This window comes from Vibrio sp. R15-SG3-ISO1B, from assembly GCF_059833835.1.
In genome coordinates this window covers 1-52334 of the sequence record NZ_JCBDGG010000035.1, presented here as the reverse complement: position 1 = coordinate 52334, position 52334 = coordinate 1, and the positions used below count along the sequence as shown (strand labels likewise).

The window sequence follows — 52334 nt, the reverse complement described above, 5'->3', positions numbered from 1 at the left end:
CTAATTCTGACGAATTAATTGAGATCTAGCACTTCTCTTCATTCGTGAAGAAAGCGCGACAAGAAAAAGGGAAGCTTAGGCTTCCCTTTTTCGTTTTTTGACGGCGAGCGAATGAGATGAGTTATAAGAAAAACATCGGCGAGAAGAGATGTCGCTATTATTTTTATCGCTAGATCATTAGCTTACTAGCGGCATTGAAAATGCTTCGCTGCTAAGTGAATCAGACCCACATTTCCTCATTTCTTTTATAACCAATCGATCTATATCTTACTCATTTGAGACTGGTAATAAGAATGGTTCTCTTTTATATTCAATCTAGAAGTCGTTAGGTCAGGTAGTAAAATTATGTTCGTTTGTTTGTGTCATGGCGTCTCGGATAAAAAAATCCGCAAGTTAGTTGTCGAAGAGGGCGTGACCGATATAAAAGGAATCAAGAAATGCACAGCCTTAGGCACCCAATGTGGTAAGTGTGTGCGCACGGCGAAAGAGATCATCAACGAATCGGCAGTGAATCTGTTTAAACAAGCTAGCTAATCCACTAGCTAAAAATGTGTCGACTTTTTTGACACCTTCTCATTTGGTTCTACAGTTAAAAGAGCCAAAGAGGAGGGCTTCTGTCATGAAAGGCGATCCAATTATTATCCAGCATCTCAACAAAATTCTCGGCAATGAACTCGTTGCCATCAACCAATACTTTCTTCATGCTCGTATGTACAAGGATTGGGGGCTAAAGCACCTCGCAGACAAAGAGTACCATGAGTCTATCGACGAGATGAAACACGCCGACCATCTCATCGAGCGCATTTTATTTCTAGAGGGCATTCCTAATCTTCAAGACCTGGGTAAGTTGATGATCGGGGAAGACACCAAAGAAATGCTCGAATGCGATCTGAAGTTAGAGCTGATAGCCATACCGGATTTGAAAGACGCCATCGCCTATGCGGAAGACATTCGAGACTACGTCTCTCGTGATCTGTTCCAAGAAATCCTAGAAGATGAAGAAGAACACGTGGATTGGCTTGAAACGCAACTTGGATTGATTGATATGACCGGTATCGAAAACTATCTCCAAGCGCAATTTGTTGATGAAGATTAACTAACGTTTCACTAACGTCACTACCGAAGCTGAGTGTATGCGTTGCCTACAACGCACACTCGGCAACCTAGCCAAGTTTGTCATACCTAACTCATCTTTTTTCTTGCTTAAACTGCTTTCTTTCTGTACTATTCCGGCTCCTTAAATCTCAGTCAATTATCTTTAGTTCCTTGCTTCCTCTGGACGACTGAGCCAATTGTGGAAGCTGAATAATCCGTAAGGAGCAACCCATGCGTCATTACGAAATCGTATTCATGGTGCACCCAGATCAAAGCGAGCAAGTTGCTGGCATGATCGAGCGTTACACTGGTTCAATCACTGAAGCTGGCGGTACTATCCACCGTCTAGAAGACTGGGGTCGCCGTCAACTGGCTTACCCAATCAACAAGCTTCACAAAGCTCACTACGTTCTAATGAACGTGGAAGCTGATCAAGCTGTTATTGATGAGCTAGAAACTGCTTTCCGTTTCAACGATGCAGTTCTACGTAACATGATCATGCGTACTAAAGCGGCTATCACTGAGCAATCTATCATGCTTAAGCAGAAAGAAGAGCGTGCTCCTCGTCGCGAAGAGCGTGCTGAAGCTAAGCCAGAAGCAGCGGCTGAGTAATTTCACTTATGACCAATCGAATGGAGCTCAGTGGCACCATTGCTAAGCCTCCCATTCGAAGTAAAAGCCCAAGTGGTATTGAACACTGTCGGTTTTGGTTAGAGCATCGCTCGACCATGATTGAAGCTGACCTACCGAGACAAGTCTATTGTCGTCTACCGGTCGTGATCAGTGGGCAAAGGTCACAAGCATTGACTCAGAATTTAGTACAAGGCAGTAACATTAAGGTAAGTGGTTTTGTCGCTTATCAAACCGGCCGAAATGGCGTTGGGAAATTAGTGTTACATGCCGACAACATTACTCAAATTTAAGATCAGGAGATAGCCCATGGCTCGTTTCTTCCGTCGTCGTAAATTCTGCCGTTTCACTGCAGAAGGCGTACAAGAGATTGATTACAAAGACGTAGCAACTCTTAAAAACTACATCACTGAAGCTGGTAAAATCGTTCCTAGCCGTATCACTGGTACAAGCGCTAAATACCAACGTCAACTAGCTCGCGCTATTAAGCGTTCACGCTACCTAGCTTTACTTCCGTACACTGACAAGCATCAGTAATCGGTCGTTTTATTAAGAAAGAGGATTAAGCAATGCAAGTTATTCTACTTGATAAAATCGGTAACCTAGGTGGTCTTGGTGACACTGCAAACGTTAAATCTGGCTACGCTCGTAACTTCCTTATCCCACAAGGTAAAGCAGTTATGGCAACTAAGACTAACGTTGAGATGTTCGAAGCTCGTCGCGCTGAGCTAGAAGCAAAAGTTGCTGAGCAACTTGCTGCTGCAGAAGCTCGCGCTGAGAAAGTGAACGCACTAGAAGCGGTCGTTATCGCTTCTAAAGCAGGTGACGAAGGTAAACTATTCGGTTCTATCGGTACTCGTGATATCGCTGATGCAATCACTGCAGCTGGCGTTGAAGTAGCTAAGAGCGAAGTTCGCCTACCTGAAGGTGCTCTACGTACTACTGGTGAGTTTGAAATCAGCATCCAACTTCACTCTGAAGTATTTGCTGCTATCAACCTACAAGTTGTACCAGCTGAGTAATTCAGCCTTAAGACGAATAGCAAAACACCAGCCTCGGCTGGTGTTTTTTTATGTCTGCTATTTTGCTCAGGGTTCTTCTTTCATTTAGAACACAAACAGCAAGTTGACCGAAAACATACTATCAGCTTTGCTTAGCCCTTCTGGAACCTTATCGTGATATTGGCGGTTATGAGTGAGCTTAAGCGCAATATCCTCAGTGATGTTGTTGGTGACACTGATGTCGGTATCGGTTCGGGTGTTACTGTGGCCGCTAACCCAAGTCACGTCCGCGGAGAGACGTAGGCTTTCAAGCACTTGCCAACTGCTGTTGATGTTGCCACGAAAAATCGCTTCCCTCACAATGTTGGGAAAGATGATATCGTCATCATCAATTTCATCAAGGTTGGGTTCTTGGTAGCGATAACCCGGACCGACTTCGACTTCAAGCAAGAAGTCATCCGTGTTTGATAACTGATAACCGAGCCCTCCCGAAAGCGTGTGATCTTTGTAGTACGCGGTGTACTTTGAGTTGACGCCTTTATAACTCGAATAGAGGTAGGTCTTGGGCCCAAGTTTATAGTCACCTTGCATAGTGTAGGTGGACTGCCGCTTGTCTTCTGTCCCATCTTTGTAGAGCAGGTAGTATTTCCACTCTCCGCTCGTACGGTAGCGACCTTTAATGTACTCGGCACTTAAACGAGAGTTGAGCGATTCGGAGTCGGAATTGCCCTTGTGTGCTTGATAGCCGAACTCGACCTCTGTATCCCAGGGGGAAGGTACTTGGATATCCATTTCACTTTGATCCGTACTATCTGCGTAGGCCAAGGACGAGCCTATTAACCCCACGCACAATAACCAAAGTTTTGACACTCAGTACCTCTCGGTCGAAAAATAACAGGGCGCAATAATAAACAGGCTTTGTATAGACTTGGTCAGGGCGGAGTCAAAACTCAAATCGGATCGTTGTTCCTCGCTTGAAACGGGAGACATAGCGATGATTCTCGTTATAATGTCCGGTCAGGAACAAGTTGTTGAGTGAAATCATGGCCCAGAGCAAAGTAGAGAATCGGAACCTTAAACCACGAGACGCCCAAGTCGATGCCATCAAAGTCCCACCGCACTCATTAGAAGCCGAGCAGTCGGTCATTGGTGGCTTGCTGTTGGATAACGAGCGTTGGGATACCGTCTCTGAGCGTGTGGTCGCCAAAGATTTCTACAGTCGACCTCACCGTTTAGTGTTTCAAGCGGTACAAGCCATTTTGGAAGACAACAAGCCACTTGATCTCATCACCTTGTCAGAATTTTTAGAGCAGCGCGAACAGCTTGATGAAGTAGGCGGCTTTGCTTATCTGGCGGACTTAGTCAAAAACACCCCGAGTGCGGCGAATATCAATGCGTACGCAGACATTGTGGCTGAGCGCGCACTGGTTCGCGACTTGATCGGTGTTGCCAATGAGATTGCCGATGCCGGCTACGATCCACAAGGACGCAGCTCAGAAGATCTGCTCGACTTGGCTGAGAGTAAAGTATTTGCCATTGCCGAGTCCCGCACCAATGAGAATGAAGGTCCGCAAAACGTCGACAACATTCTAGAAAAAACCCTCGAACGTATCGAACTGTTGTACAAAACGCCGCAAGACGGGGTGACTGGCGTCAACACGGGCTTTACGGATCTCAACAAGAAAACCGCGGGTCTACAGGGTTCTGATTTGGTCATTGTCGCAGCGCGTCCATCGATGGGTAAAACCACCTTTGCGATGAACTTATGTGAGACCGCGGCGATGGAACAAGACAAGCCCGTGCTGATCTTCTCTCTTGAGATGCCCGCGGAACAGATCATGATGCGTATGCTCGCCTCGTTGTCGCGTGTTGATCAAACGAAAATTCGTACCGGTCAGTTGGATGATGAAGACTGGGCGCGTATCTCATCGACCATGGGGATTCTCATGGAGAAGAAGAACATGTACATCGATGACAGCTCAGGTTTGACACCGACGGAAGTGCGCTCGCGCGCTCGTCGTGTGGCTCGCGATCATGGCGGTCTGTCGATGATCATGGTCGACTACCTTCAGCTCATGCGCGTCCCTGCGATGTCGGATAACCGGACGTTGGAAATTGCAGAGATTTCTCGCTCATTGAAAGCGTTGGCTAAAGAGCTCAATGTGCCTGTGGTGGCGCTGTCTCAGTTGAACCGTTCGTTGGAGCAACGAGCCGATAAACGTCCGGTGAACTCGGATCTGCGTGAATCGGGCTCTATCGAGCAGGACGCCGACTTGATCATGTTCATCTACCGTGACGAGGTGTACAACCCAGATAGCCCGATGAAAGGGACCGCAGAGATTATCTTGGGTAAGCAGCGTAACGGTCCGATTGGTTCAGTGCGACTGACCTTCCAAGGTCAATGGTCGCGCTTTGACAATTACGCGGGTCCTGCGTTTGATATGGATGATGAATAATCGATGAGTTACATGAAAGCGGCAACCGCATCGATTAATTTGGATGCGCTGAAACACAATTTGGCTCGCATTAAACACCAAGCGCCGAGCAGCAAAATCATGGCCGTGGTGAAAGCGAACGGATACGGGCATGGACTTCGTCACGTTGCCAAGCACGCTGAAGGTGCGGACGCGTTTGGCGTCGCGCGCATTGAAGAGGCGCTGGGGCTTCGCGCTTGTGGTGTGGTGAAACCTATCCTCCTTCTCGAAGGCTTTTATTCACCAGGGGATTTACCTGTATTAGTCACCAACAACATCCAAACGGTGGTGCACTGTGAAGAGCAGCTTCAAGCATTAGAAGATGCCGAGTTGGATACTCCTGTTGTGGTTTGGCTGAAAGTCGACAGCGGGATGCATCGCTTAGGTGTCAGGCCAGAGCAATACGAAACGTTTGTTGCCCGTCTGAAGCGCTGCCCGAATGTGGCGAAGCCGCTGCGTTACATGAGTCATTTTGGCTGCGCTGATGAGCTCGAAAGCAGCACCACGCAAGAGCAAACCGAGCTGTTTCTCTCTTTGACGCAAGGTTGTGAAGGTGAGCGTTCTCTCGCCGCGTCTGCGGGTTTACTGGCTTGGCCAGAGAGCCAGTTAGAGTGGGTGAGGCCCGGCATCATCATGTATGGCGTGTCGCCATTTAATGATCAAAGTGCGGCGGATCTCGGCTATCAGCCAGTGATGACGTTAAAATCTCACCTCATTGCGGTTCGAGATGTGAAGCAAGGGGAAAAGGTCGGTTACGGCGGCACATGGACTTGCGCGCAAGACACCAAAGTCGGCGTGATAGCGATTGGTTACGGCGATGGCTACCCTAGAACCGCGCCCAATGGCACCCCTGTTCTGGTCAATGGTCGCAGAGTTCCGATTGTCGGTAGAGTGTCGATGGATATGCTGACGGTCGATCTTGGCGGTGACGCACAAGACAAAGTGGGTGATGAAGCGATTCTTTGGGGGCAAGATTTACCCTCCGAAGAGGTGGCGTCCCACATTGGCACCATCGCCTATGAACTGGTGACTAAGCTCACTTCGCGTGTTGAGATGGATTACCAAAAGTCTCTGCAAAGCTATGAATAAACTGCGAATGCTGGCCCTAGTGGCCAGCTTTTTTATCGCTACCTTCTGCCACAGCAGCGAGAAAGACTCCGCGTTTCTTCCCTTTTATTTCAGCACCGAAACGCTCGGTAATACCTTCGGTGTTGCTGGGGTGGCGAAAGGCGTAGGGCAACCGCAAACCGTGCTCTTTGGCATGGGGTTGTACTCTGATAAAGCCAGTTATCTTGGTTATGTTGCGGCGTTCAATTACGCACTCTCCCCCCATTGGCTGGTCAGTACGCAGATGTACCAAGCGCGCTTTAATGACAACCCTTATTACCTTGGAGAGCAGGGTAGCAATGCGTCTCCTACGGGGGGCAGCACCATCACCAACGGCGATGAGCAGAACTACCAATTCGAGTTTAAATATTTGCTCCCTTGGGGGCTGGTTTCACAGCAAGGCATGAGTGGTGTGTTTGCGCCATCACGTCCGGTCAGCACCGCCTCACCGTACGACTCTGGCGTCACTTCCATCAGCGTGACGCCGTTTTACTCAGAGCGTCAACTTGATGTCTACACGCAAGCAGAGAAAGCCACTGGCGTTGAGGTGAGCCTAGATTGGGATAATAGAGACAGTGTCCGCAACCCAACGAAAGGCTCACACTCGGCGTTCACGATCAGCATGGGCACAGAGCAGCGCCTTAGCGATAGCTGGATAAAGTGGGAAGGGCAGAACAGCCAGTATGTTGCCCTTGGCCCTTTGGGCAGTTGGTTTGATCAGCAAGTGCTGGCGTTTGATGTCTATGCCGCAGACACGCCGACCTGGGATGCCTGTGAGGGTTGTGCGAGACCGCCAGAGCAACTTCAGGCGCGACTTGGCGGTTTATATCGCCTACGAGGCTTTACCGCAGGGCGGTATCACGGTCGCTCGGCGCTGCACTACTCGATGGAGTATCGTGTCTTACCCGATTGGCAGCCGCTAGAGAGTGTGCCGGTTCTTAATTATTACGATCTGCCTTGGTGGCAGTGGGTACTGTTTGCCGAAGCCGGTCGTGTGGCTGATGAGTTTGATTTAGCCACGCTCCACTCAGATATGCAGTGGAACCTTGGCGGAGCAGTGAGGCTTCAGGTTGAAGGCGTGGTCGTTCGCGCCGAAATCGCGAAAGGAGCGGAAGAAGGCACGTTTCGCGTGATGATCAATCAGCCGTTCTAATCACACCGATGGGCTCTACTCTCCTTGTAAGGTGGCCATAATGGTTCGTTCCCCACCGTTGTCTCGGTGTTCACCCAGATAAATCCCCTGCCATGTGCCCAGTGCTAATCGACCTTGTCGAATCGGAATCATGACACTGGCGCCGAGAATCGACGCTTTAATGTGCGCGGGCATATCATCATCACCTTCATAAGTATGACGGTAGTAAGGGGCGTTTTGTGGCACAAAGTGATTAAAGTGCGCTTCCATATCGCTGCGCACGGTAGGATCGGCGTTCTCATTGAGGGTAAGACTTGCGGACGTATGTTGGATGAATAACTGTAATAAACCGACAGAAATCGATTGAATTTGTGGCAATTGTTGCTCAATTTCATCGGTAATGAGATGAAACCCGCGCGGTTTCGCGCGCAATTGTACTTGGGCCTGAGACCACATAAAGACTCCTTATCTAGACAAACCCGCTGGCAAAATTGCTTAGGGTTAGTGCAGTGATTAACGGTGCAGCATCACCAAAATCAATGCTATTATTCCACGTGCAACGACGCAGTTGCTCGGTTGTGAAGCGGGTAACGTGACCTAACTCAAAGAGAGTGAGGGTACCCTAGGTCATAATGAGCAACTGAAAAAAAATTACAATTATTCTTCATTTTCAAATTCGGGGATTCCACCAGTTTTCGCTAGACTGAATGGAATAAAAACGGACTGTAACATCGGGATAACGACCATGTTGAAAACTATCAATCCAACGCAGACATCCGCTTGGAAAGCACTCACCGCACATTTTGAATCCGCACAAGATATGGATCTTAAAGCGCTCTTCGCACAAGACCCAGCGCGCTTTGACAAATTTTCGACTCGCTTTGGCGACGATATGCTTGTCGACTACTCAAAAAACCTCATCAATGAAGAGACGTTAAAGCACCTGTTTGCTTTGGCACAAGAAACGGATCTTGCGTCCGCGATTGAGGCCATGTTCAGTGGTGACACCATCAACCAAACCGAAGGCCGCAGCGTTCTGCACGTGGCGTTGCGTAATCGCAGCAACACGCCAATTATGGTCAATGGTGAAGATGTCATGCCAGCGGTGAACGCGGTTCTAGAGAAGATGAAATCGTTCTCTGAGCGTGTGATTGGCGGTGAGTGGAAAGGCTACACAGGCAAAGCCATCACCGATGTCGTGAACATTGGTATAGGCGGCTCTGACCTAGGCCCATACATGGTGACTGAAGCGCTCGCGCCGTACAAAACACACCTCAACATGCACTTTGTCTCTAACGTTGATGGCACCCACATCGCTGAAACGTTGAAGAAAGTAAACCCAGAAACCACACTCTTCCTTGTGGCATCGAAAACCTTCACCACGCAAGAAACCATGACCAATGCGCACTCTGCTCGTGATTGGTTCTTAGCATCAGCGGGTGATGAAGCGCACGTAGCTAAGCACTTTGCGGCCTTGTCGACTAACGCTAGCGCGGTGTCTGAGTTCGGTATTGATACCGACAACATGTTTGAGTTCTGGGACTGGGTCGGCGGTCGTTACTCACTGTGGTCTGCGATCGGTTTGTCGATTGTATTGGGTGTCGGCTGCGACAACTTCATCGAGCTACTGACCGGTGCTCATGAGATGGACAACCACTTCAAGTCGACAGAGCTTGAGAGCAACATTCCAGTGATCATGGCGTTGATCGGTATTTGGTACAACAACTTCCACGGCGCAGAGTCGGAAGCGATCTTGCCATACGATCAGTATATGCACCGCTTCGCGGCGTACTTCCAGCAAGGTAACATGGAATCCAACGGTAAGTTTGTCGATCGCAACGGTGATGCTGTGACTTACCAAACGGGCCCTATCATTTGGGGTGAGCCAGGAACCAATGGTCAGCACGCGTTCTACCAGTTGATTCACCAAGGCACTAAGTTGATCCCATCGGATTTCATCGCGCCAGCGTTGAGCCACAACCCAACCGGCGATCACCATCAGAAATTGATGTCGAACTTCTTTGCTCAGACTGAAGCACTTGCGTTTGGTAAATCTGCAGAGACAGTGAAAGCGGAGTTCTTGGCGGCAGGCAAAACGGAGCAGGAAGTGGAAGCCTTGGTGCCATTCAAAGTGTTTGAAGGTAACCGCCCAACGAACTCTATCTTGGTTAAGCAGATCACTCCACGCACATTGGGTCAATTGATTGCGATGTACGAGCACAAGATCTTTGTTCAAGGCGTGATTTGGAACATCTTCAGCTTCGACCAATGGGGTGTGGAGCTCGGTAAACAGTTGGCGAACCAGATCCTACCTGAGCTAGGTGATGACGCGCCAGTGAGCTCTCACGATAGCTCGACCAATGGCTTGATCAACGCGTTCAAAGCACTGAAAGCGTAATGATCGGCTGTTGACCGCCAAGTATGAAAACGCCAGCGATGTCGCTGGCGTTTTTTTATCGTCTGATTTTGCTTTATCTGACATTACACCGTGTGGTGAATCGAGGAGTTTGACGCGTCGGTATTGGCGCTAAATTTCTGATTGAGGAGCGCCAACAGTTGATCGTAATACTGGGTATTGGGCTTATTCCCTAGCAGTTTGCACAGCTCGTTGCCGGTAGGGCTAAAACGGTAGTAGAGCAGTCTCACGCCTTTGCTGTGCGCTTGCAACAAGAGTTGTTTGCCTTGGTAGGTCAACGCCAGTGGTGAGTCGAGCTCAATCTCTCCCGATTCGAGCTCTGCTGAGTGCATCAGCCCCAGTTCAAACAACACCAATAAACTCGAATAGGGGAGTTGGAAGTTGCCGACATTGATGTTGTTGGTGGTATTTCGCTTGCCAAAACTAAAGATGCCCCCTTGGGCGCGGTAACCGATCAAGAGCTTGCGGCTGTTGTCTCCGCCAAAACTGCACGCCAGTGACGATGCGCGTTGTAAGATCTGCGCCTCTTTGGGCGTCATATCTTGCAGCACTTTTAGGGCTTTCATCGACGTGGAGCCAGGGTTGGTGACTTCACGCTTCAGCACCTGAGCCCACAAACGTTGCATAGCGCTGTTGTGCACCTCTTGCGCCATATCGAAGAATCGATACAACCAATCTTGGTCAGGATCGCCTGCGGTTTCATTCTTACATGAGGTGTGAGCAAGTTTTAGGATCTGCTCAAGGTTTTTCTGTCTGAGCTCTTTGCGTTTACGCTCGCGCAACAAAGCGCGTTCGAGTGCCGTTTTTTCCGGTGTTTGCGCTTGCAGCATGGCATCCAACCCATATTGCTGGGCGATGGTGAGGATACGGCTGGCGCTGTCTTTGACGTAGCTGGACTTTTTTTCTTGCTTATCGGTGTGGGTGGCGTCGTGCTCAATCACAACCGGCTTATTTGGCTCAGACATGATGATATTCCTTAGCAGTCATATCGTTATTAAATCATATTGCACGCCGATGCCGGATGCTACCCGCCATAGAGTGTGATGCTTATCCGAATAAGATTATAAAAATATCACTATCACGAATGATAATAAGTTGTTAAAATTGTTGCTATTGTTTTGGAGGGCTTTATGAAGTTTTCAAGTGATGAAAAACTGAAAAAGCACCTGCTAATCGCCTTTTTACTCCTGACTTATCTCGGGATCCTAGCGTATCTCTCTCGATATCTGACCTAAGCTGGGCGTTTAACAGGTTGCTTTATTGTTAATGGATTCGAGGGGTTACTGATCGTCGTACTCAGTAATCGCGGTGCCTTCAATCAGGTAACCCGTTTCGGCCAACTCATGACTCATGGTTTCTGTCTTGAGCGTACCCACCACATAAATCACGTCCCACAGCTGTTGCACTGGTGCCCCTTGAGGGAACTTCACGTAAATGATCTGGTTTGGTGGCGGTGGCGGTACGTGAATACAGGCACCAAAGTAAGGCACAAGCAAGAATTCGGTGACCTTCTCTGCATCTCCTTCTAAAGGAATGACAAAGCCAGGGATTCGCACTGTGCTGCCGTTAAGATCTTGGCGCACGCCACCAATCTTTGATTGCTTCATCGTGCCACCTGAGTGGTCTACGTTTGGATCCGGCATGCCGAATGAGTCAAACTGGTTGCGTTCATTCTCTGGTACGAGATCGATCCACTCTAAGGTTAATGGCTCCGAGGCGTGGCTGAAAAAGCTGGTCATTACCATGCTCATTGCCAGCATAAATATAGAAACGATTTTGGTCATAATTACACTCTAATTGTCATTCCATCACTGAGAGATTGCCTGTAGGCGCGCAACGCGGGAATAAAGCCAATGACGGTTCCCGCCAGTTGAACAGCACCAAGTAGCATCAGTTCATACTGGGACAATATCTGCATTTGTAGGTTGATGCCATAGCTTTGTTGGATAATCGGCGCGGCAATGGCGAGCGCGAGATACAAGAAAGTGGTGCCGGTTAAGATGCCGATGAAGGTCAGCGTACTGGCTTCTAAGATCAGCAAACTAAAGACATGGCGCGGTCTTGCGCCCATCGCGCGGAGAATCGCCATCTCTCGGCGGCGCTCTTGTAAGCTGGTTAACAGGCTCGACAGCATCCCCAATAACCCGGCGACCACCACAAAGCCAGAGACGGCCATCAGCGCTTGCTCGGCGACTGACATCATGCTCCACAACTCATGCAGAGCGATCCCCGGCATGATCGCGCTGAGCGGCTCTTTTGGGTAGGTGTTGATGGCACGCTGCAAGCTGAAGGTCTGAATTTTAGATTTTAGCCCGATCAGCACCGCGGTGATTTGTTTCGGCTGGAAGTCCATGCTGGCCAACTGATCCGCGTCTGGGTTGTTGCCCATATTGGCGCCGCTTTCCCATCCCACATGAATGGCTTCAATCGCCTCTAGCGAGACATGCACCGTTTTGTCTACGGGTGTGCCAGTAGGCGCTAAAATACCGACGACAGTAAAAGGGGCATTCTCATGACGGTTAAACGCTACGTCACTGATGCCATGCGCAATGATGATCTCTTCACCAACTTTATAGCCAAGCTCTTTGGCCACATCGGCGCCAATCACGGCTTCCAGTAAGGATTCAAACTCGCGCCCTTGCTTGATGACCAGCGGCTGCTTTTGTCCGTATCGATAGTGTTCAAAATAGCTGTGGTTGGTGCCCATCACGCGAAAACCTCGGTGCGAGTCACCTAGCGAGATAGGAATGGCCCAGTCGACCGCGCGATGCTGGCTAAATTCTTGGTAACTTTGCCAATCGATATTATTGGTCGCATTGCCAATGCGAAACACCGAGTAGAGCAGCAGATTGACCTGCCCAGAGCGTCCACCAACAATCAAATCTGTGCCTGAAATGGTATTGGCAAAGCTGGATTTGGCTTGGGTTCGAATCCGCTCGACACCCAGTAGCAGCACGACGGAAATAGCCACGGTCAAAATGGTCAAGATGGCCGTCATTTTTCGGTTGCGTACACTTTTAAACGCAAGGCTGAGAGTCGGGGTCATACCTGGGCTCCTGCTTGATTGATCTGTTGTAAGTCGAGCGTGCGATCAAATTGCGCTTCTAAGGTCGGGTCATGACTCACAAACAGCAGGGTAGAGTTGGCGTGGTTGACTTGCTCAAGCAACAGTTCAATAAAAGCGCTGCGGTTGTTGTAATCGAGCGCAGAGGTCGGCTCATCAGCGATAATGATTTGTGGCTGACCGATCAAGGCTCTAGCGGCTGCGACGCGTTGCTGCTGACCAATACTCAGTTCGACCACAGGTTTATTGATCAGTGCCTGTGGCAGACGTAATTTATCCAATAGCTGTTTGGCGTTCTCTTGCAATGATGGGGTTACTTGGCTGCGTCTTAGCGCTGAAAACTGGCACGGCAGCATGACATTTTCCAATACGCTCAAATAGGGCAGCAAATTGAACTGCTGGAAGATGTAGCCTATTTGGTCGGCGCGAAAACGGTCACGAGCACTGCCTGAAAGGGCAGACAGATCATGGCCAAGTACTCGAACTTGACCATTTGAGGTGTTATTGATGCCAGTGAGTAAGCCAAGCAGTGTTGATTTCCCGCAGCCACTTGGGCCTTTGACAAACAGATGTTCGCCGCGATTCACGGTTAACGACGGGATGACTAATGTTGGCTCACTGTTGCCAGGCCAGGTGTAACTTACTTGGTTTAACTCGACAACGGGATGCGCTTCTTTTGTCGCCATGAAGAGTCCTTGAGCTTGAAGGCGGCCCAACAGTTGGGCCGCGAATGAGGGTTAATGCTTAAACATCAACGATTAAAATGCAATACGAGTTTGACCTTGACCGAGTTTCAATGCGGCTTGCGTTTGATCGGTCAAGAGGTTCACGCTGATCGCTTCCGTTGATGGGAAGTGGTTAAACCATTGCGTGTCGATGCTGTTAAGCGCTTGAATGCTTTCACACTCATAGTGGTACTCGATGGTGAATTCACCGTGACCACCGTGCGACTCGTGATCGTGTGAGTCATGATCGTGCTTATCATGGTCATGGCTGTCGTGGTCGTGTGAGTCATGATCGTGTTTATCGTGGTCATGGCTGTCGTGGTCGTGTGAGTCATGATCGTGCTTATCATGGTCATGGCTGTCGTGGTCGTGAGAGTCATGATCATGCTTATCGTGGTCATGGCTATCGTGATCGTGTGAATCATGATCGTGGTCATCGTGCCCCTCTTCACCGAGTGTATGAGAGACCGAGCGATGCTCAAGGCGACAGTTGGCCTGTGAGGCCAGCGTGAAAATGGTGCTTGCATCGTTGAGTGTGGTGACGGCGCGGCTTAGTGTCTCTTTTTGCTCATCGGTGCTTGGTGCGTGTTCAAAACCGACGACATCGGCGCCGGGAGCGGTGATTTCGATCAATAGCTCTTTGCCATCTTGGGCAATGTTAAACTCCACTTGACCATGGACGTGGGCATCGTGCTGACGAAATGTCTCTTCGGCAAAGGTGGTGGTTGAGAAAGCAAGCGTCATACCCAGTGCGATTGGTGTGAATGTGTTCATGTTAATTCCTGTGATGATTCATTAAAGGTTTGCCCAACATCGGGCGTTAAAAGGTGCATGAACCTAAGGTGGGTGGCGAGCGCGCTAGGTACGCAAAGGTGCCGAGTTGACGAGAGTAACGAGGCAGCGCCGTCAATACCGAAAAGCGGCTGGGTAACAGGACAACGATAAGCAGCGCGGCCATGATGCCGTGATGCAAAGCGAGAAACAGCTCGCATTGATGATGGGTGTGGTGATCAGGGTGATGATCTAAGGCGTGTTCCACAGACGCGAAGCTGAGCCATAAGGTCAGCAAGATCGTGGTGAACACGATCAGAGTTCGGTGTGGCGTCGAGAAGAACAATCGCATTATCGGCACATCATCAAAAGCAAACAGGAGCTGTTATAATATAACAACTCCTGTCAGCCGAACAATCGAAACTGTATTACAGATTGTCACGCACAAGATTGAGTACCGTCTCAATCTCAGTCTCAGAGAGAGTGCCTTCTTTGACAAACAGTACTTGGCCTTGCTTGTCTTGCACTATGATCGCCGACGATTTCTCTGCCAGTGCCCATGCGTTGGCCACTGCCCCTTCTTCATCTAACACCATGGAAGACCAAGGAAAGGACAGCTTGCTGTCTTCAGCCGAGGATTTGACGAAAGAGCCCGTCCCCCAAATCGCATCATCTTGGTTAATGATTGAGGTCGTTTGATACTGATCCTCTGGAAATTTTGCCGCCGTAATGGCCGCCATCAGTGGGGCGTTCATCTCTTTGGCGCTGCTACGACCCGCGATCGCTTGGATCACTCTGACCTTGCCCACCAGGTCAGTCGATGACCAAGGGGCAAAGCGGGTTTGGTCACCATCAAGCAAAATTTCACCGTGACTGCTGACGTCCACCGCGGGTACGGCTTGGCCAACCGTCAGGTTGTGCGCAAAGGAGAGCGCTGGAGAGCAAGCCAGCATGAGAGCGAGTAGGGTTTTGTTTTTCATTATGTTCTTCCTTTTATGGTTGCGGAAAAAGTATATACCCTAAATAGACAAAGGGTAGGAATTGTCCTTATTCCTACCCTTGAAAATGTGAATGAGGCAAAATTCGCCGCTTAGATAAAGCAGACGCCCGTTCCACCTAGTCCACAATAGCCGTCTGGGTTTTTGGCTAAATATTGCTGGTGGTACTCCTCGGCGAGATAGTAGGTACCCGCGGGTAAAATGTCGGTGGTAATGGCGCCAAACTGATCGCCGAGCAACGCTTCGTAACGCGCTTTAGATGCAATGGCGGTTTGGTATTGTTCATCGCTAAATAGGTAGAGTGCCGAGCGATACTGAGTGCCGATATCATTGCCTTGACGCATGCCTTGAGTCGGGTCGTGACGCTCCCAGAATTTCTCCAATAAGGCGTCAAAGCTTAAGCGGCTAGGATCAAACACTACGCGTACCACTTCAGTGTGGCCAGTGTTGCCGGTACACACTTCATCGTAAGTGGGGTTGGGAGTAAAACCACCGGAGTAGCCGACCGAGGTGGTGATCACGCCATCAAGTTGCCAAAACAGGCGTTCGGCGCCCCAGAAACATCCCATGCCGATCAAGACTTCCTCGCAACCTTGTGGCGCTGGCGCGGTCATATTGGATTGATTGACGAAGTGAGTGGGGTTGATGACCATTGGTGTTTCTCGACCGGGTAGGGCAAGATTGGGGTCGATCATGGTCTGTTTGCCTGCCATTGAATTGTCCTTTGTCAGTTATTTGAAAATAGAGCCGCTCATCTGCTGTTTTCGTACAGACTTATGAATTCACTGGCGCTATTATTTTGGTCATTACGTTTGGGTACCTAATTAAGCATGATAAGAACCTCTTTACCAGCACTGTTAACGCTCTTTCTCTCTACAGGGGCACTCGCGCAAGAGGTCTCTTTGTCGATTCTTGGTTTGGACGGCGAGTTAGAAGATAACGTCGAGGCGTATTTATCCTCGATCCCCGAAAAGGAATACAGCACCGGTCTTCGCTTTCAAGCTCGTCTCGAGCGTACCATCACCGAGGCGTTGAATGCGCTTGGTTATTATCACCCAGAGTTTACGTTTCAAGTCGGAAAAGAGAGCACAGAGCTGAGCGTTACGGTGCAGCCCGGCGAGCCAATCTTGATTGAGAAAGTCGATATCCAAATCGCCGGTGAAGCGGCCAATGATGCCGACTTCAACGCCTTGATTGCCCAAAGCGGTTTGGTCGAAGGTGCCAGGCTCAATCACAGCCAATACGACGCGCTGAAATCTGGGATTCGCAATTTAGCGCTGCGCAAAGGCTACTTTGAAGGCGATTATCAAGTCAGCCGCCTAGAGATTGCGCCTGAGTTGAATCAAGCCTTTATCCGCCTCTACTATGATAGCGGCATGCGCTATGCGTTTGGTCGAAATACCATTAACGGCAGTCAAATCCGCGAGGACCGTGTGGCGTCCTTATCCCCCTATGAAGAGGGCGAGCCCTATTTGGTCTCCAAAGTGGGGGAATACAACCAAAATCTCTCCAATACCGATTGGTTTTCATCGGTGTTTGTCGAGCCTGATCTGAGTTACCTAGGTCAAACTCGTGAGCTGCCGATGAAAGTGTCACTCGCCCCACAAGCGCGCAATCAAATCGAGACGGGTATTGGCTACTCGACCGATGTGGGCGTGCGTGGCACGCTCAAATGGAAAAAGCCTTGGGTGAACGATAAGGGCCACAGCTTTGACAGCAGTTTCTCTTTGTCGATTCCAGAACAGACCATCACCGCAGGCTATAAAATACCGCTGCAAGACGCGCTCAATGAGTACTACCGCATTCAGTATGGGATGAAAAACCTCGACCAGCGGGACACGCAAAGTCTCGAGTCCAACTTATCTGTTGAACGCCATTGGGTGCTTGACAGCGGCTGGCACCGAACCGTGTATGTTCGCTATTTGCTCGAAAGTTACGAGCAAGGCTTGCAAGACGATACCGGACACTTCCTTCTACCGGGTATCTCCTTCTCACGCAGTCGTGTTCGTGGCGGCACTATGCCGATGTGGGGGGACAGACAAAGCGTCACCATAGAGTATGGCGACCCGAGCGTGATTTCCGAAACGCGTGTGACGCGCATTATGGGCGGCACCACCTGGATTCGTGGCATTGGCCAGAACCATCGCGGTATTTTCCGTGTTGATGGCGGGGCGAACATCGCCGAAGAGTTTGACAAGCTGTCGCCGTCACTGCGTTTCTTTGCCGGTGGTGACAATAATCTGCGCGGCTACGGGTATGAGTCGGTCTCTCCGGTGGATGAAAGTGGCGCCCTGACCGGTGCCAAGTACATTGCTACCTCCACTTTAGAGTATCAATATCGCGTGCACGGCAACTGGTGGGGCGCGCTGTTTTTCGACTACGGTGATGCCTTTAATGACACACCCGATTTCAAACGGGGGACGGGTTTTGGCGTTCGCTGGGCGTCTCCGGTTGGGCCTGTGAGACTGGATTTTGCTTGGGGATTGGATGCGGATCCGGGTGATGAGTTCCGTGTCCACTTTACTCTGGGGCCTGATCTATGAAAAAGCGCATTCTCACTTGGACAAAATGGCTAACGGTACTGACGACAGGGCTACTTACTGCGCTGCTGGTGCTTGTCGGGGTCATCCTGTTTACCAATCCTGGGCTCAATGTCTTGGTTTGGGCGGCGAATGCGTTTGTGCCGCAGTTAACGATCGAAGGGCACAGTGGGGCTCTCTTTCCGCGCTTTAGTCTCCATCAAGTGCGTTATGTGGATGAGGATTTATCCCTTGATGTTGCCGCCAACAAACTCACTTTAGCGATCAATCCAAACTGTTTTACTGAACCGTCGGTCTGTATTGATGAGATAGCGATGGATGGATTGGACTTTCACATGCCGACGCTGCCGAGCAGTGATGAGTCTGCCGCCGCAGAGGAAGAGGGGGAGCCACTGACGGCGATCACCGCGCCTGTGCCCATTCAAATCAGCCGTATTGCGCTGTCCAATATCAATCTGGATATTTTGGGCAACCAGATCGCGTGGCAGCGTTTCTCGTCTGGAATAAGCTTCCAAGGCAACCGACTGGTGTTGAGCAAAACGCAGCTTGATGGTACTCGCGTGGCATTGGCGCCGAGTGATCCTCAAGCACCACAGGCTCAAAGCGCCGCGCCAGACAGTGACGCCTCCTCACCGATCGTCTTGCCGGACATTACCCTGCCGCTGCAAATTCAACTTTCTCGCTTAGACATCAACGACTTTAGGCTAGAGCAAGAGACACCGCTGGTGGTCAACCACCTAGGGCTTTCAGCGACCGCTCGTGGATCGCGGATACAGGTGGCAACGCTGGAGCTTGATATGCCACAAGGAGAAGCCAACTTACGCGCCGATGTCACCTTAAAAGGTGATTATCCGCTGAGTGCTTCACTTGACGCTATGGTGAAAGACCCGATTGCTAATGGCCAAGTTATTGCGCTTAACCTTGAAGGCAGTGTGCGTGACTTGGCATTGGACGCCGAGTTATCGGGTTTGGCACTGGGCCAAATTGAAGCGCATTTAGCGAGCTTAGATCCCGATTTACCGTTTGAGCTTCACCTGCGTGATGTTGATGCCAGCTGGCCGCTCAGCGGGGAGTCGGATTATCGTGTGGTGTTGCCAGAGTTTTCTGCCCAGGGCTCGTTGCAAGGTTTTCACCTCAATCTGCAAGGGGTGTTGAGCGGAGAAAGCATTCCAGAGCTCGACCTGGCGCTTAAAGGGCAGGGGGATATAGGTCAGATTGAATTGACTGATTTTCTGCTCAAAACGTTAGGCGGTGAAGTTGAAGGTTCACTGCGTGCGGGGTGGCAAGAGCAAGTGAGTTGGGGCGCTAACTTAGCCCTTAGCCATATCCAACCGGGTTTGCAGTGGCCTCAAGCGGAAGGTGACATCAGTGGCACGCTTGAAACCGCAGGCGGTCTGACGGCCCAAGGCGGTTGGCGTGTGGAACGCACCGACCTCAACATTGATGGTCTACTGCGCGGCTATCCGCTTAATATTGCTGGTGATATCGAGGCGTCGGACGCGGCAGGAGATGGCAATGTTCGCGCTAAAACGTCGGGCTTAGTGCTCTCTCATGGCCCTAACAAGATTGCCGCACAGGGCGAGTTGGATAAGCAGTGGGATATGTTACTGACATTGACCTTGCCACAACTTTCGAAAACAGTGCCTGATCTCAAAGGTCAGATTCTGGGGCAAGTGGCGCTGAGCGGAGCGATGACTGAGCCAACCTTAGGGCTAGACATCAACGCCAACCGATTAGCCTGGCAAACCTTAGCGCAAATTGGCAGCGCGAGCATCAAGGGCAAGGTGACCCCACTGCCTGTGCCGCAAGGCGCTCTACAATTGAACGTTAAGCAGGCGACGGTTCAAGGCGAGCAGATTGAGAGTGTCGCACTGACCTTTTCTGGCTCGCAACAGCAACATAAGCTCAGCTTAGATCTGCTATCTGAGTTGGTGACGAGCCATATCGACTTGCGTGGTGCATTGACGTTAGAGCCGCAGCTGAAGTGGCAGGGCGAACTAGAAGAGGTATCGTTCTCCACCCTGCAGGGCGAATGGATGCTGGCTGACACCACCGCACTGGGCTTTGACGCTGAGCGTAACCAAGTGATGGTTGCGGCGCACTGTTGGCTGCAGTCGGATTCCGCGTTGTGTTTGGATGAGGATATTCAAGTGGGGGAAAGTGGCGAAGCCGCGCTCTCTTTGTCGCAGTTTAATGTCAATCAACTGCATGCCTTTATCCCACCCACCACTCAGCTCAAAGCTGAAGTGAATGCTAATGTGTGGGCGAAATGGTCGCCAGAGACACCGCCTGAAGTAAAAGCCTCGGTGTCGATGCCTGCCGGTCAAGTGACGCAAAAGCTCGAAGAAAATGTCACCTTGGCGTGGCATGCGGTGACACTGGAGGCCGCGCTAGCAAATAACCGTTTGGATGCCGACTGGCTGATTGATGTGCGCGACAATGGCGACCTTTCTGGCCAAGTGAGTCTCCCTAACGTATTGGACGCCAACCCCAAGATCGACGCCAAGCTCGCGTTAACTCCGTTCCACATTGATTTTCTTGCGCCATTAATCGGCGATTTTAGTGAGCTAAAATCGACCATCAGTACCGATCTCGCCATCAGCGGTGCGGTAACGCAACCGAAAGTCGAGGGGCAACTGCTGATCGATAAGATGTCGCTGAAAGGGGAGCTCTCTCCGGTAGAAGTGGATTCAGGTCGAGTGAGCCTCGAACTCAACGGTTATGATGCGCTGCTCGCGGCAAAATTGACCACGCCAGATGGCGATTTGGAACTCTCCGGTGAAGCCGAGTGGCGTGAGCTAAGTAACTGGAACGCGCAACTGCGAGTGTACGCTGAAGAGCTGCTGGTCAATGTGCCGCCTATGGTGGCGCTGAAAGTGCAGCCGGATATGACGATATCGGCCTCGCCTAAATTGGCGCGCGTGGATGGAAGCATTCATCTGCCTTGGGGGCGTATTATCGTCGAAGAGCTACCGCCGAGTGCCATTGGCGTCTCAGACGATCAAGTGTTACTTGATAAAGATCTCCAACCTGTTGAGAACGCCACCGAAGTGCCGTTTAATCTCGAAACCAATATTAATATCAGCATTGGCGATGACTTCAAGCTAGTGGCGTTTGGGCTTGAAGGCGGACTGAAAGGCAACTTGAATGTGGCGCAAAAAGACAAAGGTCCGTTTGTCCAAGGTGAAATCAACATTGTCGATGGTTCGTATCGCTCCTTTGGTCAAGATTTGATCATCAGTGAAGGTAAGATTTTGATGAATGGGCCAGTGGATCAGCCCTATGTGCAGATCACAGCGATTCGAAATCCCGATAACACCCAAGACGACGTGACGGCCGGGGTCAAAGTGACTGGACCGGCCGATGAGCCATCGGTCACCATCTTCTCTGACCCCGCCATGCCGCAAGCGAATGCGCTATCCTATCTATTGCGTGGTCAAGACATTGATGGCGAAGCAGGCGGCAACGCGATGACTACCACACTCATTGGTTTGAGCCTAGCGAAAAGCGGCAAAGTGGTGGGCGAAATTGGCGAAGCCTTTGGCGTTCAGGATCTGCAGTTGGATACCGCGGGCTCGGGTGATGACTCTCAGGTCACGGTGAGTGGTTATATTCTCCCTGGCTTGCAGGTTAAATATGGGGTCGGCATTTTTGACTCGGTGGGCGAGTTTACGGTGCGTTACCGCTTAATGCAGGATCTTTATTTAGAGGCGGTCTCTGGTGTGAGTAGCGCTGTGGATCTGCTCTATCAATTTGAGTTTGATTAATAGTGACTCTAACACAGAGCCGACGTTGAGACACACTCAGGCAGAGAAAGGAAATAGGGGCGGGCAATGCAACATCTATTGTTTGTTTATGGCACCTTGCGCAAAGGGGAGTCGAACCAAGATTTTTTAGCTGGCTCGCAGTGTTTGGGTCACTTTGATACACCGCCCTTTTATGCGCTGTATGATTTGGGGCCCTATCCGGCGGTGATTGAAGGACATGATTCGATCTCAGGTGAAGTCTATTTGATCGATGATGTCACGCTCGCACGTATAGATGAACTAGAAGATGTGCCGGTAGAGTATCGCCGAGAGCGCATCGATACGCCGTTTGGTCAGGCTTGGATTTACCTCTACCAAGATGTCAGCCAATTGGATGTGTTGATTGCATCGGGCGATTGGTGCCAGCGCGTCTAGCGACATTTTATGGTGAGAACAAGCGTTCAATAAGGAGAGTCCTATGTCAGCGCTGAAACGTACCATCACACCCGTCGGGGCGTTCGTCGCCCTGTTACTCACAGGCTGTACCACTGTCACTACGCCAACGTCTAGCGTCGATCAAGATTGGTATCAGTTCGGTGTTGATCGCGGTGAAAACGGCTTACTGAACTTGTCGCAATCTAAGTTAGCCAAAGCGGATCAAGCTGGCCATTTGAACGACGACCGTTATGCCGCCTATTTGGCCGGATATGAGCAAGGTCGCGGCCAATATTGTCAGCAAAACGCCTACATGCTTGGTGTGAGGGGCAAACCCTATTATGGGGTGTGCGACCGTCTTGACCCCTTCTTCCAGCAAGACTATGTATCAGGGCGTAATTCCACGGCAGGTTCGGGTTTTTAATGGTTGAATACCGATAAAGAAAACGGCCAGAGTGTCACTGCTCTGGCCGTTTTCTGTTATTTAATGAGTCACGGTGGTTGGGTGAGGATTACTTACTCGCGCGCTCAAACGACTCCAGAATCTCTTGGCGCGCGGCAGCGACGTCTTCCCAGCCCTCCACTTTGACCCATTTGCCGCTTTCGAGCTCTTTGTAGCGCTCAAAAAAGTGGGTAATTTGCGCTTTGAGCAGATCAGGAATATCACCGACATCTTGGATGTGCTCGTACTCTTTGGAGATTTTACTGTGCGGCACGGCGAGCACTTTGGCATCTTCACCTGATTCATCGGTCATTTTCAATACACCGACAGGGCGACAGCGAATCACACTACCTGGCATCAAGGGATAAGGGGTCGGCACTAGGACATCAACCGGGTCACCATCTAAAGAGAGTGTGTGATTCACATAGCCATAGTTACATGGATAGAACATAGGCGCGGACATAAAGCGGTCCACAAATACCGCGCCAGAATCTTTGTCGACCTCGTACTTGATCGGATCGGCATTGGCCGGAATTTCGATGACGACATAAATGTCATCCGGGAGTGATTTCCCTGCAGGGACGTGATTAAGACTCATGGGCAAGCTTCCTTGTTATTGGTCGATATGTAGGCAAATACCTTACCGCTAAACTTGGTTTTTTGTAAATGACGGACGATGAGAGCTTGGTCAAGAAAACACCGATTGTGAAGCGCAGCGACTGGGGAAGCTATGGAAGTTCATAAAAAACAAGGCGCTCAGTGAGCGCCTTGAAGAGAATAGCTGAGCCTTATTGGTCTTTGTATTCTGCGAGGAAAGATTCGACTTTCTTGACCATGTTTTTTGAGCCAACAAAGAAAGGCACACGTTGGTGCAGCTCTGTGGGATCAATATCCATGATGCGTTTCTCACCGTCTGAGGCAATACCGCCCGCCTGCTCAATAATGAACGCCATTGGGTTACACTCATAAAGAAGACGCAGTTTGCCGTTCGGGTGGCTTTGCGTGCTTGGGTACAGGTAAATGCCTCCTTTCAGTAGGTTACGGTGGAAGTCCGACACCAAAGAGCCAATGTAGCGAGACGTGTACGGGCGACCGTCATTCGGTTCGTTTTCTTGGCAGAATTTGATGTACTTTTTCACGCCCATTGGGAAACGGAAGTAGTTACCTTCGTTAATTGAGTAGATGCGGCCATCTTCTGGCACCATCATATTCTCATGAGACAAGCAGAACGTACCGATCGATGGATCGTAGGTAAAGCCATTGACGCCATTGCCTGTGGTGTAGACAAGCATGGTTGATGAACCGTAAATCACATAACCGGCCGCGACTTGCTTGTTGCCTGGTTGAAGGAAGTCTTCTTCTGTCGGTGGGGTACCGATAGGAGAGACGCGGCGATAGATAGAGAAAATCGTTCCGACAGAGACGTTAACATCGATGTTAGATGAGCCATCGAGTGGATCCATCAATACCACGTATTTGGCGTTTTTGTTCAGTTCTTTATTGAACGCGACCGCCTCATCTTCTTCTTCACTTGCTACGCCACACACTTGATCACGTGCTTCAAGTGCTGCTTTGAACTTCTCGTTCGCGTAAACATCCAGTTTTTGTTGGGCTTCGCCCTGAATGTTCTCACTACCAACGGCACCGGTGATATCACCAAGGCCCGCCGCGTTAATTTCGCGGTTGACGATTTTAGCCGCAAGGCGAATCGACGACAGTAGGGATGATAGATCACCGCTAGCGTGGGGGAAGTCCGTCTGTTTTTCAACAATGAACTCGCCAAGGGTGCGCATTCCAGACATGTTTATTCCTTAAAATCGCATAAGTTTGGGGGGAGTTGGGCAACCTCTTGCCATTTTATTGTTGGGGCGCAAGAGGGACGAAGCTATGCGTGAGCTTTTGTTTTTGCCTTGAGCAATTGTAAAACCATGATCTTATTATTGGTAACGAACTAACTGTCTAACCTCTCAATTTTTTTGGTAATTATTCAAATATTTTCACGGTTTTTCATCTTGAACAAACTTTGCTCGATTGTGCCAAGATTTCACATCCGAAGGACAAAGAGGTTCGCTTTTCAAGCCATTATCGCCATAATGAGCACTTCAAATTAGCCTTTTCAGGATCACTCTATGCATATTCATATCTTGGGAATTTGTGGCACCTTTATGGGAGGAGCGGCAATTTTAGCGCGTCAATTGGGGCACAAAGTCACCGGCAGTGACGCCAATGTGTACCCGCCCATGAGCACGCTACTTGAATCGCAAGGTATTGAAATTATAGAAGGGTTTGATCCTGCGCAGTTAAATCCGGCGCCCGATTTGGTGGTGATCGGTAATGCGATGAGCCGTGGTAACCCGTGTGTCGAGCATGTACTGGATAGCAACCTGCGTTACACCTCCGGCCCACAGTGGCTGCAAGAGTTTCTGCTGCATGACCGATGGGTACTGGCGGTCGCGGGAACGCACGGCAAAACCACCACATCCAGTATGCTCGCTTGGATTCTGGAAGATTGTGGTTATGAACCCGGTTTTCTCGTGGGCGGCGTGCTTGGCAACTTTGGTTTGTCGGCAAGGTTGGGCAACAGCCCGTTTTTCATAGTTGAAGCTGATGAATACGACAGCGCTTTTTTCGATAAGCGTTCTAAGTTCGTTCATTACCATCCACGTACCTTGGTCATGAATAACCTTGAGTTCGATCATGCAGACATCTTCGATGATCTGGAAGCGATTAAGCGCCAATTTCACCATCTAGTGAGAACCGTACCGGGCAATGGTCGGATGTTTACTCCTCAATCAGACCAGGCGCTGCAAGACGTTATTGCCCGTGGCTGCTGGAGCGAACAAGAGTACACAGGGTGCGAATCTGGCTGGCAAGCGCAAAAAGAGGCCCAAGATAGCAGTGTCTTTGATGTCTTATTGGCGGGAGAAATAGTGGGTCGAGTGACGTGGAATTTAGTCGGCGATCACAACGTCAGCAATGCGTTGATGGCCATCGCGGCGGCGCGTCATGTGGGGGTCACTCCGGATCACGCTTGTGAGGCGTTAGGGCGCTTTATTAATACCAAACGCCGCTTGGAGTTAAAAGGGCAGGTCAATGACATCACTGTGTATGACGACTTTGCTCATCATCCAACGGCGATTGAACTGACATTGGGCGGCTTACGTAACAAGGTGGGTCAATCCCGAATCCTTGCGGTGTTGGAGCCGCGTAGTGCAACCATGAAACGCGGGGTGCACAAAGAAACGCTTGCGGCCTCATTGCAGGCGGCAGATGAAGTGTTCCTCTTTCAGCCTGAGTCAATTACTTGGTCGGTGAGTGAGATTGCCGAGCAGTGCGCGCAACCCGCTTATGTCTCTGACGACATCGACGACTTGGTGCGCAGCATCGCTAGGCATGCTCGCCCCGGCGATCAGATTCTTGTGATGAGTAACGGCGGGTTTGGCGGAATTCACGACAAACTGTTAGCGCAATTAGCCCAATAATAAGAGATACGCACAATGGCTGAAAAATCCATCACCCTCGCTTTTACCGGAGCCTCAGGCGCGCCTTATGGGCTGCGTTTGTTGCAGTGCTTATTGGCCGCGGATTATCAGGTTTACCTGCTGGTTTCATCGGCGGCGCGAGTGGTGTTGGCCACCGAACACGGATTAAAACTGCCTGCCAACCCAGACAGCGCCAAGCAAGCCTTGGTCGCCCATCTCAGCTGCGATCCGGCTAAATTAGTGGTGTGCGGCAAAGAGGACTGGTTCTCGCCCGTGGCCTCTGGCTCAGCGGCGCCCAAGCAGATGGTGGTTTGCCCTTGTTCGGCGGGCAGTGTGGCAGCGATTGCTCATGGTATGTCCGATAATTTGATTGAACGCGCCGCTGATGTGGTGATGAAAGAGCGTGGTCAATTGCTGCTGGTGGTTCGAGAAACGCCTTTCTCAACCTTGCACCTTGAGAACATGCACAAGCTCTCGCAGATGGGCGTCACTATTATGCCGGCCGCGCCCGGTTTTTATCACCAACCTAAATCGATAGACGATCTTATTGATTTTATGGTCGCGCGCATTTTGGATCACCTCGGCATCGAGCAATCCTTGGTGGCGCGCTGGGGCTATGATCAACGTAACGATTCGTGATTGTGTCTTGGTGGGCCGTCACGCAAGTATGGCTATTGTAGGGCAGACCTATTACAATCAAGCCGAACCTCATCGGGGAGCTATTCATTCACTGAATGACGCTGAGATCGAGCTTTGCTCGGGACCCGTAGACCTGAACCAGATAATGCTGGCGTAGGAATTGAGCGAGGACATCAGACGTCTGTTTGTCCCTCAGACCTGCGTGGCTCAACAAGGAGAGCGAGCAGTGAAATCCACTTTTATCCCTTCATTTATGCCACTTTGTGCCGCCGCGGCACTGACGTCTTTTTCTGCAACCGCAGCCGATACGTTAACCGTTTATACCTATGACTCTTTCGCTGCCGATTGGGGCCCAGGCCCAGTGGTAAAAAAAGCGTTTGAAGCACAGTGCGACTGTACGTTGAATTTTGTAGCTTTGGATGATGGCGTCTCTATCCTCAATCGCTTGAGACTGGAAGGCGACAATAGCAAAGCCGATATTGTGTTGGGGTTAGACAACAACTTGATGGCAGAAGCGCAGCAGACCGGTTTGTTGGCTGAGCATAGCGTCGATACGTCATCCGTCACCTTGCCAGGCGGCTGGTCCAATACGACCTTTGTGCCGTACGACTACGGTTACTTCGCGTTTGTCTACAACAAAGAGACCTTGGCTGAGCCACCGACTAGCCTCAAAGCGCTGGTGGAATCAAATGACGACTTAACAGTCATCTACCAAGACCCGCGTACCTCAACCCCGGGTCAAGGTTTGATGCTGTGGATGAAATCTGTCTATGGCGACGAAGCGCCGCAGGCGTGGAAAGCGTTGGCGAAAAAGACAGTGACGGTCACGAAAGGGTGGTCAGAAGCGTACTCGATGTTCTTAAAAGGCGAGTCTGACATGGTGCTCTCTTACACCACGTCACCTGCGTACCATCTGATTGCCGAAAATGATGCTAAGTTCGCTGCGGCGAATTTCGCGGAAGGTCATTACACTCAAGTAGAAGTGGCCGCCAAAGTTAAAACGAGCGCGAACAGCGAGTTGGCGGATGCCTTTATGCAGTTTATCCTCAGCGATGACTTTCAGTCGGCCATGCCCACAGGGAACTGGATGTACCCTGTCACTGACGTCGCGTTGCCAGAAGGGTATCAAAGCCTGACGAAGCCAAGCCAAGCCTTGAGCTTTAGCGCTGAAGAGGTGGCTACCCACCGCAAAGCGTGGATTCGTGAATGGCAAAACGCGTTGACCTTCTAAGGTTAGGCGTTCGTGCAATCTGTCCCTAAATTAGGCGTATGGGTCGCGATGCTGATCGCGGCCTTTGTCGTTTCAGCGCTGCTGGCATTGCTCAATCAAGCGCCTTCCCTCGATCTGCGCGTCATTTGGCAAGATCCTTATTACCGCCACGTTACCCAATTTAGCTTCTATCAATCTTTTCTCTCAACGCTGCTCAGTGTCGGTTTGGCGATCCCCGTCACCCATGCTTTGTCGCGGCGGCAGTTCATCGGCAAAGCTTTGGTACTCAAGCTGTTTGCGACCACTTTGGTACTTCCTGTGTTGGTGGGGGTGTTTGGCTTGCTGGCGATTTATGGGCGCAGTGGTTGGCTGGCGACACAGCTTGCGCAGTGGGATCTCTCGTTGCCATTTAATATTTACGGTTTGCATGGCATTTTGCTCGCGCACCTCTTTTTTAATCTTCCTTATGCGGCGCGTTTGCTGCTGCAATCACTAGAGTCGATTCCGGCGGAGCAACACAAACTGTGCGCCCACTTAGGCATGGGCCATTGGCAAAAGTTTAAGTGGGTCGAATGGCCGCGGATGAGGCAGCAATTAGCGCCCGTTTGCGGGTTGGTGTTTATGCTCTGCTTTACCAGTTTTGCCACTGTTATGGCATTGGGCGGCGGGCCCAAATCGACCACCATTGAGCTCGCGATTTACCAAGCGATCAAGTTTGATTTTGATTTGCAAGCGGGCGCGTTACTGGCAATTTGGCAAATGCTGCTATGTGGCTTAATGGCGTTATCGATTCAACGCTTCGCTCGACCTATTGCCATTTCGATGGGCAGCGACGCACCAACTGCGTTGGTGGTGAAAGACAGTCTATTCTCTAAGTGCTGGGATGGCGCTTGGATAGGTTTTAGCTTGCTGTTAGTGTTGCCGCCTCTTGGGATGGTACTAGCCAGTGGTATGAATTCTCAGGCGTTGAGTGTGCTGAGTGATGGCCGATTTTGGTCCGCGCTCGGCGCGTCACTGAAAGTGGCGAGCATGGCGAGCGTTATCGCTGTCAGTGCGGGCACGGCGATTTTATTGTCGAGCCGAAGACTGCGCCTCAATCAACGTGAGAAAACCGCGGATAAGATAGAGCTGCTAGGGACCATCATTCTGGTGACCCCAGGATTAGTGATCTCGACCGGGCTCTTTTTGCTGCTCCGTTCGTGGACGGATGCGCTCAGCTACGCCTTGGTCGTTGTTGTTGCGGTCAACGCGTTAATGGGGCTGCCTTATGTGATCAAAACCTTGGCTCAGCCGATGTTGCAACTTGAGCAGCAGTATCAGTACCTCTGTGCAACCCTTGGAATCCGCGGTTGGCGCCGTTTACGGGTGGTGGAGTGGCGCGCATTAAAACGGCCGCTGGCGCACGCGTTTGCCATCAGTTTTATGTTTTCTATGGGCGATCTCAGTGCCATCGCGCTGTTTGGTAGTCAGGAGTTTCGTACGCTGCCGCTCTACCTGTTCCAACTGCTCGGCAGTTACCAAATGGACGCGGCGGCAGTCGTATCGGTCTCTTTACTGCTTTTGAGTGTGGGCTGTTTTGCGCTGATGGAACGCCTATTTCGTCCTCGCTCTGCTTCTACCCCCACCAATAGGAGTCACTATGCTCACTCTCAGTGACCTGCATTACGATTATCATGCCGAGTCATTTCAGTTTGATCTGCACGTTGAGGCAGGGCAAATCGTCGCGCTAATGGGACCCAGTGGCGCAGGGAAGTCGACCTTACTCGCCTTGATGGCGGGCTTTATTGAGCCATTAAGCGGTGAAATTTTAGCGCAAGGTCAAACGCTCAACGGGCTGGCGCCTTATCAGCGTCCATTTGCGATGTTGTTTCAAGAGCACAACTTGTTTGCTCACCTTACCGTGTCGGAAAATATCGGCCTTGGATTGGATCCCGGCTTGAAGTTGTCTGCAACGCAGAAACAGGCGGTAGTGCAAGCGGCGCAGCAGGTGGGGGTGGCGGAGTATTTGTCTCGATTGCCGCATGAGCTCTCTGGTGGCCAGCGTCAACGGGTTGCGTTAGCGCGCTGCTTTGTACAGTCTGCGCCGATATGGCTGCTAGACGAGCCCTTTTCAGCGCTCGATCCTTTGCTCAGGTTAGAGATGCTATCACTGGTCAAACAGTTGGCGAGTGAGCGTGATATTACGGTAGTAATGGTGACGCACCACTTAGGTGATGCCAAAGCGATCGCCACGCATTTTGCGTTTGTATCACAAGGTCATGTCGCAGCGACTGGGCCGATTTCAGAGCTAGCGGCGACCCACTCGGACCCTAGCCTCGGCGCATTTGTTCAGGCGGCCACCACGGCGCACAACTGAGCGCTATAACAATGGGCTAGAAAGCAGAGATAAAAAAAAGCGGATAAGTGTGCACTTATCCGCTTCAATCATCACTGAGTAAGAGCGTGTTATTGTGGCTCTTCACTGCTCAATGCTTTGAGGATCTGGAAAATCTCTCGATACGCTTTAGCTGGCTTGTTGGCTTGCTTTTCTTTGTTCGCCTGACGAGCAAGCTGACGTAAACGCTGACGGTCCGCATCCGGATACAGCGTCAATACCTCTTCAATGGCGCTGTCGCCCTCTTCCACCACACGGTCACGCAGTTGCTCTAATTTGTGCAGCAGCGCCGTGGTTTGAGAGTGCTTGTTACGGACTTTATCCAGCGCCGCTTGAATTGGCTCTGGGTCTTCGTGACGCATCAATTTGCCGATAAACTGCAACTGACGACGGCGCGCTTCGTTTTTAAAACGCTGCGCATCGCGAATCGCATCGGCCAAGTCTTCGCTGAGTGGAAATTTTTCCAACACAGAGGGCTTGAGGTTAACGAGCTCTTCACCCAGTTTCTGCAGCTCTTCCATGTCACGCTTCAACTCGGATTTACTTACCCAGATGATCTCTTCTTCTGGTTCCCATGGCGCTTTTTGATTTTTGCGAGCCATTTTCATACCTTCATTTGAACGTCTATTTCTCTATTTTAACAAGAATCATGGGGAGAAAGCGAAATTCTTGTTATCCTAGCGACAAAGCAACGACTGATGAAGAGAATATGGACGTAAAAAAGCAAGTGGCACAGCAGCGTATCGAGCTTGAAGCTGCCGTCGCGAAAGCGTTAGAGATGGCGGGTGAAAAAGCGGATGCCGCGGAAGTTGCCATCAGTAAAACCACAGGTTTAAGCGTATCGACTCGCATGTGTGAGGTCGAAAATGTGGAGTTCAACAGTGACGGTGCACTCGGTATTACCGTCTATAGCAATCAGCGTAAAGGCAGCGCCTCAACGTCAGACTTAAGCGAAAAAGCGATTCAACAAACGGTATTGGCGGCACTCGATATCGCTCAATACACATCAGAAGATCCGTACGCAGGCCCAGCACCGGCTGAACTGATGGTCAAAGATATTCCCAACTTGGATCTGTTTCACCCCGATACGCCTGACCCTGACTACGCGGCAAAAATGGCGATTGAAGCGGAGCAAGAAGCGCTCAGCTACAGCGATAAGATCAAGCAAAGTGATGGCGCCAGCTACGATAGCCACTATGGCGTCAAAGTGTACGGCAACAGCCACGGCTTACTGGCGAGTTATGCCTCAAGTCGCCATAGCATCAGTTGCTGTGTGATTGGTCAAGGCCAAAACGGTGAAATGGAACGTGACTACAGCTACACAGTGGCGCGTCACAAAGACGACCTGTGGACGCCGAAATCCGTGGGCCTGAGCGCAGCGGAGAAAACCGTCAGTCGTTTAGACGCGCAGAAGCTCAAAACCGGTCAGTACCCGATCATGTTTGCGGCGGATGTCGCAACGGGTCTACTCGGTCACCTTGTGATGGCGATCAGTGGTGGCAACTTGTACCGCAAATCCTCGTTTCTTCTTGATCATCTTGGTCAGCAAATTCTACCTAGCTGGTTCCAAGTCGACGAGCGTCCCCATGTGTTGCGTGGTCTAGCGTCAAGCCCGTTTGATAGCGAAGGCGTTGCTACGCAAGATAGACAAATTATCACTGACGGCGTGTTATCCACTTACCTATTGACCAGCTATGCGGCGCGTAAAATGTCGATGACGCCAACCGGTCATGCGGGTGGCATCCACAACTGGTACGTGCAATCCACAGGGCAAGATTTTGAGAAAATGCTTAAGGCGCTGGACACCGGCTTTTTGGTTACAGAAGTGATGGGGCAGGGTGTGAATATCGTGACGGGCGATTACTCGCGCGGCGCAGCCGGTTTTTGGGTTGAGAATGGTCAAATCCAATTCCCCGTCTCTGAGGTGACCATCGCAGGCAATCTCAAGCAGATGTTCAACCAAATAGTGGCTGTCGGCAGTGATGTGGAAACCCGTTCGCAGATTCAAACCGGTTCTATCTTGCTTGAGTCAATGAAAGTGGCGGGCGAATAAGCCTCACTATTTGACTTAGCGATGCTTCAGCGACGAAACACGAGAGTGCTTCGTCGCTGATGTGTATTTATAGTGCTGTTAGCGCTCAAACAGCTCGACATGCAACTTCTGAATCGCTTGTTTGGCTTCTGATTCACGCAGTAAGAAACAGAGGTTGTGCTGGCTAGCGCCGTAACAAATCATTCGTAAGTTAAAGTCTTCAAGTGTACCAAATACTTGTTTTGCATAACCTTTGCTCTCGCTCATGTTGTTACCAATCAAGGCGACGACGGAGAGGTTGTGTTCCACTTTCACACTGCACAGCTCTTCAAGCTCTTCACGCGCAGCTTGAGGTAACGATGGCGCACCGCCAGAGGTACCTGTTTGATCAAGCGTTAATGAGACACTGATTTCAGAGGTGGTGATCAAATCGACCGAGACCTTATGCTTGGCCAAGATCTCAAACACTTTGGCTAGAAAGCCGTAAGCATGGAACATTTTCGCGCTGCGCAGCGTCACCATGGTTTGGTTGTTACGTAGGGCTAGGGCGCGAAACAGCGGTGAGCTTTCCACTTGATGACGAATCCAAGTACCGCCTTGCTCTGGCGCTTTAGAGGAACCGACAAACACCGGAATATCATGGCGCAGAGCAGGGACTAGGGTCGAAGGGTGCAGGATCTTGGCGCCAAAATTCGCCATCTCTGACGCTTCGCTGAAGCTAATTTCTGCAATCGGTGCCGCATTCGGGGCAATACGCGGGTCTGTGGTGTAGATTCCCGGTACATCAGTCCAAATTTCTAAGCCAGAGGCTTGCACTGCCTCGGCAATCAAAGCCGCACTGTAATCACTGCCACCACGGCCAAGGGTAGTGGTGTTGCCTTCTTCATCGGAACCAATAAAGCCCTGTGTCACCACAACGTGCTCGCGGCACAGTGGCAGCAAGGTGTCACTGGCAAGCTCTCGAATGGCGGCAAGATCCGGTTCTGCGCGGCCAAAGTGGCTGTCAGTGCGCAGTACATCACGAATATCAAAGCGTACCGCGTTGATGCCGCGCTCAATCATTAGTTGGGTTAAAATGTGGGTCGACATCAGTTCACCACACGCAACAAGGTGATCAGTCAACTTATTGCTGGCTTGAATCGAGGCCGCTTCCGCAAGACTGGTGACCGTATCAAGCAGACTGTACACTTCACTCGCCGCATGGGTTGGATCATTGAGTTGATTAAGAATCGCATCATGAATCTCAGCGAGCTGAGTCAGAATATCGCTGCGTTGCTGCTGATCTTGTACGCCGTTCGCCAGCGCGATCAATAGATTTGTTACCCCTGAACAGGCACTGCTGACCACCAGTTTTGTCTCTGGATTGTTCTCAACGACCGCCGCACAACGGCTCATCGCTTCAAAGTTTGCAACACTTGTCCCACCAAATTTAGCAACGTTAAAATTGCTCACGGCATTTCTCCCACAACTTCCTGAATATTGAGTCTTTCCTTTGCGTGAGGTGAGGATGAGCGAGAGTAGAGGTAGGTATAGAGTACGACCTCAGAAGCTCATCACCAGACAGCGCTGATGACAGTTGATGGGACTCAACCCAAGTCAACCGACAGACTTAAACCACAATATAAGCCTACCTCGGCACTACTCCCCCTCAGAATGTTGTTTTGGAATTGTGGCTCCACAACATGCCTACCTGGGTAGTGCTCCTCTTCTGCAAAAAGCATAATTGTTTGTACAACAGGGTGACGAATTGTCTTGCCACCGCTTTCGCATTGAACGTGTTTATCCTCTTAATGTCAATGCGAAATTTACGGGTTAAAGACGATAGGTTCGGTTTGTGAGACTGGTATGACCTGTCGACTTTTTGCGCATTGCTGCGCTGGATGAATTCGATTATGGTGAAGAGATAACAACAAGAACACCCTCATGATTCAAAAGGAGTTGCCAATGACTTACCAAAGTTTTATCCCCCCTCGCCGTATTTTGATGGGCCCTGGTCCATCCGATATTTCCCCACAGGTACTGCAAGCTTTGAGCCGCCCGACGGTGGGCCACCTTGACCCGCTTTTTATCCAGATGATGGACGAACTCAAGCAGCTGCTTAAATACGCCTTTCAGACCAACAATGAGTTTACGATTGCTGTCTCGGCACCAGGCAGTGCAGGTATGGAGACCTGCTTTGTTAACTTGATTGAGCCGGGGGACAAAGTCATCGTCTGCCGAAATGGCGTGTTTGGCGAGCGCATGCGAGAAAACGTGGTGCGCTGCGGCGGTGAAGCGGTGCTGGTCGATGATGACTGGGGAACGCCGGTCTCGGTAGAGAAAGTTCGTGATGCGTTGCAGGCGCATCCTGATACCAAGCTCCTCGCGTTTGTCCATGCAGAAACGTCGACAGGGGCATGCAGTGATGCGAAGACGCTGGGCGCGCTTGCTAAAGAGTTCAATGTGTTGTCGATCGTCGATGCGGTGACGTCATTGGGTGGCGTGCCACTCAAAGTCGATGAGTGGCAACTTGATGCGGTCTACTCGGGCAGTCAAAAGTGCCTCTCTTGTACGCCGGGCCTCTCTCCTGTGACCTTCTCCAGTGCAGCGATTGAGAAAATCACCGCCCGTCAAACCCCGGTGCAAAGTTGGTTTTTAGACCAAAGTTTGGTACTCGGTTACTGGAGTGGAGAGGGCAAGCGTAGTTACCACCACACAGCGCCCGTCAACAGTCTCTATGCACTGCATGAAGCTTTGCTGATGCTCAAAAATGAAGGGTTAGAAAACGCGTGGCGTCGCCATCAGCAGATGCACAACAAGCTCAAGACCGGCTTATTGGCGCTCGGCTTTGAGTTTGTGGTGGAAGAGTCCGCACGCTTGCCGCAACTGAATGCGATTTATGTTCCTGAGGGGATTGATGAAGCCCAAATACGCAGTCACCTCCTTGATACGTACAATCTGGAAATTGGTGCCGGGCTTGGCGCATTGGCGGGCAAGGCGTGGCGGATTGGCCTAATGGGCTATGGTGCGCGGGAGGAGAACGTCGCACTCTGTTTACAAGCGCTTAAAGAGTCGCTCGGATAGAGTCGCTCGGATTAGAGTCGCTCGGATTAGAGTCGCTCGGCGAATAATTTGCCCTGTTAATGATTGCAGATGGCTCTCCAGTTCGGAGAGCCTTTTCTTATCTACTTTTTGTTTTCTTTTTATTCTTCGTCTGTACGAAGCAGTGCGTCGGTAGTCGGTGGCACGTATTGCACGTCTGAGAAATCGCGCCGAGGAAACAGGAATTGCGCTTCGGCTCGGATTTGTTCCGCCTTTTCACTGTCATTCAAACCTTGGTAGGCCAGAATTAAGTTGTTGTAGAATGCCGGTCTTGGTTTGTGGGTAATCACGCCCAGCGACCAATCCACATACGGTTGAATAAATTCAGGGTTTTGCTGGTGCAGGCCAATATTGAGATAGGTGCTGTAGATGTCCCAGTCAAAACGCTCCTGCCAGACAATCGGGTTACTGACTCGGTTAAGGATATCCGGATCTTTCGGTTTGGAGAGCTCAAACTGCGTCAATATGTAGTTGGTGTGCAACGTGGTGACCATGTAAAACGACGTCACCAATGGCAAGATCAAACTTGCTACGCGCAGTCCGGTCTGCGATACGATGCTCAATCGCGCATATCGGTAGGCGCGCTTACGTTGGTCGACCCAGTAAATCAATAGGATAAAGGTTACCCAATGAATCGCTGAGTGATAAAACGGATATTCTAATTGGGTGTGGAGCACGATGGGGATAAAGAGCGAAAAAATCGCCAAACGTGTGCCATTCTTCGCTGCGTAGATACGATACAGCACCAAAATGGCCGCGATCAACATAGCCAAAATCGGCAGCACACCCCCCTCTACGCCCCAATATAAGGTTTCGTTGTGTGGGTGATCCATTGATGCAAGCCCAGGCGGGTAACTGGCGTTGAGCTGATGTTGACGCGCCGTATAGACCAAGTATTCAGCTTCAAAACGTCCGTAACCATAGCCAGTAAATGGCTTTTCAATCAGCATATCGAGCGTCTGAGGGAAGGTGTATTGTCTGGGCCCTTCTAGATTCACCTTTCGCTCTGCTAGGGTGTTGTTCTCACCGATTAACGTGGTCCCTAAGCCAATGGTGACGCCAATAAGCACAGAGACGAGCCAACCGACGGCGCGTTTTTTGGTGGCAAAGCGCATCAAATAAGGGATCAGCAGCACGACGACCAGCAGCGCACTGAGCCAACCTGTCCGAGAGGCGAGCACTACCAGTAGGGGCAGCACGATGGCTGGTACCAGATAGAGTAGCGCCACATGGCTGACTTTGCGTTGATATTTAATGGGCTGACGGGTCAGCAAATAGCCAGACAGCGCAAGCCCTGTGGCTAAGAAGCTCGCCATGACGTTCGGTTGCTGAAAAATGCCGTAAGGACGATTGGCGTCGGTGTTGTAGCCAAAGGGATTGCCGGGTTCGAGTACTAGGTACTGCACCCAGCCAAACAAGGCCTCAATGAACACGGCGATAACCACAAACCACAATAGCCTTTGACGCTGAGGGTTACTAAAACGAAATTGTTGCAGCACGGCAAACAGCAAAAAACCGGCCCACAGTCCGCTTAATCGCGCGACCGACAACGACAGCTCAGAGTGCGGATAGAGCACGGGCACGGTCATGATCACACAACAAAGAAACAGACCTATGGTCAATTTGTTGTAACGAATTTGGCCACGTGTCCCAACTTGATAAAGCCCAAGAGCGATGGCGACTGAGCTCAGCAGCCAAGTGGGTGGGTTAAAGGCAAGGGCCAAGCCTGAACCGCCTGGGTTCGGCATGAAGAAATGCATCGCGACAAGGTAGACTAGGCCAATCATAGCCAAGAAAGGTTTCGTTAGAGAGCGAGCTTGTGTGCGTGCTTGAAGCTGCGTGCCTGCCACGTGGGTGGTTGCCATAGTGTTCCTTTCCAGCAAATAAAACGGGCTGGCACTAGGAAGCACGCCAGCCCGTTTACTTTACTATTTTTTTATTCACTTTTACTACTATTGCTTACTTTAACATAGGCTTAAGGAAGCGCGCTGTGTGTGAGCCTTCGACTAAGGCCACATCTTCCGGTGTTCCGCTTGCAATAATTTCACCGCCGCCTTGCCCCCCTTCTGGCCCCAAATCGACGATCCAGTCTGCAGTTTTAATCACATCGAGGTTGTGCTCAATCACCACAACGGTATTGCCGTGATCACGCAGGCGGTGCAACACGGCCAACAGCTGCTCGATATCGTGGAAGTGCAAACCTGTGGTCGGCTCATCGAGAATGTAGAGTGTTTTGCCGGTATCGCGCTTAGAGAGCTCACGCGCCAATTTAACGCGCTGCGCTTCCCCCCCGGAGAGGGTTGTGGCCGCTTGACCTAGGCGAATGTAAGACAAGCCCACATCCATCAAGGTTTGCAACTTGCGAGCAATCACAGGAACTGGATCGAAGAAGGTTCGTGCGTCTTCGACCGTCATCTCTAACACTTCGTCAATGGTTTTGCCTTTGTAACGCACTTCTAAGGTTTCGCGATTGTAGCGTTTGCCTTTACAGACGTCACAAGGGACATACACATCTGGCAAGAAGTGCATTTCCACCTTGATCACACCGTCACCTTGGCAAGCTTCACAGCGCCCGCCGCGCACGTTGAAACTGAACCGGCCCGGTTTGTAACCACGAGAGCGTGACTCCTGTGTGCCAGCAAACAACTCTCGAATGGGTGTAAAAATACCGGTGTAGGTTGCTGGATTTGAGCGCGGAGTACGACCAATCGGGCTTTGATCAATGTCGATCACCTTATCAAAGTGCTGTAGCCCTTTGATGGTTTTATACGGCGCGGGTGTGGCGGTCGTCGCACCATTCAGCTCGGTGTGGGCAATTTTAAAGAACGTATCGTTGACTAAGGTCGATTTGCCTGAGCCAGACACCCCGGTGATGCAACTAAACAGCCCAACAGGGATCTCCAGCGTGACATCTTTGAGGTTGTTGCCCGTCGCGCCAATGAGCTGCACGACTTTTTTCGGATCCTTAGGCGTGCGCTCCGTTGGGACTCGGATCTGCTTTTGACCACTGAGGTATTGGCCCGTGAGAGAGTTCGGATTGGCAATGATCTCTTCCATGGTGCCTTCTGCCACCACGTTACCGCCATGGACGCCCGCGCCAGGACCGATATCAATCACGTGATCCGCCATACGGATGGCGTCTTCATCGTGCTCCACGACGAGCACGGTGTTGCCAAGAGCGCGTAGGTGAGTCAACGTCTTGAGCAGGCGTTCGTTATCACGCTGATGAAGACCAATAGAAGGCTCATCCAACACATACATCACGCCAACTAAACCGGCACCAATTTGACTGGCAAGGCGGATCCGTTGCGCTTCACCACCGGAGAGTGTCTCGGCGCTGCGGGATAGGTTGAGGTAGTTGAGACCGACATTGACCAAAAACTGCAAGCGGTCGTTGATCTCTTTCATCACTTTCTCGGCAATTTGTGCGCGCTGACCTTCCAGAGTCAATTCATGGAAGAAGGTCAGTGCATCGGCAATACTGAGTTCGACAATTTCCGGCAGCGTCGTATCGCCAATGAACACATTGCGCGCTTCAAGGCGCAGTCGGCTACCGTCACAGCTGCTACAGGTTTTGGTTGAAATGTACTTGGCCAAATCTTCGCGTACCGAGTTAGATTCAGTATCGCGATAGCGGCGTTCCAAGGTATTGAGAATGCCTTCAAACGGATGACGTTTAACGCGAATATCCCCGCGATCATTGATGTAGTTAAACTCCACTTCCGTTCTGCCAGAGCCGGTGAGAATCACATCGCGAATTTTCTTTGGCAGAGACTTAAAGGGTGCGTTCAGGTCAAACTGATAATGGTTGGCGAGCGACGTCAGCATTTGGAAATAGTAGTAGTTTTTCTGATCCCAACCGCGGATAGCACCCTCTGCCAAACTGAGTGACTCATCCAAAATCACGCGTGCAGGGTCAAAGTATTGCTGAACGCCAAGGCCATCACAGGTATGACAGGCGCCGGCTGGGTTGTTGAACGAGAACAAGCGCGGTTCAAGCTCTTGCATGCTGTAGCCACAATGGGGACAAGCAAAGTTAGCAGAGAACACGATCTCCTCGTCATTGCCCTCCATCGGCGCGACCACTGCAATCCCGCCCGACAGCTCTAGGGTGGTTTCAAACGATTCGGCTAAGCGCTGCTGCAAGTCGGCTCTCACTTTAAAGCGATCGACCACAACCTCGATGGTGTGTTTCTTGTGCAGTTCTAGCGTTGGTGGATCGGATAAATCGCAGGTTTCCCCATCAATACGGGCGCGGATAAACCCTTGCGCTGCCAAGGTTTCCAGCGTTTTGACGTGCTCGCCCTTACGCTCTTTGACAATCGGCGCCAGCAGCATCAGTTTTGTCCCTTCTGGCATCGCCAACACTTTATCGACCATCTGAGAGATGGTTTGCGCGGCGAGTGGAACATGATGGTCAGGGCAGCGCGGTTCACCCACACGTGCGTAGAGCAGGCGCAAGTAGTCGTAGACCTCTGTGATGGTGCCGACGGTTGAACGAGGGTTGTGTGAGGTGGACTTCTGCTCAATGGAAATGGCAGGAGAGAGACCTTCAATGTGGTCGACGTCGGGTTTTTCCATCAAGGACAAAAATTGACGCGCGTACGCCGAGAGTGATTCCACGTAGCGTCGTTGCCCTTCGGCATAGAGCGTATCGAACGCCAGAGAGGATTTACCTGAACCGGATAGGCCAGTGATGACAATCAGCTTATCGCGTGGGATGGTGAGGTTGATATTTTTTAAGTTGTGGGTGCGCGCACCGCGGACTTCTATCTGATCCATTGTTATCACTCAGGGCAAAAAATAGTGGCACAAGTATTACATAGTGTGAGCAATGTGCAAATAAAATACTGGATGGAAGAACAGTGTTTGGAGGTGCTAGTTCCTAGTTCCTAGTTCCTAGTTTCTAGTGCCTAGTTTTGAGTTTATGGTAGGGAGGGGAAAAAAGGGCGAGTAGGGGAGGCCTACTCGCACTGAATCTAGAGAGATTAGCTCTCTTTGGTTGTGGCTTGTTTACCTAGCTCAGAGGTTTTGGTGTCTTTTAGGTAGAGGTTTTCGAAACAGTAGTTGGTCGCCTCGATGTAACCTTCGACGCTACCACAGTCAAAGCGTTTGCCTTTGAATTTGTAAGCCAGTACGCAGCCTGCTTTGGCTTGTTTGAGCAGCGCGTCGGTGATTTGGATTTCGCCACCTTTGCCTGGCTCCGTATTTTCGATCAACTCAAAGATGTCTGGAGTGAGAATATAGCGGCCGATGATGGCAAGGTTGCTTGGCGCTGTACCTTTCTCTGGCTTCTCTACCATGTCGTCAACGCGGAAAATGTCGTCTTTGATCATTTCACCAGAGATAACGCCGTATTTGTGGGTTTCATCTTCTGGCACTTCCTGTACAGCAACAATTGAGCAGCGGAACTGCTTAAATAGCGCGACCATTTGTGCCAGTACGCCTTCTTGCTCATTGACACACAAGTCATCCGCGAGGACAACGGCAAATGGCTCATCGCCAACCAGCTCACGCCCGGTGAGGATCGCGTGGCCAAGGCCTTTCATTTCACGCTGGCGAATGTAGGTGAAGTTAGCACTGTCGATGATGTCACGAATATCGACCAGCAACTCTTCTTTGTTGGTGCCGCTGATTTGGTGCTCAAGCTCATAGTTCTTATCAAAGTGATCCATGATGGAATGCTTGCCACGGCCTGTCACGATGCACATGCCATTCATGCCGGCCTGAATCGCTTCTTCCACACCGTATTCGATCAGTGGCTTGTTCACCACTGGCATCATCTCTTTTGGCATGGATTTGGTGGCAGGAAGAAAACGCGTCCCATAGCCCGCCGCGGGGAAGAGGCACTTTTTAATCATGAGTAATACCCTTTTTTAATTTTTTAACCCAGTGAGCGCCGTAAAAACTGACGTGAACGACGTAATCACACTTTGCGATGTGATTGATGGCCGATACCTTACCATGACTGTGGGAAATGGCGAATGAAAGCGTTCCTTGTCGGCCTTAAAATGTGCGGGTGTGAGCTCATTTGTGTTTGTATAAACGAGAGCGTTATCAGAGATTGGCTTTGGCCCACTCCATCGCTTGGACTCGATTTCGCACCTTGAGTTTTTTGTAGGCTTGATAGAGGTGCGATTTTACCGTGAATTCGCTGATGAACAGGTCCTCGGCGATCTGTGCATTGGACGCACCACTCTTAAGGCAGCGCAGAATTTCTAGCTCGCGCATGGTGATGTCGAGCACCACTGTCGCCGTTTGGCTGCTCATCACCGTGCGATAGTGATAGAGCAATTGTGCAGTGACTTTGCGAGGTAACCAATTTTCACCATTAATGATTGCCGCGCAGCCTTTGGCGATCACCTCTGGGGAGTCGTCGCAGTAAAACAGACCCTTGAGATGTCCAAAGGTTAATAATTCATCGGTGGAAAGGCGCTGATACAAGTTAATCAAAATCACTTCAAAGTGTTTGTTCAAAAGCGGTAGTGCTTCGATTTGCGCTTGTTGTTGATGCACAAATTGGTAGTCAAATATCAGAATCCGATGGCGTTCTTGTTGCAGCGCCAGCATCAGCTCTGATGGCTCCATACGATGGATGGTGATTCGCAGCGCCCGCTGGATATCATCGACGTGCGGGTGCGAGTCGTTTTTGTTATTACAGATAAAATGCAGAGTACGAGCGTAAGACGATTTGGGCATGGCAGACCTATGAGTCGGTGAGTCGAGTCGTTAGCGTGGTACAAAACCGCATCAAGTGCGATTTAAGGCCGTTGCTTTGCGTCTCGCTTCAAGCGCAAAAGTAATCGATGGATAGCTCAGCAGCAATCAGACGTGAGTTTGCTCGAAAGAATATCGGCGTGGGATTGGCGCGGGCTCTCAGTGTGTCCATCTTGATAAGGAATTCTTGATGAAGGATTCTTGTGAAGAGAATCTGGGGATAGAAATTTATCAGCGCGTCAAAGCGTGTTATTCTAATGCGCTATTTAGGTATCAACACTCAAATTTGGACGGAGCGAATCATGGCGACCCGCGGAGTAAACAAAGTAATTTTAGTCGGTAACCTGGGCGGTGACCCGGAAGTACGTTACATGCCTAGCGGTGGCGCAGTGGCAAACATCACAATTGCAACGTCTGAAAGCTGGCGTGATAAAGCAACCGGTGAGCAGCGCGAAAAAACGGAATGGCACCGCGTGGCACTGTTTGGTAAGTTGGCAGAAGTCGCAGGTGAGTACCTGCGTAAAGGCTCTCAAGTCTATATTGAAGGTCAACTGCAAACACGTAAATGGCAAGATCAAAGTGGTCAAGACCGTTACACGACAGAAGTGGTTGTACAAGGCTACAATGGCGTGATGCAGATGCTAGGTGGCCGTGCTCAAGGCGGTGCGCCTAGTCAAGGTATGGGCCAGCCACAGCAGCAAGGTTGGGGGCAGCCGCAACAACCGGCACAGCAAGCGAGCCAGCCTTCTCAGCAATACGCTCAGCCGCAGCAAGCGCAACAGCCAAAACCTCAGTACAATGAGCCACCGATGGATTTTGATGACGATATCCCGTTCTAAGTCATTAGTTTTAGAAAAAAGCCGCGAATGTCGCGGCTTTTTTGTATAGTGACTAAAATCAAGCTATTACTTGCTGTCATTGATGGTCATCGAGCCTTGTTGGTCGGTATCGATGCTCACTGTTAGGAAAGGAACTCCGAACGCATGAGGTACACCCCTACCTTAAAATTGAGCACTCGCTTAGTCGCTTTTGTCACCATGATAGTGATCATTGCGATGTTCATTCTATTTCTCGGTGGTACGCTCTCGTTTCGCAGTCTAGGTCAGCAGTATCTCGATCAATCCTTGCAGGGAATCGTTGAGGTTGTGGACAAGGAGATGGAAGACCCTGACGCTGCCTACTCTCTCCAACGCTGGATGCCTAAAATGCTCCAAGCGTCGAACATCGTCGAAATGGAGCTCTCCTCCTCGTACGGCGTGATCTACCGTTTTAAAGACACGTCGTCCAAAGTCGAACCCGCACTCTTGTATCAGCGATCGTATCCGCTCGAGCGCAATGTCGGTTATCAGATCGATTTTAAAGCGGTGCCTCCTTATATTGGCTATGGCTACTCGCTGCAAGCCATGTGGTCAATCACCATGGCGATTGGTTTGGTTATTTTCTGTTTGATGCAAGGGGTGAAATGGCTGAAAGAGCAACTTTCGGGCAGCGAGCGGCTTGAAGAGCGCGGGCGGATGATTTTGGCGGGGCGAGTGGAAGAGTACGCGAAAGGTGACCCAACAGAGTGGCCTTACACCGCTAGTCAGGCGCTTGATACCTTGATTGAAGAGCTGCAAGATGCGCGTCAAGAGCGCAGTCGATTTGATGCCTTTATTCGCACCCAGACGTTTCTTGATCAGCTGACCGGAACGGCAAATCGTGTCCTCTTTGATAGTAAATTGGAGTCAGCATTATCTGAAAGTGGCTCAAGAGGTGGCATTTTGCTGCTCAGAGTGGATGATTGGGCGCTGATTCGAGAAGAGTACGGTGAAAAGCTTGCGAATGACTTTCTTATCGAGGTCGGAGAGGGGCTGAACAATGTGATTCAACGCTACCCTGATCTGATTTTGTCGCGCTACTACCAGTCAGACTTCGCGATTTTTGCCCCGCATTTGTCGAATAAAGAAGTGGCGAATTTGGCGAGTGCCGCGCTCAAACAATTGGCGAAATTAACCCCGCCCAACCCGCTTGATAAAGACAATTGGGTTCATATTGGCGTGAGTATGTATCACGAGGGAGAAAGTCAGGGCAGAATCATCGACGAGGCGGAAACCGCGCTGAAAAGTGCTCAGTTGCAAGGCAATAATACTTGGAGCCGATTCAACAAACATACCTCTCCTGAAGAAGACCGAGGTAGCGTTCGTTGGCGAACCTTACTCGATATGGCATTGGCACCCGATAAGCTGCTGGTGTTTGCGCAGCCTTGTTATTTGCTGACGGAACAGCAAGAGACCCAGCTCGATCATTTTGAACTGTTCGCGCGCATTAATGATCCCGAAAAAGGGGTACTTAAAGCGTCGCGTTTTATTTCTGCCGTAGAGTCAGTGGGTTATGGCGCCACTTTAGACAAATCCATGTTGACCTTGGTGATAAAGAGAATAAAATCTCAGCATTCTTCAGTATGTTATTCTCTTAACCTCGATGTGACGCCGTTCGCGGAGAGAGAGTACTTCAAGTGGTTTCGAGATGAGTTGTTACAATTGACCATTGCTCAGCGCGGCCAGTTGATGTTTGAGTTTTCTGAAGCTCGTTTGGTTAAGCATTTAGATTATATGCGCCCGGTGATCAAAGTGATGTCTGGCTTAGGGTGTCGGGTGACGGTCGGTCAGGCTGGGCGCTCCATTGTGAGTACACACTACTTAAAAGATCTCTCTATCACCTATTTAAAACTGCATCGCGGTTTGGTTAAACAGATCGAGCAACGGCATGAAAATCAGCTTTATATCCGTAGTATGCTTGGTGCGTGTGCGGATAAGGAAACGCAAGTCATCGCCGTTGGGGTAGATAACAAATTAGAATTTAGAACCTTACTTTCTCTTGGCGTCGAGGGTGTACAGGGGCGGTATTTTGAGGAAGAGCGTCAGCTTATTCCGGAAAGATCGGCGACTCAGTCCATCTCAGCTCCACCCAAAGTGCAAGTAGGTCGTAGAAATCGTTGGCGGAAAACAAGCAGCTAAATGGACATTAAATCACTGATTGGTCACTTCAAACCAAAATCAAAAAGCGCGCCCAGTTTGTCGGTGGTGGTGCAGCCTAGTGCGCTGCATTTGTCGCTGCCCGAGCATGCGGAGCAAGTCGTTGAGCTCGCTTGTGATAGCCAAAATTGGCAAGAGATACTCCTTAATGCACTTAAGCAACATAAGGTGTCTCAAGGGGCGGTCAATGTCGTGCTTCACTCTGGCTTGTACCAAACCTACCAGATAGAAAAACCGAAAGTGCCTGAAGAGGAGCTCAGCGCCGCCCTACCGTTTTTGATTAAAGATCTGATTTCTGAAAAAGTGACCGATGTGTTGGTGGACTCCACACCGATGCCAACCAGCAGCAAGCTGCAAGTGTATGTCACGCAGAAAAAAATGGTGCTCGGACTCTATCAATCACTCAAATCGCTAGGGTTAACGCTCAATGCTGTGGCCGTGGAAGATGAGTTGTGGGCGCACAGCGCAGGTGAACTGACGCAATTTCTCTTGCTGCAACGTGCCAAGCAAGGACAATTTAAGATCAGTGCATTCGTTGATGGGCACAGCGTGTTTCAGCGCACCATTCGCGGTATCACGCCGCCTTTGACTGGGGTGGCCAGCAGTTTATTGCAGCTAGATAGCATCGCACTGGAATTACAACGTTCGGTCGATTACCTCTCTTCACAGATGCGCTCGCTCTCTTTGCATCAGATGAAAGTGTGTTGTGATGAAGAGGATCAGCAAGAGATCGCCGATGCGCTCTCTGAGCGCCTGAGCGTTAAAGTCGCGCCACTCAATGATGAGTCGGTGGAGTCGGCCCATGTGCTGCTGCGTGCTGCGCAGCAAACGGTCACGATGGTCAACCTCTTCCCTGACAGCCTCAAACCGAAGAAACAGCGCTTTACCTTAACCAATGTCGCCATCGTGTGGGCGGCGTTACTGGTGGTTTGTGTGTTGCTCTACGGTTATGAGACCATGCAGCAAGGCCAACTCGGTAAAGAGTTGGCGCAGTGGAAACAACAAGAGAGCAGTTTGGACGCCGAAGCAAAAGCGCTGACAGAAAAGCTCGCCAAGCACAAACCTGATGCTGCCAAAGTGGCAGCGGTAGAGCGGCTGAAGCAAGAAATTGCCGCCACGCGAGATTCACTCCATGCGGTGCGTCAATTTGATCAGTCTGCGCAAGAGGGCTACTCCGGGGTGATGCGTTCGCTATCCGAATTAGCCAGAGACGATATCTCACTCGACTCGATCGCTATCTCATCCTCATCACTCGATCTTAAGGGCTTGGCAAGAGAAGCTGCAGCGATTCCAAGCTGGGTGAGCGAATTTAAATCCGAACTCAATTTGGTCGGGCGTTCGTTTGAGCAGTTGAGTATCGGCCGTAATGAGCAAGACATCATTACGTTTGAGCTGAAAACAAAAGGAGAATCCAAATAGTGGCTAAGGTATGGATTCAATGGAACGATAAGTTCGCCAAGCTCAGCGCAAGAGAAAAGTGGCTGATCACTTTGTGTGGCGTGGTGTTGATCGTCATGGTGATGTTTGTCTTGTTGATAGAGCCCACGATCAAGGCCAACGAGCAACTGAATCGTCAAGTGATGACCAGTAAAGCCAACGCGCAGCGCCTCGAAGGGGAAGTCCTGCTCATGACGGCGAAGCTCAAACAGGATCCTAACCAAGCGATCAACCAAGAGTTTGAGCGTTTGTCTATCGAAAGTCAGGCGCTGTCAGAGGAGTTGGCGAAAACCATTGAGGGATTGCTAACCCCAAACCAAATGGCGCAAATGCTCGAAAGCGTGTTAGCCAGCAGCAAAGGTCTGCGATTGGTCTCTTTGCAGTCGCTCAAAGCGGAGCCGATTATGCGTAAGGGCAATCAAGGTGAGTCGGGCTACTATCTTCACCCTGTGCAAATTGAGCTCACTGGTGACTTTTTCTCTATCGTCACCTATCTCGAGACATTGGAGTCCATGCCAAGCAAGTACTATTGGCGACGCTTTCACTACTCGGTCGAAAGTTACCCAACCGCGCGCTTGGTGATGGAAGTTTACACCCTAGGGACAAGGCAGGAGTTTATTGGTGGTTAAGCAGCTTGTATTGGCCGCCATCGCGGCATTTGTTGGCATCGCGTTGCCCTCACAGGCCTCCGATGATCCTACCGCGCCCCTTGGGTGGGTCAAACCCGCAGAGGTGACGGTGGCCACCAAACCGAAACGCCCACCGTTGCCCAAAGTGCAAAGTATTGTCTGCCATGAAATGAGCCCATGTCAGGCGGTATTAAGCGGGAAAGTGGCGCAGCGTGGAGATACCGTGAACGGGTATCGAGTCAGCCGTATCGAGCCAGAACACGTGGTGCTCTCTCGCGGGAATCAGCAGTGGACACTGTCGATGTTCACACTAGATATTAAGCAATAAGGTCAGTGGAAGGATATGCGTAAACTTGCCATAGCAATAACAATAACATCTCTGGTGGGCTGCTCGATGGGCCATCGCGATCCGGTTGAAGTCAAAGCGGCCTTGAATGAATCCATCAATGAATCAAACAGTCGCGCCTTGACCGATTTGCCTCCGGAAGTGAGTGCAGACTTGATGCCTGAACTGAGTGACAGCGGAGCCAATCGCGCCAAAACCTTAAAGCGTTTTCGCGTTAAAGCGGACGGTGTTGATGCGAAAGCGTTTTTCACCAGTTTAGTGGTAGGGACAGAATTTAGTGCCGCCATCCATCCAAGCGTTGCAGGTAATATCACCCTTAATTTAACCGATGTGACCATGGATGAAGTGCTGGTGGTGGTGCGCGACCTCTACGGCTATGAGATCAGCAAATCGGGCAATGTGATTCAGGTTTATCCTGCGGGGCTTCGAACCGTGACCATCCCTGTCGATTACTTGCAGTTTACGCGTTCAGGGCGCTCGTTGACCTCTATCACCACGGGAACCATTACCAATACAGACACGAACTCGTCGAGCAGCTCTTCCAGTTCGAGCTCTTCGTCGACTCGTTCGGCAAGTTCAACCAAAGGCGGAACGGAAATTGAAACCACCAGTGAAAGCGATTTCTGGCCACAGCTACAAACCGCCGTCTCACAGCTGATTGGTAATGATCGCGGCCAAAGTGTGGTTGTCACGCCGCAAGCCAGTGTGATTACCGTGCGCGCGTATCCTGACGAAATTCGAGAAGTGCGTAATTTCATCGGCGTCTCACAACAGCGTATGCACCGCCAAGTGATCTTGGAAGCCAAGATTTTGGAAGTCACCTTAAGTGATGGCTACCAGCAAGGGATCAATTGGTCGAAGGCGTTTTCATCCAACGGCACCGATTTTAGTTTAGGTCAAGGGAGTATTAGTGGGGATGGAAGTGTCTCAACTTTACCTGGACTTGATGCCATTGGAACCTTGTTGGGGGGACAGACTAATTTGGTGATTTCTAGCGGGAGTTTTGATGCTGTGATCAGCTTTATGGCTACACAGGGAGATTTGAATGTCTTATCTAGCCCACGAGTAACGGCATCAAATAACCAGAAAGCGGTCATTAAAGTAGGTACTGATAGTTACTTCGTCACCGATTTTTCGACAGATACCGATTCGAGTAGCTCTACAACAACTACTTCAACGGATGTTGAGTTAACGCCTTTCTTCTCAGGTATTTCATTGGATGTTACGCCACAAATTGACGATCAAGGCAATGTATTACTCCATGTCCACCCTGCTGTGATTGATGTCAGTGAGGAGACTAAAGAGATAACCTACGGCAGCAATAGCCTCACATTACCTCTTGCCACTAGTTCCATTCGAGAGTCAGATTCGGTGATTCGCGCCCAAGATGGTGACGTAGTGGTTATTGGCGGATTGATGAAATCCAATACCCTAGATCAAACCTCGAAAGTCCCATTTTTAGGTGATATTCCAGCGCTCGGGCACCTATTTAGAAACACCAGCCAAATTACCCAGAAAACCGAGCTAGTGATTTTGCTTAAACCGACGGTGGTCGGGGTCAATACTTGGCAGAAAGAGCTTGAGCGCTCGCGTGATCTCTTGCTTGAGTGGTTCCCTGACGATAACTAGGTCATGTATTTAGAGCACTTTGGTTTTTCTCAGCAGCCGTTTCATCTCACGCCTAATACCGAGATGTTTTTAGGCTTAGCGCCACACTATGAAGCGATTCAAACCGTGAATGCCGCGCTCAGCATGGGTGAGGGCGTGATCAAAGTGACGGGAGAAGTAGGCACAGGGAAAACCATGGTGTGTCGGATGATGACGCGTCACTTTCTCGATCAAGTGCAATTGGTATTTCTGCCCAACCCCGCATTGAGCGGCGATAAGCTGCGCTTTGCGATAGCCAAAGAGCTGGGCGTGTCATCGCAAAATGAGCTGAGTGTGGTCGATGATATCCACAACAAGCTGATTGAGCTGGCCCAGCAAGAGAAAAAAGTGGTGGTGTTGGTCGATGAAGCGCAAGCGCTCAGCGATGATGCACTGGAAGTGTTGCGACTGTTTGGCAATTTGGAAACCGAGCAAAGCAAACTTCTGCAAATCGTGTTGGTGGGTCAGCCAGAGTTGGATGAGCGCCTCTCGCAGCATCATTTGCGTCAGTTTCGTCAGCGCATCACCTTTAATGCTAAGTTGAGAGCGCTCAATTTAGACGAAACGGTCGCGTACATCGATAACCGCTTAACGCGCGCGTCAGCACCGGCGAGTCTGATGTCTCTGGCGCATAAAAAGGCCGTATGGCGCGCGAGCCAAGGTTATCCGAGATTGATCAACCAAGTGTGCCACAAAGCGTTGGTGTCGGCCTTTAGCAAAGGGGCGCATCAGTTAACGAATCAAGACTTGTTTGACGCTATTCATGATACGTTCGATACCGTTAAACCCAAATTTAAACACCCACTGTTGTGGGGGTGGAGTTAAACCATGAGTGCCATCAACAATGCTCTCACCCAATTGACGGATAAACAATCCGGCGCCAACGAGACGATCCAACGTGCCGTCGTTGCGCCCGTTAAACAAGTGCGTGTCCTACCTTGGGTGGTGGGGAGCTTTTTCTTAAGTTTGGCAGTCGGTGGTTTTGCGCTCTCTCAGCAAGAGACAGCCATCAGCCAGATGACGAAAAAGCAGAACGTTCCGCTATCTGACGCGACTCCAGTACCTTCACCAACAGCGAAACTCACCTCAAGTGCTCAAGCCGTCTACGTTGCGCCTGAGAAAAAATCGGCACCATCGACTCAGCATGCCTCTTCACCATCTAGAGCGCCTTCCCCGAAAGTGGTCGACAAGCCCGCGGTGGAGAAACCGATGCTCGTTGCCAAGGTGGCAACGCCGGTAAGCGTCACCGAGGTACAAGAAGAGAGTGTTTCCAATACGTCGCATATCCATTCGGTTGGTGGCACTGCCTCGAATAGCACTGTTTCGAATAGCACGGTCTCGAAGGGAAATGAATCGAGCGGCAGCATGGTGGTGGAGCACGTTGAACTGACGCCTGCACAATTGGCAGAGAAAGCGCAGGCGCGTGGGCAAAAAGCGCTTGAGAGTAACAATTTAAAAGAGGCCCTTGAGCATTATCATCAAGCGTTGAACTACACCCCGGAAGAGTTTGAGATCCGAAAACGTCTCGCAGCGCTCTACTATGGCAAGGGGGAAGTGCGTAAATCGGTCGATATTCTGCAAAAGGGCATCAGCCTAGACAAAGAGAGCAATGAGTTGCGCATCGCGCTGGCGACATTGCTCATCAAAGAGCAGCAAAATACGGCTGCATTGACCGCGGTGGCGTATCTGCCACGACAAGCCTCGGTGGAGTATCTCTCTTTGCGCGCGGCACTGGCACAAAAGCAGCAGCAAAACGCCCTCGCCAAAGAGAGCTATCAAGCACTCACTGAGCGTGAGCCCGACAGCGGGCGCTGGTGGCTCGGTTTGGCGATTGCCAAAGAGCGCGCGTTTGAATTAGACGGCGCGGAAAAAGCGTATCAGCAAGCCCTATCGAATCTCGGCTTATCCAGTCAATCTCAACAATTTGCCCGCGACCGCCTCGCGATTATTGCTCAACTACAGGAGCCCACCCGTGAAAATTAAACTCAGAAAACGTCTCGGTGACTTGTTGGTTGAAGAGGGGATCATTACCGAGCAGCAAGTTGAGCAAGCGCTGGCGGCCCAAAAATCGACCGGTAGAAAGCTCGGCGCTGCGCTGATTGAACTGGGCTTTTTGTCAGAGCAGCAGATGCTCTCGTTCTTATCGCAGCAGCTTAATGTGCCGCTGATTGATTTGGCGCGCGCGAACGTTGATATCGATGCGGTGCAAGTGTTGCCTGAGGTGCACGCAAGGCGTCTGCGCGCCTTAGTGATTGGTCAAGAGGGCGACACCCTGCGCGTTGCCATGAGCGACCCGGCAGACTTGTTTGCCCAAGAAGCGCTGCTTGGGCAGCTGTCGCAATACAACATCGAATTTGTCATTGCCCCCGAGAAGCAGTTGGTGGACGGATTTGACCGTTACTATCGCCGCACCAAAGAGATCGCCTCCTTTGCGGAGCAGCTTCAAGCTGAACACCAAGTCACAGACGCGTTCGATTACACCATTGAAGATGATGACAGCGAAGAGGTGACAGTCGTTAAACTGATCAATTCGCTGTTTGAAGATGCGATCCAAATCGGCGCTTCCGATATTCACATTGAGCCAGATGCGAATGTACTGCGCTTACGTCAGCGTATCGATGGTGTGCTGCATGAAACGCTACTCAATGAGGTCAATATCGCTTCCGCTTTGGTACTGCGCTTAAAGCTAATGGCCAATCTTGATATTTCAGAGAAGCGCTTGCCGCAAGATGGTCGTTTTAATATTCGCGCCAAGGGGCAATCGGTCGATATTCGTATGTCGACCATGCCGGTTCAGCATGGTGAATCGGTGGTGATGCGTTTGCTTAACCAATCCTCAGGTATTCAAAAGCTTGAAGCGTCAGGTATGCCAGACGATCTCTTGATTCGCTTGCGCCGTCAGCTTAAACGTCCACATGGCATGATTTTGGTGACCGGGCCAACCGGTTCCGGTAAAACAACCACCTTGTACGGCGCGCTTAGCGAACTCAATAGCCCAGCGAAAAAGATCATCACAGCCGAAGACCCGGTGGAATACCGCTTGCCACGGGTTAACCAAGTTCAAGTTAACCCGAAGATAGATTTAGACTTCTCCACGGTGCTGCGTACCTTCCTTCGTCAAGACCCAGACATCATCTTGATTGGTGAGAT

General features: G+C 50.7%; 48 protein-coding genes and 2 riboswitches. Of the genes, 30 read left to right on the top strand and 18 right to left on the bottom strand.

What is annotated here, in order from left to right; genetic code table 11:
- The first annotated feature begins 345 nt into the window (after positions 1 to 345).
- The 6 genes from AC6R0S_RS10905 to rplI all read left to right on the top strand — a co-directional run bounded on the left by AC6R0S_RS10905 (position 346) and on the right by rplI (position 2747).
- Positions 346 to 534, top strand: a complete 189-nt coding sequence (locus AC6R0S_RS10905) for a (2Fe-2S)-binding protein (protein WP_334554990.1) — start codon at positions 346 to 348, stop codon at positions 532 to 534.
- Between the two features lie 85 nt (positions 535 to 619).
- Complete coding sequence (gene bfr / locus AC6R0S_RS10900; RefSeq protein ID WP_500629303.1) at positions 620 to 1096, top strand: bacterioferritin; 477 nt, start codon at positions 620 to 622, stop codon at positions 1094 to 1096.
- A 230-nt stretch (positions 1097 to 1326) separates the two neighbouring features.
- A complete protein-coding gene (rpsF, locus tag AC6R0S_RS10895) occupies positions 1327 to 1707 on the top strand; it encodes a 30S ribosomal protein S6 (protein ID WP_004747103.1) in 381 nt (126 codons plus the stop codon).
- 8 nt (positions 1708 to 1715) lie between these two features.
- Positions 1716 to 2018, top strand: a complete 303-nt coding sequence (priB, locus tag AC6R0S_RS10890; protein WP_500629302.1) for a primosomal replication protein N — start codon at positions 1716 to 1718, stop codon at positions 2016 to 2018.
- Between the two features lie 16 nt (positions 2019 to 2034).
- Positions 2035 to 2262 carry a 30S ribosomal protein S18 gene (rpsR, locus tag AC6R0S_RS10885; protein WP_000090472.1) on the top strand — a complete coding sequence of 76 codons (228 nt, stop codon included), beginning with the start codon at positions 2035 to 2037 and terminating at the stop codon, positions 2260 to 2262.
- 32 nt (positions 2263 to 2294) lie between these two features.
- Positions 2295 to 2747 carry a 50S ribosomal protein L9 gene (gene rplI / locus AC6R0S_RS10880; protein WP_487901818.1) on the top strand — a complete coding sequence of 151 codons (453 nt, stop codon included), beginning with the start codon at positions 2295 to 2297 and terminating at the stop codon, positions 2745 to 2747.
- Between the two features lie 84 nt (positions 2748 to 2831).
- On the opposite strand, the gene AC6R0S_RS10875 is transcribed toward rplI, so the two are convergent.
- Positions 2832 to 3596, bottom strand: a complete 765-nt coding sequence (locus tag AC6R0S_RS10875) for a DUF481 domain-containing protein (protein ID WP_487901817.1) — start codon at positions 3594 to 3596, stop codon at positions 2832 to 2834.
- A gap of 173 nt (positions 3597 to 3769) precedes the next feature.
- Between AC6R0S_RS10875 and AC6R0S_RS10870 the strand changes: the two genes are divergently transcribed.
- From AC6R0S_RS10870 to AC6R0S_RS10860, 3 genes are read left to right on the top strand one after another with little or no spacing between them, the layout of a single operon-like run.
- Positions 3770 to 5182, top strand: coding sequence for a replicative DNA helicase (locus AC6R0S_RS10870; RefSeq protein ID WP_500625640.1), 1413 nt, complete (start codon positions 3770 to 3772; stop codon positions 5180 to 5182).
- Positions 5183 to 5194: 12 nt separating this feature from the next.
- Positions 5195 to 6289, top strand: coding sequence for an alanine racemase (gene alr, locus AC6R0S_RS10865; RefSeq protein ID WP_487901822.1), 1095 nt, complete (start codon positions 5195 to 5197; stop codon positions 6287 to 6289).
- On the top strand, positions 6282 to 7460 hold the full coding sequence (locus tag AC6R0S_RS10860; RefSeq protein ID WP_500637901.1) for a BamA/TamA family outer membrane protein: 1179 nt from the start codon (positions 6282 to 6284) through the stop codon (positions 7458 to 7460). The genes alr and AC6R0S_RS10860 overlap by 8 nt, the downstream gene beginning before the upstream one ends.
- A gap of 15 nt (positions 7461 to 7475) precedes the next feature.
- Here AC6R0S_RS10860 and AC6R0S_RS10855 read toward each other — a convergent pair whose 3' ends face one another.
- Entirely contained in the window at positions 7476 to 7895 is a 420-nt protein-coding gene (locus tag AC6R0S_RS10855) for a secondary thiamine-phosphate synthase enzyme YjbQ (protein WP_500637900.1), read from the bottom strand.
- Positions 7896 to 8184: 289 nt separating this feature from the next.
- On the opposite strand from AC6R0S_RS10855, the gene pgi reads away from it, so the two are divergent.
- A complete protein-coding gene (gene pgi / locus AC6R0S_RS10850; protein WP_500637899.1) occupies positions 8185 to 9837 on the top strand; it encodes a glucose-6-phosphate isomerase in 1653 nt (550 codons plus the stop codon).
- Between the two features lie 83 nt (positions 9838 to 9920).
- Here pgi and AC6R0S_RS10845 read toward each other — a convergent pair whose 3' ends face one another.
- From AC6R0S_RS10845 to msrA, 8 genes are all read right to left on the bottom strand, one after another.
- Positions 9921 to 10820: a TIGR03899 family protein gene (locus AC6R0S_RS10845; protein ID WP_500630528.1), complete on the bottom strand. Its 900-nt coding sequence runs from the start codon at positions 10818 to 10820 to the stop codon at positions 9921 to 9923.
- Positions 10821 to 11135: 315 nt separating this feature from the next.
- A complete protein-coding gene (locus AC6R0S_RS10840) occupies positions 11136 to 11615 on the bottom strand; it encodes a DUF3299 domain-containing protein (protein ID WP_500637904.1) in 480 nt (159 codons plus the stop codon).
- Between the two features lie 26 nt (positions 11616 to 11641).
- Entirely contained in the window at positions 11642 to 12901 is a 1260-nt protein-coding gene (locus AC6R0S_RS10835) for an ABC transporter permease (protein WP_500637898.1), read from the bottom strand.
- Positions 12898 to 13605 carry an ABC transporter ATP-binding protein gene (locus AC6R0S_RS10830; protein ID WP_500637897.1) on the bottom strand — a complete coding sequence of 236 codons (708 nt, stop codon included), beginning with the start codon at positions 13603 to 13605 and terminating at the stop codon, positions 12898 to 12900. The genes AC6R0S_RS10835 and AC6R0S_RS10830 overlap by 4 nt, the downstream gene beginning before the upstream one ends.
- A gap of 72 nt (positions 13606 to 13677) precedes the next feature.
- On the bottom strand, positions 13678 to 14418 hold the full coding sequence (zrgA, locus tag AC6R0S_RS10825) for a zinc uptake protein ZrgA (protein WP_500631181.1): 741 nt from the start codon (positions 14416 to 14418) through the stop codon (positions 13678 to 13680).
- A gap of 46 nt (positions 14419 to 14464) precedes the next feature.
- Positions 14465 to 14767, bottom strand: coding sequence for a DUF2607 family protein (locus AC6R0S_RS10820; protein WP_500631182.1), 303 nt, complete (start codon positions 14765 to 14767; stop codon positions 14465 to 14467).
- Between the two features lie 76 nt (positions 14768 to 14843).
- Complete coding sequence (locus tag AC6R0S_RS10815) at positions 14844 to 15395, bottom strand: YtfJ family protein (RefSeq protein ID WP_500631183.1); 552 nt, start codon at positions 15393 to 15395, stop codon at positions 14844 to 14846.
- A 110-nt stretch (positions 15396 to 15505) separates the two neighbouring features.
- On the bottom strand, positions 15506 to 16126 hold the full coding sequence (gene msrA, locus AC6R0S_RS10810) for a peptide-methionine (S)-S-oxide reductase MsrA (protein WP_500631184.1): 621 nt from the start codon (positions 16124 to 16126) through the stop codon (positions 15506 to 15508).
- Between the two features lie 117 nt (positions 16127 to 16243).
- Between msrA and tamA the strand changes: the two genes are divergently transcribed.
- The 4 genes from tamA (at position 16244) to AC6R0S_RS10790 (ending at position 22558) form a co-directional block, all read left to right on the top strand.
- Positions 16244 to 17956: an autotransporter assembly complex protein TamA gene (gene tamA, locus AC6R0S_RS10805; protein ID WP_500637896.1), complete on the top strand. Its 1713-nt coding sequence runs from the start codon at positions 16244 to 16246 to the stop codon at positions 17954 to 17956.
- A complete protein-coding gene (gene tamB / locus AC6R0S_RS10800; RefSeq protein WP_500637895.1) occupies positions 17953 to 21720 on the top strand; it encodes an autotransporter assembly complex protein TamB in 3768 nt (1255 codons plus the stop codon). Before tamA ends, tamB begins: the two co-directional genes overlap by 4 nt.
- 66 nt (positions 21721 to 21786) lie before the next feature.
- On the top strand, positions 21787 to 22134 hold the full coding sequence (locus AC6R0S_RS10795; RefSeq protein ID WP_334555009.1) for a gamma-glutamylcyclotransferase family protein: 348 nt from the start codon (positions 21787 to 21789) through the stop codon (positions 22132 to 22134).
- A gap of 43 nt (positions 22135 to 22177) precedes the next feature.
- A complete protein-coding gene (locus tag AC6R0S_RS10790) occupies positions 22178 to 22558 on the top strand; it encodes a DUF2799 domain-containing protein (protein WP_500637894.1) in 381 nt (126 codons plus the stop codon).
- A gap of 88 nt (positions 22559 to 22646) precedes the next feature.
- Here AC6R0S_RS10790 and ppa read toward each other — a convergent pair whose 3' ends face one another.
- Positions 22647 to 23174 carry an inorganic diphosphatase gene (gene ppa, locus AC6R0S_RS10785; protein WP_500631189.1) on the bottom strand — a complete coding sequence of 176 codons (528 nt, stop codon included), beginning with the start codon at positions 23172 to 23174 and terminating at the stop codon, positions 22647 to 22649.
- 190 nt (positions 23175 to 23364) lie between these two features.
- A complete protein-coding gene (gene fbp / locus AC6R0S_RS10780) occupies positions 23365 to 24378 on the bottom strand; it encodes a class 1 fructose-bisphosphatase (protein ID WP_500637893.1) in 1014 nt (337 codons plus the stop codon).
- 327 nt (positions 24379 to 24705) lie between these two features.
- On the opposite strand from fbp, the gene mpl reads away from it, so the two are divergent.
- The 5 genes from mpl (at position 24706) to thiQ (ending at position 30263) form a co-directional block, all read left to right on the top strand.
- On the top strand, positions 24706 to 26058 hold the full coding sequence (mpl, locus tag AC6R0S_RS10775) for a UDP-N-acetylmuramate:L-alanyl-gamma-D-glutamyl-meso-diaminopimelate ligase (RefSeq protein ID WP_500637892.1): 1353 nt from the start codon (positions 24706 to 24708) through the stop codon (positions 26056 to 26058).
- A gap of 15 nt (positions 26059 to 26073) precedes the next feature.
- Positions 26074 to 26697 (top strand): flavin prenyltransferase UbiX, encoded by a 624-nt coding sequence (locus tag AC6R0S_RS10770; RefSeq protein WP_500625653.1) that lies wholly within the window; start codon positions 26074 to 26076, stop codon positions 26695 to 26697.
- 63 nt (positions 26698 to 26760) lie between these two features.
- A riboswitch (TPP riboswitch) is annotated at positions 26761 to 26874 on the top strand.
- A gap of 76 nt (positions 26875 to 26950) precedes the next feature.
- Complete coding sequence (gene thiB / locus AC6R0S_RS10765) at positions 26951 to 27928, top strand: thiamine ABC transporter substrate binding subunit (protein WP_500637903.1); 978 nt, start codon at positions 26951 to 26953, stop codon at positions 27926 to 27928.
- Positions 27929 to 27976: 48 nt separating this feature from the next.
- Positions 27977 to 29563 carry a thiamine/thiamine pyrophosphate ABC transporter permease ThiP gene (thiP, locus tag AC6R0S_RS10760; RefSeq protein ID WP_500637902.1) on the top strand — a complete coding sequence of 529 codons (1587 nt, stop codon included), beginning with the start codon at positions 27977 to 27979 and terminating at the stop codon, positions 29561 to 29563.
- Positions 29547 to 30263, top strand: coding sequence for a thiamine ABC transporter ATP-binding protein (gene thiQ, locus AC6R0S_RS10755; protein WP_500625655.1), 717 nt, complete (start codon positions 29547 to 29549; stop codon positions 30261 to 30263). The genes thiP and thiQ overlap by 17 nt, the downstream gene beginning before the upstream one ends.
- Before the next feature lie 89 nt (positions 30264 to 30352).
- Here the strand turns inward: thiQ and yjgA are convergent, their stop codons facing one another.
- Positions 30353 to 30883, bottom strand: a complete 531-nt coding sequence (gene yjgA, locus AC6R0S_RS10750) for a ribosome biogenesis factor YjgA (RefSeq protein WP_334555017.1) — start codon at positions 30881 to 30883, stop codon at positions 30353 to 30355.
- A gap of 107 nt (positions 30884 to 30990) precedes the next feature.
- Here yjgA and pmbA point away from each other — a divergent pair, with 107 nt between their 5' ends.
- On the top strand, positions 30991 to 32334 hold the full coding sequence (pmbA, locus tag AC6R0S_RS10745; protein ID WP_500637891.1) for a metalloprotease PmbA: 1344 nt from the start codon (positions 30991 to 30993) through the stop codon (positions 32332 to 32334).
- Between the two features lie 78 nt (positions 32335 to 32412).
- Here pmbA and lysC read toward each other — a convergent pair whose 3' ends face one another.
- Complete coding sequence (gene lysC, locus AC6R0S_RS10740) at positions 32413 to 33765, bottom strand: lysine-sensitive aspartokinase 3 (protein WP_500637890.1); 1353 nt, start codon at positions 33763 to 33765, stop codon at positions 32413 to 32415.
- A gap of 86 nt (positions 33766 to 33851) precedes the next feature.
- Positions 33852 to 34029, bottom strand: a riboswitch (Lysine riboswitch).
- Between the two features lie 228 nt (positions 34030 to 34257).
- Here lysC and AC6R0S_RS10735 point away from each other — a divergent pair.
- A complete protein-coding gene (locus tag AC6R0S_RS10735) occupies positions 34258 to 35376 on the top strand; it encodes a pyridoxal-phosphate-dependent aminotransferase family protein (protein WP_500631194.1) in 1119 nt (372 codons plus the stop codon).
- 119 nt (positions 35377 to 35495) lie between these two features.
- On the opposite strand, the gene AC6R0S_RS10730 is transcribed toward AC6R0S_RS10735, so the two are convergent.
- The 4 genes from AC6R0S_RS10730 to AC6R0S_RS10715 form a co-directional block, all read right to left on the bottom strand.
- Complete coding sequence (locus AC6R0S_RS10730) at positions 35496 to 37259, bottom strand: PglL family O-oligosaccharyltransferase (protein ID WP_500637889.1); 1764 nt, start codon at positions 37257 to 37259, stop codon at positions 35496 to 35498.
- A gap of 94 nt (positions 37260 to 37353) precedes the next feature.
- Positions 37354 to 40176, bottom strand: a complete 2823-nt coding sequence (gene uvrA / locus AC6R0S_RS10725; RefSeq protein ID WP_500637888.1) for an excinuclease ABC subunit UvrA — start codon at positions 40174 to 40176, stop codon at positions 37354 to 37356.
- A 206-nt stretch (positions 40177 to 40382) separates the two neighbouring features.
- The gene (gene galU / locus AC6R0S_RS10720) at positions 40383 to 41255 is read right to left on the bottom strand and encodes a UTP--glucose-1-phosphate uridylyltransferase GalU (protein WP_500625660.1); all 873 of its coding nucleotides are present in this window, start codon (positions 41253 to 41255) and stop codon (positions 40383 to 40385) included.
- Between the two features lie 196 nt (positions 41256 to 41451).
- Entirely contained in the window at positions 41452 to 42093 is a 642-nt protein-coding gene (locus AC6R0S_RS10715) for a LuxR C-terminal-related transcriptional regulator (protein ID WP_487901796.1), read from the bottom strand.
- A gap of 320 nt (positions 42094 to 42413) precedes the next feature.
- Here AC6R0S_RS10715 and AC6R0S_RS10710 point away from each other — a divergent pair, with 320 nt between their 5' ends.
- The 9 genes from AC6R0S_RS10710 to AC6R0S_RS10670 form a co-directional block, all read left to right on the top strand.
- Positions 42414 to 42950 (top strand): single-stranded DNA-binding protein, encoded by a 537-nt coding sequence (locus AC6R0S_RS10710; RefSeq protein ID WP_487901795.1) that lies wholly within the window; start codon positions 42414 to 42416, stop codon positions 42948 to 42950.
- 144 nt (positions 42951 to 43094) lie between these two features.
- Positions 43095 to 45107, top strand: coding sequence for an RNase E specificity factor CsrD (gene csrD, locus AC6R0S_RS10705; protein ID WP_500637887.1), 2013 nt, complete (start codon positions 43095 to 43097; stop codon positions 45105 to 45107).
- Positions 45108 to 46544: an MSHA biogenesis protein MshI gene (locus AC6R0S_RS10700; protein ID WP_500637886.1), complete on the top strand. Its 1437-nt coding sequence runs from the start codon at positions 45108 to 45110 to the stop codon at positions 46542 to 46544.
- Positions 46544 to 47191: a type II secretion system protein GspM gene (locus AC6R0S_RS10695; RefSeq protein WP_334555028.1), complete on the top strand. Its 648-nt coding sequence runs from the start codon at positions 46544 to 46546 to the stop codon at positions 47189 to 47191. Before AC6R0S_RS10700 ends, AC6R0S_RS10695 begins: the two co-directional genes overlap by 1 nt.
- Positions 47184 to 47519, top strand: coding sequence for an MSHA biogenesis protein MshK (locus tag AC6R0S_RS10690; RefSeq protein ID WP_500637885.1), 336 nt, complete (start codon positions 47184 to 47186; stop codon positions 47517 to 47519). Before AC6R0S_RS10695 ends, AC6R0S_RS10690 begins: the two co-directional genes overlap by 8 nt.
- Before the next feature lie 15 nt (positions 47520 to 47534).
- On the top strand, positions 47535 to 49166 hold the full coding sequence (mshL, locus tag AC6R0S_RS10685; RefSeq protein WP_500637884.1) for a pilus (MSHA type) biogenesis protein MshL: 1632 nt from the start codon (positions 47535 to 47537) through the stop codon (positions 49164 to 49166).
- A gap of 3 nt (positions 49167 to 49169) precedes the next feature.
- Entirely contained in the window at positions 49170 to 50009 is an 840-nt protein-coding gene (locus AC6R0S_RS10680) for an ExeA family protein (protein WP_500637883.1), read from the top strand.
- A 3-nt stretch (positions 50010 to 50012) separates the two neighbouring features.
- Positions 50013 to 51167, top strand: coding sequence for a tetratricopeptide repeat protein (locus AC6R0S_RS10675; RefSeq protein ID WP_500637882.1), 1155 nt, complete (start codon positions 50013 to 50015; stop codon positions 51165 to 51167).
- Positions 51157 to 52334: GspE/PulE family protein (locus AC6R0S_RS10670; protein WP_500637881.1), on the top strand; the 1178-nt coding region annotated here is incomplete at its 3' end. The genes AC6R0S_RS10675 and AC6R0S_RS10670, both read left to right, overlap by 11 nt.

Excerpts from the sequence above, each read along its gene's own strand:
- AC6R0S_RS10905 (WP_334554990.1), top strand. The coding sequence starts at position 346 with ATGTTCGTTTGTTTGTGTCATGGCGTCTCGGATAAAAAAATCCGCAAG.
- bfr (WP_500629303.1), top strand. The coding sequence starts at position 620 with ATGAAAGGCGATCCAATTATTATCCAGCATCTCAACAAAATTCTCGGC.
- rpsF (WP_004747103.1), top strand. The coding sequence starts at position 1,327 with ATGCGTCATTACGAAATCGTATTCATGGTGCACCCAGATCAAAGCGAG.
- priB (WP_500629302.1), top strand. The coding sequence starts at position 1,716 with ATGACCAATCGAATGGAGCTCAGTGGCACCATTGCTAAGCCTCCCATT.
- rpsR (WP_000090472.1), top strand. The coding sequence starts at position 2,035 with ATGGCTCGTTTCTTCCGTCGTCGTAAATTCTGCCGTTTCACTGCAGAA.
- rplI (WP_487901818.1), top strand. The coding sequence starts at position 2,295 with ATGCAAGTTATTCTACTTGATAAAATCGGTAACCTAGGTGGTCTTGGT.
- AC6R0S_RS10870 (WP_500625640.1), top strand. The coding sequence starts at position 3,770 with ATGGCCCAGAGCAAAGTAGAGAATCGGAACCTTAAACCACGAGACGCC.
- alr (WP_487901822.1), top strand. The coding sequence starts at position 5,195 with ATGAAAGCGGCAACCGCATCGATTAATTTGGATGCGCTGAAACACAAT.
- AC6R0S_RS10860 (WP_500637901.1), top strand. The coding sequence starts at position 6,282 with ATGAATAAACTGCGAATGCTGGCCCTAGTGGCCAGCTTTTTTATCGCT.
- AC6R0S_RS10855 (WP_500637900.1), bottom strand. The coding sequence starts at position 7,895 with ATGTGGTCTCAGGCCCAAGTACAATTGCGCGCGAAACCGCGCGGGTTT.
- pgi (WP_500637899.1), top strand. The coding sequence starts at position 8,185 with ATGTTGAAAACTATCAATCCAACGCAGACATCCGCTTGGAAAGCACTC.
- AC6R0S_RS10845 (WP_500630528.1), bottom strand. The coding sequence starts at position 10,820 with ATGTCTGAGCCAAATAAGCCGGTTGTGATTGAGCACGACGCCACCCAC.
- AC6R0S_RS10840 (WP_500637904.1), bottom strand. The coding sequence starts at position 11,615 with ATGCTGGCAATGAGCATGGTAATGACCAGCTTTTTCAGCCACGCCTCG.
- AC6R0S_RS10835 (WP_500637898.1), bottom strand. The coding sequence starts at position 12,901 with ATGACCCCGACTCTCAGCCTTGCGTTTAAAAGTGTACGCAACCGAAAA.
- AC6R0S_RS10830 (WP_500637897.1), bottom strand. The coding sequence starts at position 13,605 with ATGGCGACAAAAGAAGCGCATCCCGTTGTCGAGTTAAACCAAGTAAGT.
- zrgA (WP_500631181.1), bottom strand. The coding sequence starts at position 14,418 with ATGAACACATTCACACCAATCGCACTGGGTATGACGCTTGCTTTCTCA.
- AC6R0S_RS10820 (WP_500631182.1), bottom strand. The coding sequence starts at position 14,767 with ATGCGATTGTTCTTCTCGACGCCACACCGAACTCTGATCGTGTTCACC.
- AC6R0S_RS10815 (WP_500631183.1), bottom strand. The coding sequence starts at position 15,395 with ATGAAAAACAAAACCCTACTCGCTCTCATGCTGGCTTGCTCTCCAGCG.
- msrA (WP_500631184.1), bottom strand. The coding sequence starts at position 16,126 with ATGGCAGGCAAACAGACCATGATCGACCCCAATCTTGCCCTACCCGGT.
- tamA (WP_500637896.1), top strand. The coding sequence starts at position 16,244 with ATGATAAGAACCTCTTTACCAGCACTGTTAACGCTCTTTCTCTCTACA.
- tamB (WP_500637895.1), top strand. The coding sequence starts at position 17,953 with ATGAAAAAGCGCATTCTCACTTGGACAAAATGGCTAACGGTACTGACG.
- AC6R0S_RS10795 (WP_334555009.1), top strand. The coding sequence starts at position 21,787 with ATGCAACATCTATTGTTTGTTTATGGCACCTTGCGCAAAGGGGAGTCG.
- AC6R0S_RS10790 (WP_500637894.1), top strand. The coding sequence starts at position 22,178 with ATGTCAGCGCTGAAACGTACCATCACACCCGTCGGGGCGTTCGTCGCC.
- ppa (WP_500631189.1), bottom strand. The coding sequence starts at position 23,174 with ATGAGTCTTAATCACGTCCCTGCAGGGAAATCACTCCCGGATGACATT.
- fbp (WP_500637893.1), bottom strand. The coding sequence starts at position 24,378 with ATGTCTGGAATGCGCACCCTTGGCGAGTTCATTGTTGAAAAACAGACG.
- mpl (WP_500637892.1), top strand. The coding sequence starts at position 24,706 with ATGCATATTCATATCTTGGGAATTTGTGGCACCTTTATGGGAGGAGCG.
- AC6R0S_RS10770 (WP_500625653.1), top strand. The coding sequence starts at position 26,074 with ATGGCTGAAAAATCCATCACCCTCGCTTTTACCGGAGCCTCAGGCGCG.
- thiB (WP_500637903.1), top strand. The coding sequence starts at position 26,951 with ATGCCACTTTGTGCCGCCGCGGCACTGACGTCTTTTTCTGCAACCGCA.
- thiP (WP_500637902.1), top strand. The coding sequence starts at position 27,977 with ATGCTGATCGCGGCCTTTGTCGTTTCAGCGCTGCTGGCATTGCTCAAT.
- thiQ (WP_500625655.1), top strand. The coding sequence starts at position 29,547 with ATGCTCACTCTCAGTGACCTGCATTACGATTATCATGCCGAGTCATTT.
- yjgA (WP_334555017.1), bottom strand. The coding sequence starts at position 30,883 with ATGGCTCGCAAAAATCAAAAAGCGCCATGGGAACCAGAAGAAGAGATC.
- pmbA (WP_500637891.1), top strand. The coding sequence starts at position 30,991 with ATGGACGTAAAAAAGCAAGTGGCACAGCAGCGTATCGAGCTTGAAGCT.
- AC6R0S_RS10735 (WP_500631194.1), top strand. The coding sequence starts at position 34,258 with ATGACTTACCAAAGTTTTATCCCCCCTCGCCGTATTTTGATGGGCCCT.
- AC6R0S_RS10730 (WP_500637889.1), bottom strand. The coding sequence starts at position 37,259 with ATGGCAACCACCCACGTGGCAGGCACGCAGCTTCAAGCACGCACACAA.
- uvrA (WP_500637888.1), bottom strand. The coding sequence starts at position 40,176 with ATGGATCAGATAGAAGTCCGCGGTGCGCGCACCCACAACTTAAAAAAT.
- galU (WP_500625660.1), bottom strand. The coding sequence starts at position 41,255 with ATGATTAAAAAGTGCCTCTTCCCCGCGGCGGGCTATGGGACGCGTTTT.
- AC6R0S_RS10715 (WP_487901796.1), bottom strand. The coding sequence starts at position 42,093 with ATGCCCAAATCGTCTTACGCTCGTACTCTGCATTTTATCTGTAATAAC.
- AC6R0S_RS10710 (WP_487901795.1), top strand. The coding sequence starts at position 42,414 with ATGGCGACCCGCGGAGTAAACAAAGTAATTTTAGTCGGTAACCTGGGC.
- csrD (WP_500637887.1), top strand. The coding sequence starts at position 43,095 with ATGAGGTACACCCCTACCTTAAAATTGAGCACTCGCTTAGTCGCTTTT.
- AC6R0S_RS10700 (WP_500637886.1), top strand. The coding sequence starts at position 45,108 with ATGGACATTAAATCACTGATTGGTCACTTCAAACCAAAATCAAAAAGC.
- mshL (WP_500637884.1), top strand. The coding sequence starts at position 47,535 with ATGCGTAAACTTGCCATAGCAATAACAATAACATCTCTGGTGGGCTGC.
- AC6R0S_RS10680 (WP_500637883.1), top strand. The coding sequence starts at position 49,170 with ATGTATTTAGAGCACTTTGGTTTTTCTCAGCAGCCGTTTCATCTCACG.
- AC6R0S_RS10675 (WP_500637882.1), top strand. The coding sequence starts at position 50,013 with ATGAGTGCCATCAACAATGCTCTCACCCAATTGACGGATAAACAATCC.